The sequence below is a fragment of the Streptomyces sp. GQ60 genome (assembly GCF_059758875.1).
Map to the genome: position 1 here is coordinate 56,017 of NZ_JCAXEG010000016.1, position 57,454 is coordinate 113,470.

The 57,454-nt window shown below is 71.1% G+C and carries 50 protein-coding genes (2 of these 50 running past the window's edge); 34 read left to right on the forward strand and 16 right to left on the reverse strand.

The window, feature by feature from the left end; translation table 11 throughout:
• The 7 genes from AC6CKD_RS30200 to AC6CKD_RS30230 form a co-directional block, all read left to right on the forward strand.
• Nucleotides 1-1,325: the 3' portion of an AMP-binding protein gene (locus AC6CKD_RS30200; RefSeq protein WP_498331683.1), read on the forward strand. 331 nt of this gene lie to the left of the window's left edge; the window shows 1,325 of its 1,656 coding nt (coding positions 332-1,656); its start codon lies beyond the left edge, outside the window; the stop codon is at nt 1,323-1,325.
• 82 nt (nt 1,326-1,407) lie between these two features.
• Complete coding sequence (locus AC6CKD_RS30205) at nt 1,408-2,076, forward strand: TetR family transcriptional regulator (protein ID WP_498331684.1); 669 nt, start codon at nt 1,408-1,410, stop codon at nt 2,074-2,076.
• Nucleotides 2,073-2,657, forward strand: a complete 585-nt coding sequence (locus AC6CKD_RS30210; protein ID WP_498331686.1) for a CGNR zinc finger domain-containing protein — start codon at nt 2,073-2,075, stop codon at nt 2,655-2,657. Before AC6CKD_RS30205 ends, AC6CKD_RS30210 begins: the two co-directional genes overlap by 4 nt.
• A 133-nt stretch (nt 2,658-2,790) precedes the next feature.
• A complete protein-coding gene (locus tag AC6CKD_RS30215) occupies nt 2,791-3,318 on the forward strand; it encodes a toxin-antitoxin system HicB family antitoxin (protein ID WP_498331688.1) in 528 nt (175 codons plus the stop codon).
• Between the two features lie 95 nt (nt 3,319-3,413).
• A complete protein-coding gene (locus AC6CKD_RS30220; protein ID WP_498331690.1) occupies nt 3,414-4,256 on the forward strand; it encodes a DUF4097 family beta strand repeat-containing protein in 843 nt (280 codons plus the stop codon).
• Nucleotides 4,257-4,314: 58 nt separating this feature from the next.
• Nucleotides 4,315-5,319: an ATP-binding cassette domain-containing protein gene (locus tag AC6CKD_RS30225; protein WP_498331691.1), complete on the forward strand. Its 1,005-nt coding sequence runs from the start codon at nt 4,315-4,317 to the stop codon at nt 5,317-5,319.
• A complete protein-coding gene (locus AC6CKD_RS30230; RefSeq protein ID WP_498331693.1) occupies nt 5,316-6,107 on the forward strand; it encodes an ABC transporter permease in 792 nt (263 codons plus the stop codon). The genes AC6CKD_RS30225 and AC6CKD_RS30230 overlap by 4 nt, the downstream gene beginning before the upstream one ends.
• Before the next feature lie 28 nt (nt 6,108-6,135).
• On the opposite strand, the gene rsgA is transcribed toward AC6CKD_RS30230, so the two are convergent.
• The 6 genes from rsgA to AC6CKD_RS30260 form a co-directional block, all read right to left on the reverse strand.
• Nucleotides 6,136-7,179: a ribosome small subunit-dependent GTPase A gene (gene rsgA, locus AC6CKD_RS30235; protein ID WP_498331695.1), complete on the reverse strand. Its 1,044-nt coding sequence runs from the start codon at nt 7,177-7,179 to the stop codon at nt 6,136-6,138.
• Entirely contained in the window at nt 7,172-7,846 is a 675-nt protein-coding gene (locus AC6CKD_RS30240; protein WP_498331696.1) for a 2OG-Fe(II) oxygenase, read from the reverse strand. Before AC6CKD_RS30240 ends, rsgA begins: the two co-directional genes overlap by 8 nt.
• The gene (locus AC6CKD_RS30245) at nt 7,843-9,135 is read right to left on the reverse strand and encodes an MFS transporter (RefSeq protein WP_498331698.1); all 1,293 of its coding nucleotides are present in this window, start codon (nt 9,133-9,135) and stop codon (nt 7,843-7,845) included. The genes AC6CKD_RS30240 and AC6CKD_RS30245 overlap by 4 nt, the downstream gene beginning before the upstream one ends.
• A gap of 2 nt (nt 9,136-9,137) precedes the next feature.
• Nucleotides 9,138-10,235: a JmjC domain-containing protein gene (locus AC6CKD_RS30250; RefSeq protein WP_498331700.1), complete on the reverse strand. Its 1,098-nt coding sequence runs from the start codon at nt 10,233-10,235 to the stop codon at nt 9,138-9,140.
• Nucleotides 10,232-11,512, reverse strand: a complete 1,281-nt coding sequence (locus AC6CKD_RS30255; RefSeq protein WP_498331702.1) for a cupin domain-containing protein — start codon at nt 11,510-11,512, stop codon at nt 10,232-10,234. Before AC6CKD_RS30255 ends, AC6CKD_RS30250 begins: the two co-directional genes overlap by 4 nt.
• Before the next feature lie 385 nt (nt 11,513-11,897).
• Nucleotides 11,898-12,971 carry a hypothetical protein gene (locus AC6CKD_RS30260; RefSeq protein ID WP_498331704.1) on the reverse strand — a complete coding sequence of 358 codons (1,074 nt, stop codon included), beginning with the start codon at nt 12,969-12,971 and terminating at the stop codon, nt 11,898-11,900.
• 134 nt (nt 12,972-13,105) lie between these two features.
• Between AC6CKD_RS30260 and AC6CKD_RS30265 the strand changes: the two genes are divergently transcribed.
• The 4 genes from AC6CKD_RS30265 (at nt 13,106) to AC6CKD_RS30280 (ending at nt 17,191) form a co-directional block, all read left to right on the forward strand.
• Nucleotides 13,106-13,381 (forward strand): hypothetical protein, encoded by a 276-nt coding sequence (locus tag AC6CKD_RS30265; RefSeq protein WP_498331706.1) that lies wholly within the window; start codon nt 13,106-13,108, stop codon nt 13,379-13,381.
• Between the two features lie 282 nt (nt 13,382-13,663).
• The gene (locus AC6CKD_RS30270) at nt 13,664-14,824 is read left to right on the forward strand and encodes a ParA family protein (protein WP_498331707.1); all 1,161 of its coding nucleotides are present in this window, start codon (nt 13,664-13,666) and stop codon (nt 14,822-14,824) included.
• The gene (locus tag AC6CKD_RS30275; RefSeq protein WP_498331709.1) at nt 14,821-16,068 is read left to right on the forward strand and encodes a ParB/RepB/Spo0J family partition protein; all 1,248 of its coding nucleotides are present in this window, start codon (nt 14,821-14,823) and stop codon (nt 16,066-16,068) included. Before AC6CKD_RS30270 ends, AC6CKD_RS30275 begins: the two co-directional genes overlap by 4 nt.
• A 259-nt stretch (nt 16,069-16,327) precedes the next feature.
• Nucleotides 16,328-17,191, forward strand: coding sequence for a DUF6008 family protein (locus AC6CKD_RS30280; RefSeq protein WP_498331711.1), 864 nt, complete (start codon nt 16,328-16,330; stop codon nt 17,189-17,191).
• Nucleotides 17,192-17,214: 23 nt separating this feature from the next.
• On the opposite strand, the gene AC6CKD_RS30285 is transcribed toward AC6CKD_RS30280, so the two are convergent.
• A complete protein-coding gene (locus AC6CKD_RS30285; protein ID WP_498331713.1) occupies nt 17,215-18,891 on the reverse strand; it encodes a hypothetical protein in 1,677 nt (558 codons plus the stop codon).
• Between the two features lie 515 nt (nt 18,892-19,406).
• Nucleotides 19,407-20,351 carry a ScbA/BarX family gamma-butyrolactone biosynthesis protein gene (locus AC6CKD_RS30290; protein ID WP_498331715.1) on the reverse strand — a complete coding sequence of 315 codons (945 nt, stop codon included), beginning with the start codon at nt 20,349-20,351 and terminating at the stop codon, nt 19,407-19,409.
• 115 nt (nt 20,352-20,466) lie between these two features.
• Between AC6CKD_RS30290 and AC6CKD_RS30295 the strand changes: the two genes are divergently transcribed.
• Nucleotides 20,467-21,093, forward strand: coding sequence for a ScbR family autoregulator-binding transcription factor (locus tag AC6CKD_RS30295; RefSeq protein ID WP_498331717.1), 627 nt, complete (start codon nt 20,467-20,469; stop codon nt 21,091-21,093).
• Between the two features lie 379 nt (nt 21,094-21,472).
• Here the strand turns inward: AC6CKD_RS30295 and AC6CKD_RS30300 are convergent, their stop codons facing one another.
• Entirely contained in the window at nt 21,473-22,108 is a 636-nt protein-coding gene (locus tag AC6CKD_RS30300) for a TetR family transcriptional regulator (protein WP_498331719.1), read from the reverse strand.
• A 405-nt stretch (nt 22,109-22,513) separates the two neighbouring features.
• Here AC6CKD_RS30300 and AC6CKD_RS30305 point away from each other — a divergent pair, with 405 nt between their 5' ends.
• From AC6CKD_RS30305 to AC6CKD_RS30350, 10 genes are all read left to right on the forward strand, one after another.
• Complete coding sequence (locus AC6CKD_RS30305) at nt 22,514-23,722, forward strand: IS701 family transposase (protein ID WP_498331720.1); 1,209 nt, start codon at nt 22,514-22,516, stop codon at nt 23,720-23,722.
• A gap of 103 nt (nt 23,723-23,825) precedes the next feature.
• On the forward strand, nt 23,826-24,269 hold the full coding sequence (locus AC6CKD_RS30310; RefSeq protein WP_498331722.1) for a winged helix-turn-helix transcriptional regulator: 444 nt from the start codon (nt 23,826-23,828) through the stop codon (nt 24,267-24,269).
• Between the two features lie 198 nt (nt 24,270-24,467).
• Nucleotides 24,468-25,457: a DUF1702 family protein gene (locus tag AC6CKD_RS30315; protein ID WP_498331724.1), complete on the forward strand. Its 990-nt coding sequence runs from the start codon at nt 24,468-24,470 to the stop codon at nt 25,455-25,457.
• Between the two features lie 154 nt (nt 25,458-25,611).
• On the forward strand, nt 25,612-26,598 hold the full coding sequence (locus AC6CKD_RS30320) for a DUF1702 family protein (protein ID WP_498331726.1): 987 nt from the start codon (nt 25,612-25,614) through the stop codon (nt 26,596-26,598).
• Between the two features lie 56 nt (nt 26,599-26,654).
• Entirely contained in the window at nt 26,655-28,508 is a 1,854-nt protein-coding gene (locus AC6CKD_RS30325; RefSeq protein WP_498331727.1) for a CRTAC1 family protein, read from the forward strand.
• Between the two features lie 2 nt (nt 28,509-28,510).
• On the forward strand, nt 28,511-29,641 hold the full coding sequence (locus tag AC6CKD_RS30330; protein WP_498331729.1) for an enediyne biosynthesis protein: 1,131 nt from the start codon (nt 28,511-28,513) through the stop codon (nt 29,639-29,641).
• Complete coding sequence (locus tag AC6CKD_RS30335; protein WP_498331731.1) at nt 29,638-35,547, forward strand: type I polyketide synthase; 5,910 nt, start codon at nt 29,638-29,640, stop codon at nt 35,545-35,547. Before AC6CKD_RS30330 ends, AC6CKD_RS30335 begins: the two co-directional genes overlap by 4 nt.
• Nucleotides 35,548-35,550: 3 nt before the next feature.
• On the forward strand, nt 35,551-36,009 hold the full coding sequence (locus AC6CKD_RS30340) for an acyl-CoA thioesterase (RefSeq protein ID WP_498331733.1): 459 nt from the start codon (nt 35,551-35,553) through the stop codon (nt 36,007-36,009).
• 5 nt (nt 36,010-36,014) lie between these two features.
• On the forward strand, nt 36,015-36,548 hold the full coding sequence (locus AC6CKD_RS30345) for a flavin reductase family protein (protein ID WP_498331848.1): 534 nt from the start codon (nt 36,015-36,017) through the stop codon (nt 36,546-36,548).
• Nucleotides 36,548-37,897: a cytochrome P450 gene (locus AC6CKD_RS30350; protein ID WP_498331735.1), complete on the forward strand. Its 1,350-nt coding sequence runs from the start codon at nt 36,548-36,550 to the stop codon at nt 37,895-37,897. The genes AC6CKD_RS30345 and AC6CKD_RS30350 overlap by 1 nt, the downstream gene beginning before the upstream one ends.
• Nucleotides 37,898-37,968: 71 nt before the next feature.
• Here AC6CKD_RS30350 and AC6CKD_RS30355 read toward each other — a convergent pair whose 3' ends face one another.
• Entirely contained in the window at nt 37,969-38,745 is a 777-nt protein-coding gene (locus AC6CKD_RS30355; RefSeq protein WP_478686983.1) for a helix-turn-helix domain-containing protein, read from the reverse strand.
• 42 nt (nt 38,746-38,787) lie between these two features.
• A complete protein-coding gene (locus AC6CKD_RS30360) occupies nt 38,788-39,711 on the reverse strand; it encodes a ParB/RepB/Spo0J family partition protein (RefSeq protein WP_498331737.1) in 924 nt (307 codons plus the stop codon).
• 454 nt (nt 39,712-40,165) lie between these two features.
• On the opposite strand from AC6CKD_RS30360, the gene AC6CKD_RS30365 reads away from it, so the two are divergent.
• From AC6CKD_RS30365 to AC6CKD_RS30415, 11 genes are all read left to right on the forward strand, one after another.
• Entirely contained in the window at nt 40,166-40,753 is a 588-nt protein-coding gene (locus AC6CKD_RS30365) for a DUF5987 family protein (RefSeq protein ID WP_498331738.1), read from the forward strand.
• Entirely contained in the window at nt 40,750-42,411 is a 1,662-nt protein-coding gene (locus AC6CKD_RS30370; RefSeq protein WP_498331740.1) for an FAD-dependent oxidoreductase, read from the forward strand. Before AC6CKD_RS30365 ends, AC6CKD_RS30370 begins: the two co-directional genes overlap by 4 nt.
• Before the next feature lie 141 nt (nt 42,412-42,552).
• On the forward strand, nt 42,553-43,356 hold the full coding sequence (locus AC6CKD_RS30375; protein WP_498331742.1) for a TIGR03084 family metal-binding protein: 804 nt from the start codon (nt 42,553-42,555) through the stop codon (nt 43,354-43,356).
• A 98-nt stretch (nt 43,357-43,454) separates the two neighbouring features.
• On the forward strand, nt 43,455-44,042 hold the full coding sequence (locus tag AC6CKD_RS30380; RefSeq protein WP_498331744.1) for a prephenate dehydrogenase/arogenate dehydrogenase family protein: 588 nt from the start codon (nt 43,455-43,457) through the stop codon (nt 44,040-44,042).
• 5 nt (nt 44,043-44,047) lie between these two features.
• Nucleotides 44,048-44,635: a serine O-acetyltransferase EpsC gene (epsC, locus tag AC6CKD_RS30385; RefSeq protein WP_498331746.1), complete on the forward strand. Its 588-nt coding sequence runs from the start codon at nt 44,048-44,050 to the stop codon at nt 44,633-44,635.
• 92 nt (nt 44,636-44,727) lie between these two features.
• Nucleotides 44,728-45,684: a cysteine synthase A gene (gene cysK, locus AC6CKD_RS30390; RefSeq protein ID WP_498331748.1), complete on the forward strand. Its 957-nt coding sequence runs from the start codon at nt 44,728-44,730 to the stop codon at nt 45,682-45,684.
• Nucleotides 45,681-46,916, forward strand: coding sequence for an ATP-grasp domain-containing protein (locus AC6CKD_RS30395; RefSeq protein ID WP_498331750.1), 1,236 nt, complete (start codon nt 45,681-45,683; stop codon nt 46,914-46,916). Before cysK ends, AC6CKD_RS30395 begins: the two co-directional genes overlap by 4 nt.
• Nucleotides 46,917-46,972: 56 nt before the next feature.
• Nucleotides 46,973-47,107, forward strand: a complete 135-nt coding sequence (locus tag AC6CKD_RS30400) for a hypothetical protein (protein ID WP_498331752.1) — start codon at nt 46,973-46,975, stop codon at nt 47,105-47,107.
• A gap of 53 nt (nt 47,108-47,160) precedes the next feature.
• Nucleotides 47,161-47,409 carry a phosphopantetheine-binding protein gene (locus AC6CKD_RS30405; RefSeq protein ID WP_478686973.1) on the forward strand — a complete coding sequence of 83 codons (249 nt, stop codon included), beginning with the start codon at nt 47,161-47,163 and terminating at the stop codon, nt 47,407-47,409.
• A 40-nt stretch (nt 47,410-47,449) separates the two neighbouring features.
• Nucleotides 47,450-48,337 (forward strand): phytanoyl-CoA dioxygenase family protein, encoded by an 888-nt coding sequence (locus AC6CKD_RS30410; RefSeq protein ID WP_498331753.1) that lies wholly within the window; start codon nt 47,450-47,452, stop codon nt 48,335-48,337.
• On the forward strand, nt 48,334-49,587 hold the full coding sequence (locus AC6CKD_RS30415) for a cytochrome P450 family protein (RefSeq protein ID WP_498331755.1): 1,254 nt from the start codon (nt 48,334-48,336) through the stop codon (nt 49,585-49,587). Before AC6CKD_RS30410 ends, AC6CKD_RS30415 begins: the two co-directional genes overlap by 4 nt.
• Nucleotides 49,588-49,698: 111 nt before the next feature.
• On the opposite strand, the gene AC6CKD_RS30420 is transcribed toward AC6CKD_RS30415, so the two are convergent.
• Complete coding sequence (locus AC6CKD_RS30420) at nt 49,699-50,127, reverse strand: SgcJ/EcaC family oxidoreductase (RefSeq protein WP_498331757.1); 429 nt, start codon at nt 50,125-50,127, stop codon at nt 49,699-49,701.
• Between the two features lie 40 nt (nt 50,128-50,167).
• Nucleotides 50,168-51,352: an acyl-CoA dehydrogenase family protein gene (locus AC6CKD_RS30425; RefSeq protein ID WP_498331850.1), complete on the reverse strand. Its 1,185-nt coding sequence runs from the start codon at nt 51,350-51,352 to the stop codon at nt 50,168-50,170.
• 271 nt (nt 51,353-51,623) lie between these two features.
• On the opposite strand from AC6CKD_RS30425, the gene AC6CKD_RS30430 reads away from it, so the two are divergent.
• The gene (locus AC6CKD_RS30430; protein WP_498331759.1) at nt 51,624-53,213 is read left to right on the forward strand and encodes a 4-hydroxyphenylacetate 3-hydroxylase family protein; all 1,590 of its coding nucleotides are present in this window, start codon (nt 51,624-51,626) and stop codon (nt 53,211-53,213) included.
• Nucleotides 53,214-53,291: 78 nt separating this feature from the next.
• Here AC6CKD_RS30430 and AC6CKD_RS30435 read toward each other — a convergent pair whose 3' ends face one another.
• From AC6CKD_RS30435 to AC6CKD_RS30445, 3 genes are all read right to left on the reverse strand, one after another.
• The gene (locus AC6CKD_RS30435) at nt 53,292-54,629 is read right to left on the reverse strand and encodes a condensation domain-containing protein (RefSeq protein WP_498331761.1); all 1,338 of its coding nucleotides are present in this window, start codon (nt 54,627-54,629) and stop codon (nt 53,292-53,294) included.
• Nucleotides 54,630-54,755: 126 nt separating this feature from the next.
• Complete coding sequence (gene cmdF, locus AC6CKD_RS30440) at nt 54,756-56,375, reverse strand: tyrosine 2,3-aminomutase (RefSeq protein WP_498331852.1); 1,620 nt, start codon at nt 56,373-56,375, stop codon at nt 54,756-54,758.
• A 100-nt stretch (nt 56,376-56,475) separates the two neighbouring features.
• Nucleotides 56,476-57,454 carry the end of an AMP-binding protein gene (locus AC6CKD_RS30445; RefSeq protein WP_498331763.1) on the reverse strand. Its footprint extends 1,691 nt past the window's final position, so only the last 979 of its 2,670 coding nucleotides appear in the window; the start codon falls outside the window, past its right edge — the gene reads right to left on this strand; it ends in the stop codon at nt 56,476-56,478.

Below are 57,454 nucleotides of genomic sequence, written 5' to 3' on the forward strand. Positions count from 1 at the left end.
GCCCCGGCCTGCTGGAACGCGTCTGGGGCGGGTACGGCCGCCCGCGCGTCCTGACCGGCACCGGCCAGGAGATCGCGCCCGCCGTCGCCGCCGACCCCGGCTGGAGCGCCGCCCACCTGGGCGACGTGGCGAGCCTGCGCACCGCCCACGCGCCGGACCTCTTCTGGCACGAGCCGGACGCGGCGGACCCGGCCGTCCTGCTGCTCACCTCCGGCAGCACCGGCGTGCCCAAGGCCGTCAGCCTCACGCACCGCAACATCCTCACGCGCAGCGCCGCCACCTCCCGCGTGAACAAGCTCGACGCGGACACCCGCACCTTCAACTGGATGCCCTTGGACCACATCGGCGGCCTGGTCATGTTCCACGCGCGCGACGTCTTCCTCGGCTGCGCCCAGGTCCACGCCAAGATCCAGTGGGTGCTGGAAGACCCGCTGCGCTGGCTCGACGCCGTCTCCACCCACCGGGCCGACACCACCTGGGCGCCCAACTTCGCCTTCGTGCTCGTCAACGACCAGGCCGACCGCTTCGAGGGCCGCGGCTGGGACCTCAGCCCGCTGCGCTACATCATGAACGGCGGCGAGGCCGTCCGCTCCGGCGTCGTACGCCGCTTCCTGGACCTGCTGGCCCCCTACGGGCTGCCCGCCACCGCCATGTTCCCCGGCTGGGGCATGTCCGAGACCACCGCGGGCGTGGCCGACTGCCAGTTCACCGAGGCCGCCGCCGGCGACGACCGCTACGTACCCGTCGGCCGTCCGCAGCCCGGCACCCGCATCCGGGTCGTCGACGAGCACGGCGCCCTCGTGCCGTGGGGCGTCACCGGCCGCCTCCAGGTCACCGGCTCGACCATCACCTCGGGGTACTACGACAACCCCGTGCAGAACCGGCAGTCCTTCACGGACGACGGCTGGTTCAAGACCGGCGACCTGGCGTACGTCGAGAACGGCATCCTCACCGTCACCGGCCGCACCGACGACGTCATCCAGCTCGGGGAGATCGCCTACCACGGCCACGAGATCGAGGCCGCAGTCGAGGAACTCGACTTCATCGAGCCCTCGTACACCGTCGCCTCCCTCGTCACCGCCGAGCCCGGCGGCCCCGAGGAGCTCGCCGTCTTCTTCAGCCCCCGCACCGGCACCATCACCGGGGAACAGGGCGAGCGGATCCGCGAGCGGGTCCGCGAGCGGCTCGGCGTCGACGTGCCGCACCTGCTGCCCGTCGACCGGTCCGAGATCCCCAAGACCGGCATCGGCAAGCTCCGCCGCGCCCAGCTCCGCAAGAGCTTCGAGGACGGCCTGGCCTCCGTCCCGGCCGGCACCGCGGCCTGACCGTACGGGTGGTGTGGTTCGGGCGGGCCCGCCCGAACCACACCACCCGTACGTCTCCACCCCCTACGCACGAGGAGCGCCCATGGCGCAGCAGGAGCGAGCCGAGCGGACGCGCAGGGCTCTGATCAACGGCGCCGCCAAGGCCATCGACCTCTACGGCTACGAAGGGGCCTCGCTCGCCGTCATCTGCACCGCCGCGGGAGTGACCAAAGGCGCCTTGATGTACCACTTCCCCGCCAAGGACGACCTGATCAGAGCGGTGCGCACGGAAGCCCGCCAGACGATCGTCGGCGCGCTGGGCGCGGTGCCGCACCGCGGGATCCGGCCCTTGCAGACCGCCGTCGACATGACCCACGCCGTCGCCGGGCGGCTCGGTCACGACCCCGTCGTACGGGCGGGCGCGCGGCTGACCCGGGAGTTCGTCCACTACCCCGACGGCAGCGTCTCCTGGACCGATGCCGTCCGTGAGGAGCTGGCCGACGCCCTGGCCGGCGCGGCCGACCCCTTCGGGACGGCCGCGCAGCTCGTGTACTCCCTGATCGGGATGGACGTGTGCCTGCGCAGCGAGGAGCACCGGCCGGGCCGGTCCTGCGGGCCGCTGCGCGGACACCTGACCCGGCTGTGGCAGCTGCTCCTGCCGGGGATCCTCGCGGCGCCGCAGGCCGTGGAGCTGTACCGGGCCGAGGGCTCGTCGCCGTACTGCGCCTTCGCGGCCGGTCCCGAATCCGTGCACCTCGGGCCGCGGGGGTGAGCGCGGGGACGGGGGCGCCCGCGACCGATCCGCGTCCGCTGACCGGCGAGCCGCTCAGCCTGGACCTCCTCAACACCCTCTGGCACGACCGGTACGGCCGCTACGACCTGCTGGACTCCACCGCGGGGCTCGCCTGCTGGCTGGCCGGGTGCCGGTCGGCCGCCGCGTACGCCCGCGGCGAGCTGCGTGCCGACCGGGCGACCCTGACCGCGGCCCGGGCCGCCCGTTCGGCACTGGCCGGCGTGGCCGGCCGGGCCGACGCGGGGCCGGCGGCGCTCGGCGCCTTCAACCGGCTGCTCGACGCGGGCCGGATCCGCCGGCTGCTCACGGCCACCGGGCCGGTCGAACGGCTGGAGGCGCCCGACTCGGGCCGCCTGCTCGGGTACCTCGTGGCGGCGGACTACCTGCGGCTGCTCGGCACCGCGGGGGACCGGGTGCGCAGTTGTGCGGACCCGTCGTGCGGGCTGTGGTTCCACGACGTCAGCCGCAACGGCACCCGGCGGTGGTGCACGAGCACGGGGTGCGGGAACCGGGCGAAGGCGGCCCGCCACTACGCGCGGCGGACCGCGGCCACGTCCTGACACCTTCATTCGGGTGTGGCGCCACCGTGCGCATGGGCCTGACCTGCATGTTCGTACATGGTGGCGCCATCGCTTGATTGAGTGGTGCCAGATTGGCTCGACATGGCGCCACTGCTGTGCCATGCTAGGCGACATGGACCTCACGCCCTACGTCACCACCCTCCGCCAAGAGCTCGCCGTCGCCGCCGAGGCCGGTGGCGACGAAGCCCGCAAGCTGGCCGAGAGGCTCACCGCCCCTCTGGAGTCGGCGACCCGGCTGACCCTGCTCAACGTGCTCTCCGCCGCGATGGACGAGATCACCCGCGAACTCGCCCCCGGCTCGGTCGACGTACGGCTGCGCGGTCTCGACCCCGAGTTCGTGGTGATGCTGCCCTCCACCGAGGGCAGCGCCCCCGCGGCGGAGCCGGCCGCTCCTGCGTACGCCGAGCCGCCCGCCGCCCAGGCGCCCGCCGACGGCGACGAGGGCGGCACCGCCCGCGTCAACCTGCGGCTGCCGGCCCACCTCAAGGCCCGCGCCGAGGAGGCCGCGAGCCGCGAGGGGCTGTCGGTCAACGCGTGGCTGGTGCGCGCCGTGTCGGCGGCGGTCGACGGCGGCACTCGGCCCCGGACGCCGGAGAAGGCCCAGAGCGTGGGACAGAGCTTCACCGGCTGGGTGCGCTAGACCCGCCCGGCGCCTGGCAACCGCATCGCATCACTTCGCCCACACCACGTCCCACCAGCGGGGACGCCCTGAAGACCCAAGAGGACGGGACAGCCATGCCTACTTTCGACACCTCCGGAGCGATCTCGGTCACCGCGCACGTGGAGGCCGGCTCCATCCAGTTCACCGCGGGCGACCGCGTCGACACCGTCGTCGCGGTGCGGCCCCGAGACCCGAAGCGGGACAAGGACGTACGGGCGGCCGAGCAGACCGAGGTCGCGTTCGCCGGCGGCGTGCTGAACGTCAGGACGCCCAAGTCCAATCCGTTCGGCCGCCCCGGCGTCGTCGACGTGACGGTCGAACTGCCCGCCGGCTCGCACGTCGACACGACCGGCTCCTGGACCCAGGTGCTCGGCGAGGGCAGGCTCGGCGAGGTCCGGGTGAAGACCTCGGCGGGCGACGTCCGCCTCGACACGACCGGCCCGCTCAAGCTGACCGCGTCGCACGGCTCGATCACCGTGGACCGGGCCGAGGGCGCGACCGAGATCACCACCAGCTCCGGCAGCCTGCGCCTCGGCTTCGTCGACGGCCCCGCCGTCCTGAAGAACTCGCACGGCACCACGACCGTCGGCGCCGCGACCGGCGAGCTGCGGGTGAGCGGTGCCAACGGTGACATCGAGATCGTGCGCGCCGAGGAATCGGTCACCGCCAAGACCGCCCACGGCACTCTGCGGGTGGGCGAAGTGGTGCGCGGCACCGTCGAGTTGGAGACCTCCTACGGGGCCATCGAGGTCGGCGTCCGCGAGGGCACGGCCGCCTGGCTCGACGTCAGCTCGGGCTCCGGCCAGGTGCGCAACACCCTCACCGCGTCCGGGAGCCCGGACGAGACCGCGGACACCGTCAAGGTCCGCGCCCGCACGAAGTACGGCAACATCGACGTCCGCCGCGCCAGGGCCTGATCGAGCGCCTGCCCCTTCCCCTCCCCCCTGTCACTTCAGCCTTCGAATGGAGGGCTCCATGCCTTCTTCTGTCATGTCCACATCACGGCAGGGGGACGGTCACCCGTCGCCGTCCGCCGTCTCCACCACCGGTCTGCGCAAGTCCTACGGTGACAAGACCGTCCTCGACGGCATCGACCTGAGCATTCCGGCCGGGTCCGTGTTCGCGCTGCTCGGCCCGAACGGTGCCGGCAAGACCACCGTCGTGAAGATCCTGTCCACGCTCATCGGCGCCGACGGCGGACAGGCCCGGGTCGCGGGCCACGACGTCGCCGGCTCCCCGGACGGGGTGCGCGCCGCGATCGGCGTCACCGGCCAGTTCTCCGCCGTCGACGGGCTGATCACCGGCGAGGAGAACATGCTCCTCATGGCGGACCTGCACCACCTGTCCAAGCGGGAGGGGCGGCGGGTCACCGCCGAACTGCTGGACCGCTTCGACCTCACGGAGGCGGCGAAGAAGCCCGCCTCCACCTACTCCGGCGGCATGAAGCGGCGCCTGGACATCGCGATGACCCTGGTCGGCAACCCGCGGATCATCTTCCTCGACGAACCGACCACGGGCCTGGACCCCCGCTCCCGCCACAACATGTGGCAGATCATCCGCGAACTCGTCACCGGCGGCGTCACCGTCTTCCTCACCACCCAGTACCTGGAGGAGGCCGACGAACTCGCCGACCGCATCGCGGTGCTGAACGACGGAAGGATCGCCGCCGAGGGCACCGCCGAGGAGCTCAAGCGGCTGATCCCCGGAGGCCACGTACGACTGCGGTTCTCCGACCCGGCCGCGTACCGGTCCGCCGCCGCCGCCGCGCTCGGCGAGGTCACCCGGGACGACGAAGCCCTGGCGCTGCAGATCCCCAGCGACGGCAGCCAGCGCGAACTGCGCTCCATCCTCGACCGGCTCGACGCCGCCGGCATCGAGGCGGACGAGCTGACCGTGCACATGCCCGACCTCGACGACGTGTTCTTCGCCCTGACCGGTGGCGCCGCAGAGCCCACCCAGCCCAAGGAGGCTGTCCGATGAGCTCCCTCTCCTTCGCCCTGCGCGATTCCTCCACGATGCTGCGCCGCAACCTCCTGCACGCCCGGCGCTACCCGTCCCTCACCCTGAACCTGCTGCTCACCCCGGTCATGCTGCTCCTGCTCTTCGTCTACCTCTTCGGCGACGTCATGAGCGCGGGCATCGGCGGCGGCGGCGCGGACCGCTCCGCGTACATCGCCTATCTCGTCCCGGGGCTCCTGCTGATGACCATCGGCAGCACCACGATCGGCACCGCGGTCTCCGTCTCCAACGACATGACCGAGGGCATCATCGCCCGGTTCCGCACCATGGCGATCCACCGCCCGTCGGTGCTCGTCGGGCACGTCGTCGGCAGCGTGCTGCAGTGCGTGATGAGCGTGGTCCTCGTCGGGGCCGTCGCCGTGGCCATCGGCTTCCGCTCCACGGATGCCACGGCCCTGGAATGGCTCGCGGCCTTCGGGCTGCTCGTGCTCTTCGCCCTGGCGCTGACCTGGATCGCGGTCGGCATGGGCCTGATCAGCCCGAACGCCGAGGCCGCCAGCAACAACGCGATGCCGCTCATCTTCCTGCCGCTCATCTCGAGCGCCTTCGTCCCGGTGGACTCGATGCCCGGCTGGTTCCAGCCGGTCGCCGAGTACCAGCCGTTCACGCCCGCCATCGAAACCCTGCGGGGCCTGCTGCTCGGCAGCGAGATCGGCCACAACGGGTGGCTCGCCGTCGCCTGGTGCGCGGGTCTCACCGTGCTCGGCTACTTCTGGTCGACCTCGAAGTTCAACAGCGACCCGAAGTAGCCGTGGTGATACCGCCGGGGCCGCCGGTTCAGCCCCGGCGGCCCCGGCGTGCCTGCTTGCTGACGGCCTTCCACTGGCGGCGGATGTCGGCCATGGCGGAGGGGTCCTCGCGGCGTTCCCGGTAGGCGATCTCACCCTGGAGCTTGCGCCAGTTGGCGAGGCGGGCGGACGGCAGGCCGCCGGTGCGGACGGCCTCCTCGACGGCGCAGCCGCCGTCCCCGTCGTGGCCGCAGTCCCCGTACTGGCACCGCCGGGCGTGGGCCGCGAGGTCGGCGAACACGTCGTCGACGGACTCCCGGCTCGCGGCGACCTCGAGGGAGCGGATGCCGGGGATGTCGAGGAGGACTCCGCCGGAGGCGAGGAGGTGGAGGCGGCGGGTGGTGGTGGTGTGGCGGCCGCCCGCGCGGCCGACCCCGGTGACCGCCTCGTGGGTGCCTTCGAGTGCGTTGAGCAGCGAGGTCTTGCCCGCGCCGGAGGGGCCGAGCATGACGGCGGTGGTGCCGGGACCGAGCCAGGTGCGCAGGGTGTCGAGGCCCTGGCCGGTGTGGACGCTGACGGGCAGTACGGGGACGCCGGGGCTGAGGAGTTCGGCGGCGGCCGCGTCCTCGGCACCCTCGTCACGGGTCCGGTCGCTCTTGGACAGGACGAGCACCGGCTGGGCTCCGCTCTCCCAGCCCATGACGGAGAGGCGCTCCACCATCTTGGCGTTGAGGCCGCCCTCGAGCGGGACGACCATCAGGACGGTGTCGATGTTGGCCGCCATGACCTGGTGCCCGCTGCCGGCGGAGCCCGCGCGGCTCAGGACGGCCCGGCGGGTGGCGACGGCGTGGATGCGGCCGTCGGCGCCGAGTTCGACCCAGTCGCCGGCGACGGGGGTGGCGGGCAGCTGGGGCGCGGTGGTCGCGCTGTGCTGGACGAGCCGCCCGTCGGCCGCGGTGAGCAGGACCTCGCACACCGATCCGTGGTTGACGACCACGCGGGCGGGGGCGCCCGGCCCGGTCCAGCGGTCCTCGTCGGCGGAGTTCCAGCCGAGCCGTTCGAGGGCGGCGGGGGCGGTGAGCGTGTCAGTCATGGGTGTTTCCCTCGGTGATGAAGCCGGTCCAGGTCCGGCGCAGCCGGTCGCCGGCGGCGGAGTCGACGCGCTGGACGGCGTGCATGGTGTGGGAGCGGAAGACGACGAGGCGGTTGGGCCGCGGCAGGATCAGCGTGGGGTGGACGGGGCTGTGGACGAGGGCGGCGCCGTCGCCGGCCTCGGCGCGGGACTCCTCGTCGATCAGAGCGAGGGCGCCGCCCCAGCTCGCGTCCCAGTCCTGGTGGGTGAAGTAGACGAACGCGCCCACGCGGCCGGCGCCCGCGTCGTTGTGCCAGCTGAGGCGGGAGCCCGCCGGGTAGCCCCAGGCGCTGAAGCTGAGGGCGAGGCCGTCGTCGTCCTTGCGGGCGGCTACGACGTCCAGGTGCGCGGTGACCTGTTCCTTGACGGCGCGCTGCCAGCGCGGGGCGTCGGCGGCGGTGGTCGCGAGCGGCTGCTTGTCCGAGCCCGCGCGGTAGGCGAAGCCGTCGTAGACCGGGTCGATGGTCGACAGGACGGGCTTCAGGCGCAGGGCGGTGAACTCGGCGGTCACCGCGGCGAAGTCGGCCTGGGGCAGCAGGTCGTCGATGACGACGAAGCGGTCGCCGCGCGAGTGGAGGTGCGCGGCGGCGCCGGTCGCCGGCACGTCGAGGACGGTGGCGAGGTTCATGGGGTTGCCTTCCTTCCCCGGCCGGCCAGACGGGCGGCCGGGAGACCGAGCAGCACGAGGAGGAGGGAGAGCACGAGGAAGACCACGTCGTAGTGGTCGGTGAAGAGGCCGCCGGCGAGCATGCCGAGAGGCACTCCGACGGCGTTGACGAAGTTGTCCACGGAGCCGACGCGCGAGAGGTAGCGCTCGGGGATCTCGCTCTGGTAGGCGGTGTCCCAGACGATGCCGCAGGCGGCGGTCGTCAGGGCGCACAGCACGAACGAGGCCGCGATGACGGCGGTCGGCAGGTGGTCGCGCAGGGTCAGGGTGGTGAACTGCAGGACGGCGCCGAGGGTGACGACGACCGCGGCGGCCCTCCAGGGGTGCTGCTTCGACGCCGAGATCACGGTGAGGGACCCGAGCAGCGAGCCGACGGCGAGGCAGGTCGCGAGGACCGACCAGGCGCCGCCGCCGCCGAGGGACTCGACCGCGATGACGGGGCCGGCGACGGCGGTCAGGCCGATGCCGAGGGAGACGAGGAACCACAGGGCCATGCCGAAGCCGAACCACGGGTACCGGGCCATGACCGCGAGACCGGCGCGGAAACGGGTGTCCTCGCTGTCGGCGGCGTCGGCGGCGTCGGCGGCGTCGGCGGCGTCAAGGACGGTGTCGGGGGCGGGTGCGGTCCGGGCCCGGCGCGCCGGGGTGTGGAGGCGCGACAGCCGCAGCAGCAGGACGAGGTTGACGGCGAAGGACGCGACGTCGAGCCACAGGACCCAGGTGAAGCCGACGGTGGTCATCAGCACGCCGGCGAGGACGGGGCCCAGCAGGAACGCGACGTCGGCGACGAGGGACAGCAGGCCGTTGGCGTCCTGGAGCCGCCCCTCGGGGACGAGTTCGGGTGTCAGGCCGATCTGGGCGGGGACGTAGAGGGCCGTGCCGACGCCGTAGACGGCCGCGGACAGGCACAGGTGCCAGCTCTCGACGGGCAGCAGTCCGGCGAACAGCAGGGCCAGGGCGCCCTGGGCGACGAGGCGCAGCACGTCCGCGCCCATCATCACCTTGATCCGGTCGTACCGGTCGGCGACGCGGCCGCCGGTGGCGACCATGAGGAACCGGGCGCCCCACAGCGAGAGCAGCACCCAGGTGATGCCCGCGGCGGAGCCGGACACCTGGTACGCGGCCAGGGCGAAGGCTACGGGGACGGCCGCGTCACCGATCTTGGAGACGACGTTTCCCGCGAAGAACGTGGCGAAGCGCCGTTCCCGCAGGATCGCGGTCCTGTCCTTGAGTCGGACGGTCGTGGACACGGTCACCCTTCGCAGATGAGGAAGTCGTTGCGCGCGCCGAAGCGGATCAGCTCGCGCAGGTCGGCGGCGGGCAGGTCGCTCTGGGCGGCCAGCTCGTACCAGGTCAGGGCGGAGCCGCGGGCGAGCAGGCTGATCGTGGGTTCCAGGCGGCGGTCGAGCCGGATGCGGCGGCCCATGGTGAGGACCACGAGGCAGTCGTCGGCGGGTCGGATCTTCGGCGGGAAGCGGCTCGCCCACCGGATGCGGGTGCGATCGCCGACCTCGCCGGTCAGGACGGAGGGAAGGGAGACGCCGACGCGGCGGTCGGGCCGCATGGCTAGGCGGGTGGCGAGCCATTCCGGGTCCGGCTCGGCGGGGCTGGTGCCGAGGAGTTCGTGGGCGGCGAGGGCCTCCTCGCGCAGATCGGCGAAGGGCTCGTAGCCGATGGTGAGGTGGACGGTGAGCTCGCCGGTGCCCGAAACGCAGTGGGCGGTGTCGCGCGGCACGGACAGGCACATGCCGGGCTCCAGGACCCGGTCCAGGCTGTCGGGGGCCAGGTCGCGGGAGCGGTCGCCGACGCGCGTGTCGACCTGCCAGTGCTTGCGTCCGAGGAGCTGCAGGATCAGGGCGTCGTGGTCGTCCGAGTGGACGTCGAAGGCGGACGCGTCGCCCGCGGTGATGTAGCAGTTGACCCAGGCTCGTGCGTGGAGCTGGTACTCGACGGCCTCGCACAGCAGCATCACGCGCTCGTCCAGGGCCTCGATGTGGCTGATGACGAGGGTGGCGCCGCGCTCGATCGCACGGTGCAGGTAGGCCGGGACCAGGGTGGTGTGCAGGACCTCGCCGTCGCCGACTCGCGAGCGCATCCAGCGGCTGCGGTCGACCTGGCGGCCCGACTCGACGAGGCGGAAGTTGGAGGCCAGCGCGCCGGGGCGGGCCAGTGCGGACCAGACGCCGGCCAGCAGGGCGACGGCGCCTTCGGCGGGGCCGGCGGCTGGGGACTCGGCCGGGGACTCGGCCGGAGAGTACAGACGGACGCCGGAGGCCGGCGGAAGGGCGTCGGGTCCGCCGAGGGCGCTCAGCAGGTGCTGGGCGTAGGCGAAGCCGTCGAAGCCGCTCACGCCGCCGTCACCGCCCCCAGCAGGTAGAGCCGGCGGGCCAGCGCGGTGCGGCGGGCGGCGTCCAGGTCCGCCGGGAGCTGTTCGGCGAGCCCGGCGAGGGTGAACGGCCGCGTGGAGCGCGTGGCCTGCTCCAGTGCGGTGAAGTCGAGCCCGTCGGGGACGGGCAGGGCACGGCCGCGTACGACGAGGACGGCGCCCGAGGCGGTGCGCGCGGCGGCGACGGCACCGGGATGGGTCCAGCGCAGCAGGAGGCCGTCGGCGGGGCCGTCGGCCGGCAGCGCGGCCGGGTGCGGGCGGCTGAGCCGCCCGGTGGTGCGCAGCCGCAGCCCGCCGAGGGCGAGTTCGTCGGCGATCCGGTCGGCGAGCGGGAGGGTGGCGGCGGAGCCGGCCGCGTCCGCGAACAGGTCCCGGGCCCAGTCGGCGACCTGCCGGCCGGTGGGGTAGTCGGCGAGCGCGGGCGCGTCGAACGCGGCGGCGGAGCGCCACAGGGCCTCGGTGACGATCGAGCGGGCTTTCGCCGGATAAAGGGTGAGACCGAGAAAGGCGGAGGGGCCGAGATTGCGGAACACGTGGTACGTGTCCTTCGGTATGCAGAGGAAATCTCCGGGCTGGAGCACGAAGCGCTCCGCGGTACCGAGGTGCTGATCGATGTCGAAGGTGATGCGCCCGAAGGACGGGCTGGGGGTTATCCCGGAGGCGTCGAAGGGGTTCTCCTGCCAGACCCATACCTCCTTGGGCGAGGGGCCGAGGTGGAAGATGAGCGACGGCTCCGCGTCCTTGTGGATTCCGAACGGGGTCCAGCCCGCGTCGGCCACGAAGGTGTACACGTCGGTTCCGGAGGGGAGTTCGTGGACACCCTCGACGACGATGTCCCGCAGGAGGGCGGCGACCCATTCCGCGAGCGGCAGGTTCCAGGAGGAGACGTCGTTGACGGCCAGGCAGGCCTCGGGGCTGCCGGCGGTACGGGCGAGCCATTCGACGGCGCTCTCACCGGGGGCCAGGGGCGAGTCGATGAACCGCTTCGTCAGCGCGTAGTCGAACGCTCCGGGCCGGAAGGCCCGCAGCCGCAGGTCACCCGGGGTGGTACGGGTGGCTGTGCGGAGGCTGTCGTCGATCAGCCGGCCGATGTGACCGGGATCGGTGACGAGGGCGGGCAGGAAGGACGTCGCGGTGAAGTCCGGGGCCTGCGCGGCCGTGAACGCCTTCCACTTCTCTGCGTCGATGGCCGTCTGACGGACCTGACGGACCTGGTTGATCTGGCTGATCTGGCTGCTCATCAAAGTCACCGCTGTCCGGGAAATCAGGGTAGATAGGCCGACGCGGCCGGTGTCCTCTCGGACGACCGGCCGCGTGACGTAGCGGGCCTCAGTGGCCGACGTCCTGGCGCGGGGAGAACTCGGCGTCGAAGTCGAAGTTGTCGTCCTCGAGGATCTCCATGACCAGGTTCTTCTCGTTCTCCATATGGCCGTTCCTTTGTGTAGGAGGGGGTGCTGGAAGGGTATTCAGCAATGTCTACCGAAGGGGGGCTTCAGTAAGACCGTCAGCGGCTTGTGGCTGCTTTCCGGTTCGTTCTGAGAATGAGCTTGGCATGCCCCTCGGACGGTTGTCATGCTTTTCGTTTGGCAGGGAATTCGCCTGGCAGTTTCGTGTCAGGCGGGACGCTCACAGCAGACCGCGCTGGGCAGCCCGAAGCCCCAGCTGGAAGCGGCTGTGCGTGCCGAAGCGCTCCGACAGGCTGGAGATCATGCGGCGTTCGCTCCGCAGGGAGATGCCGAGCTTGCGGGCCACGGCCTCGTCCGTCAGGCCGTCCGCCAGGAAGCGGAGCAGGGCGCGCTCCTGCGCCGAATAGTCCGTGCCCGCCCCGGAGTCGGCCGTCTCCTGCGCCAGGGGTGTGCCCTCGTCCCACAGGTAGGAGAACAGCGCGCCCAGCCCCGCCAGGGCACCCGGCTCGCGGATGACGGCCGCGCCCTGCCCGCTCTCGTGCGCGGGCGTCGGCAGGACGGCGCACTCCCCCTGGGCGATGCGCATGTGCATGGGCAGCGAGGGAACGGTGCGGATCTCGGCCCCGGCCGCGGCCAGCCTGTTCATCGCCCGGCGCCGCTCCGGGGATCCGGACGTGCTGTCCAGGTGGAGCACCCGTACGCGCAGACCGCGGGCGAGCGGTTCCTCGTAGAGGGAGACGTCGAGGTCCCAAGGGGTGCTCTCCCCGGTGCCGGTGGGGGCGAGGACGCAGAGGTCGGTGGTGGAGTCGAGCACGAACTCCTCCAGGCGCCGGCGCACCGCGTCGGCGCCGGCGAACCGCTCCACCGCACCGGTGGCACTCTCCCGTCCGAGGGCGGCGTAGTCGGCGAGCAGGTCCGCCACCGCCGCGCGTCCGGCGTCCACTTCGAGCTGGGTGCGCCGCAGTTCCTCTTCCCGCCGCGCCAGCAGCGCGGACAGGCCGGCCTGGGGCGGGACCAGGCGCAGGGTGCCGCCGCCGGCGGCGCGTTCCGAGGCGCCGGCCGCATCGGCGACACCGACCGGACCGGCCGCACTGCCCGGATCGGCCGCGTCCGCCGTGCCGGACACCGAGGAGCGCAGCAGCGCGAGGTCCGCGAGGCGGTCCAGGGCGCTCGCCACGGCCGCCCGGCTCGCGCCCAGCGCCCCGGCGAGACGGTCGACCCCCCAGGAGGGGTGTTCCAGCATGAGCCGGTAGACGGACTCCGTCCCCGCGTCGAGTCCCAGTACCCGCAGCATCAGTGTTCCCCCGGAATCGTGTGGATGGGTTCGACGGTCGCGGCGGCGGTCCGCGGGGTCACATCCGTGCCGTGGCACGGATGTGACCCCGCCCCGTCGGTGGATCGGCGGTCCGTCTCCGGCATAGTCGGTGCGTGCACCTCGTCGAGTTCGCCTTCAGCAAGCCGCAGAGCGCCCCGGACGCATCCGTCGACGCGCTGCTGCGCGCGCTGTGGGAGGTGGCCGTGCCCGGTGACGGCCTGGAGCACCTGCGGGTGCACGCCGCCCGCTCCGGCGCGCGGGGTGTGGCCTTCCTCTGCGCACCCGACGCGGCGACCGCGCTCGCGCACTGCCGCGGCGTGTGCCAACGGGCCCTGGAGCGCTCGGCCGAGCTGTCCGGATGGAAGCTGGCGCACCCCGTGCAGCCCTGAGGGACTCCCGAAGGTGCCCGTAGCGCTCCGGCGAGCTGCCCAAGTCCCGCCGTGTGGCGAGGCGTCTCTTGTCACCACTTCATTCTTGGGATAGGCCGACCGCGATGCTTCTTCTGTCGTGCTGAGCGCCCCTTGCCGGGGGTGCGGATGAACAGTCCCGTCACGGGCGGCGAACCGACCGCCGCCCGGGCGGAGTTCTTTATGCCGTGATACCGGGGCAGGCCGGTGGAATGGCCCCCACAGGAATCGATCTTGCGCCGGGGAAGTTAGTAAGGTCGCTTCATGTCGTCTACAGAACCGCACACTGACCGTAAGAAGGTTGTCTCCAAGCTGCCCGGTGCGCTGCGCACGGACCTGAAGGTGCGGGCCGCGGAGCTCACGATCGACATCCAGGACGCCGTGGCCCAGGCCATCACCGACTGGGCGTCCGTCGACGGGACGCTCCCCCAGGTCGATACGGCGAGGGCGGATTCGTTCGCCACCTGGCTGCCGGAGGAGCTGTACAACGGGTTCAAGCGGGACTGCGGACGGCTGGGCATCCCCTACGTCCAGGGGCTCAGCCAAGCGGTGCGGCTGTGGCTGGAGACGCACCCCTCGCCGCGGCGGCGTCCCGCGACCGGCATTCCGCACCGCAAGATCGTCTGCAACCAGAAGGGCGGGGTCGGCAAGACCACCATCTCCGCCGGGATCGGGCAGGCGCTGGCCGAGGAGACAGACCTCGGGGGGCTCGGACTGCGGGTGCTGCTCGTGGACTACGACCCCCAGGGACACCTCACCAAGCAGCTGGGGCTGCCGCAGCTGCCGCACGACGGGGACAGCCTGGCGAAGTTCATGTCCGGTCAGGCCCGCGGTGACATCCGGGACCTGGTGGTCACGGTCGAGGAGCCCCGCTTCGGCAAGCGGCTCGACGTCCTGCCCGCGTGCGCGGACGCCTTCCTCCTCGACATCATGATCGTCCAGGCGCGCAACCGGCAGGCGACGCTGGAGCGCGCGCTGGAGCCGCTGGAGCCGCACTACGACGCGATCATCATCGACTGTCCGCCCAGCCTCGGCATGGCGATGGACGCGGCGATCTACTACGGGCGACGGCGCGACGGTGAGGCGGCGCGGGTGTCCGGGGCGGTGATCACGGTCCTCGCCGAGGACTCGTCCGCGGACGCGTACACGATGCTCATCGAGCAGATCGAGTCCGGGAAGACGGACTGGCGGGTGGAGGTGGACTACCTCGGACTCGTCGTCAACGCCTACGACTCGCGCGACGGTTACGTCGTGACCTCCGCCCTGCAGGCCTGGCGACAGCTCGGCGATCCGCCGGTCATCGGCGTCATCCCCCGCCTGAAGGAGCAGCGGGAGGCCGCCAGGGCCCGGCGGCCGCTGCTCGCCTACGCTCCGCACTCCGAACAGGCGGACATCATGCGCAGCATCGCCAGGGAGATCTCGTGAGCACCGCCCGTGAACGCGTGGGGCCCTCGGCGGCGTTCGGCCAGGCCGCCTCGCCGCGCAGCATCCGCGGCCACCTGATCGACAGCCTCGTCGGCTCCGCGCCGACGGAGATCCCGCTGGACAGGATCACCTACAACCCCGGCAACCCGCGCGAGGTCCTCGACGAGGGGTACATCACCGCCCTCGGCGCCAACATGGGGCAGGTCGGGCAGGTCCAGCCGGCGACGGTGATGACCCGGCTGGCCTTCCTCGTCGCGCACCCCGAGCACCAGGACGACGTGCCGGCGGACGCTGAGTACGTGGTGCTGGACGGGCACTGCCGACTGGCGGCCGCCCGTTCGGCGGGGCTGCCGACGCTGAAGATCACGGTCGACGACTCCGCGGCGGGCACCCCCGAGGACATCCTGGCGGCGGCCCTCAGCGCGAACCACTTCCGCAAGGACCTCACCTATATAGAGGAGGCCCGGGCCCTGGAGGCGCTGATCGCGCACCACGGCAGCGCGGCGGCGGTCGCCGAGTTGCTGGGCGGGAGGATGAACTCGGGGTGGATCTCGCAGCGCCGTGCGCTGCTGGCGCTGCCGGAGGACGTACAGGACCGGGTGGACGCGGGAGAGATCCCGCTGGAGATCGCACGGACCGCGGGGCGCAAGGACCCGGAGGAGCAGCGGGCCTTCATCGAGGCGCGGCTGAGCGAACGGCACGCCGCGCAGGCCGGGAAGGCCAAGGCCAAGCGGGGCCGGGCGGCCGCGGCGGAACGGCGGGCCGCCGGCGGCGACGGCGAGCCGGTGATGTTTTACGGCGTAAGCATCCGGGGTGCCGTGGACGCCGGGTCCGGTGAGTCTTACGGCGTAAGCGACCAGGGCCGTCCGGCCGCCCCCGGTGGGGCCGGGTTTTACGGCGTAAGCAACGGGGGCGGTGCGGCGTTCGAGCCCGAGGGGTTTTACGGCGTAAGCAACCGGGGCGGTGCCGTCGGCGGGCCGGGGGAGTTTTACGGCGTAAGCAACCCGGGTGGTGCCGTCGGCGGGCCGGGGGAGTTTTACGGCGTAAGCAACGTGGGCCGGGAGGGCCCCGAGGAGGACGCGGTTCCCGGCGCGGAGCGGTTCGACGCGGGCACGCCCGACCGGATGCCGTGGTCGGACGGGCACAAGGTCGCGGACCTGGTGCTGGCCAGGATGGGCGAGACGCAGCGGGAGGTCCTCCTGCGGCGCATCATCGAGGCCCGGACGGCGTCCCGGCCCGAATAGCGGCGATCAGCGACGTGGGGCCCACCGCGGAACGTGCGGTGGGCCCCACGTGTGTACGGAGTCGGCGGACCTGGCGAAGTCGTCGCGAGCCTCCGTCCGCGGCCTGCGCGGCAGCCGGAATAGCACTTTGGAAGAAGTCGGACGGTGCTCCGGCTCCTTAGCGTGTTGCTCGCGCGGTACTGGGCGCCCCTGACGGGGGAGCGGTCCCGGCGCGTGCGTCGGTCCGTCCGGTCCGCATCGTCCTGCTGAAGGAGCCTTCATGAACCACCCTCCGGGTATGCCGGGTATGCCAGGAATGGGGGGTATGGCGTCCTCTGTGGACACTGCGGGAGCTGTCCTCTTCATCCTCTGGGCCGTCGCGATGTGGGCGGCCGTCGCCGTCCTGGCGTACGCGAACCGCGGTGCGGTGAAGCCCTGGCTGTACAAGTCGTCGGTCGGCCTGATCGGCCTCGGGGTCGTGGGCCAGCTCGGTCACTTCCAGGAGCACGTCTCGCAGGCCGGCTACTGGGTCATGCACCCGCTGTCCCCGGCGTGGATGACTCCGTGGGCCAACAGCCTGTCCCGGGGCATGGGCCAGGTCGACATGACCAAGCCCTCCCTCGGCATGGAGATCCTGCACCTCACCGGTAACTTCATCTTCCTCGCCGGCCTCGTCGGCATCGTGCTGATCACCAAGCGGGCGACGGGTCGGCTGCAGTCCCGCAAGTGGGCCAAGATGGGCGTCTGGATGCAGGGCATCCACGGCCTCGAGCACGTCGTCCTCACCCTGTCCGTCGCGCTCGGAGCGAGCCGTGCCATCGGCCTGTCGACCTGGTTCGGCGCGATCCCGCCCGGGCCGGCACTGACCACGTACCGCGTGTGGTGGCACTTCGTCGCCAACCTGATCGGCACCGGCATCCTCGCGGTGTCGCTGTACCACCTGTGGCGCGAGAAGCGGGCGGTCAAGGCCGGGTACCAGGCCGACCTCACGGATGGGGCCGGTACGGCCGCCCCCGTGACCGCGTCGGCAGCCGGCCTGACCGCCGAGACCACCGAGACCGCCGAGACGTGCCCCGCGGGTCACGGGGCCCCGGAAGCCAACACCGACACCGCCGAACCGGCCCTGGCCGGACGCAGCGGGTAGCGGACTCGCCCGATGGCCGGGCATCAAAGGTGCCCGGCCCGCTCGGACAGCCAGTTCTGGGGGGTGAACCGGTGGCGCTGGCGCGGGATGGTGCGTTCCGGGGTGCCCGTCTCGCAGCGCCAGCACAATCCGTGCAGCGAAGCGGCCCGAGTGCACTGGCCGTCCTTGCCCCGGCAGCGGTGCTCCGGCGCCACGGAGGCGGCCGGATCGGCCGGACCAGCCGGACCAGCCGGACCAGCCGGATCGGTCGGGGGGAGGTCCGGCGCGGGGAGGCGAGCGCTGGTCCGTGCCTCGGCACAGTCCGCGCACTCGCCCTCGTTTCCGGGGCGGTGCGGGCGGTCGCACGAGGGGCAGCAAGCCCGCGGGGGAGCCGCGGGGCGGGCTCCCGAAGGGGGCTCGTCGAGCAGGTTGCGCGACCGCAGGAAGCGGATCTCGGCGCAGGCCGTGCAGGCCTGGCCGGTGTGCCACACGACGCCCGACTCACAGGCCGGGTCCGCGCAGCCCCAGCGGGGCAGGGCCGCACCGAGCAGCCACCGGCCGGGGTCTTCGATGTCGGACACCATCGTGCCGGCCAGCCTCGCCGTGAGGCGGGTCTGCAGGCGCTCGACGGTCATCCCGTCGGCGAGTTGGTGCTCGATGTCGCGGGCCGCGCGGCGCAGGACGTAGGGCCTCACGTTCTCCAGCAGGAAGCGGACCGGTGCGAGCACGGTGTGCGTCCTCCAACTGAAGTCCACCGGCGCGCCGTCGGCAGCCGTCGAAGGCTTCTTGGCGGCCGGAGCCGCCGGGTTGGCGGGGGCTCGGGATGAACCATCCGCGCGGAGCGCGCTGTCGTCGAGCGGAGCCTCGGGCGCTGCTCCGAGCGCGGCGTCGCGCGTCGCGCCCACTACCTGTACTTCGCCTACGGCGGATGGGGTAGTTGTTTTCTTCTCTTGTCGGTCAGTACTGCGGTCTTCCTTAGACGCGAGGGATCCGTCATCAGCTGGACCACCCGATCCCTCATCAAGTCGACCACTTGGAACCACCTCGGAAGACTGGTGTTCGAGGGGTGACAGGGGTCCGTACTTGTTGACCTGGAAGAGATGGCGGCCCTGGAAGCCGGCGCGCCGGGCGAGAGCCACCCACTTCCTCGACACGAGTTCCTTGACGGCCTTGGCCGCCGATTCGGTGCTTATCGGGGATCCGGCACGGCTGCCGGTGCGGTGGCGGAGGAACGCGGCGAGGCCGCGCACGGTCAGCGGGATCTTCTGGACGACCGCGAAGGCGATCAGGCCGTAGGCGCGCAGCAGCCGGGGCGGGAGGCACTCGCTGGCATAGACGGGGATCCAGACGAAACGTTCCCGGGGCCCGGGTGTCCGTACGCGACGCCGCGCCGTCGTGCCCCGGCCGCTGGGCAGGGTCCGGCGGGTGTTCTCGGACAGTTCGACGACGCCGTCCGGGGCGGGGTTGGCGAGTTCGCGCAGCGAGCGCTCCACGGTGGCCTTGGAGAGCCCGGTGTAGCCGGCGATCTTCTCCACCGAGGCCGTGCAGCCCTCGGGGCGCATGCCCAGACCAGCGATTTTGAGGTACACGTTGAGGGTCGCGTCGGAGTAGTACTCCGACTCCAGGATCCGCATCGGCGTCTTCGCGCGGGTCCTCAGGAAGGGCGGAATCAGGGCGGAGCCCGTGCTTCCGACCAGCCCGGCCAGGTGTGAATCAGCCACCGATGGCCCTCGTGGGGCGACATCCGGACAGGTTTCTTCGGCGGGGGACTGGAAATTCCGTGCAGTTTGGTCCATGATTCTGGGGTCTCTAGTCGTCCATGATTCTGGGGTCTCTGGTCATCGACCTGGGGTCTCTGGTCATCGATGTGGGGTCTCTGGTCATCGAGTTGCAGTCACTGATCTCTAGTCACTGATCTCTAGTCACTGAGTTGCAGTCATTTCTCGTGGTCACCCGCTGGTCACCTAGTCACCTCTGGTCGTCTAGTCATCTCGTATTGATCTCGTAGTCATCGAGTTGCAGTGATCGAGTCGAGTCGCTATAAGCGCCGACGGGCTTGAGACGGAAGTCCTGTTGCGTGGGGGTTGAGCCCACTGCGGCAGGTGATAGCAGGTTGGTTGGTCGTGACCCCGGTGTTGGCGCACCGGGTTCGATCATTCCTAGCGAACGTATGCCGACTGGTCGTCGGGTGTTTTGATCCCCCTACACAGCGGTTGAGCCTCCGTCACAACTCCGGTCAGACCGACGACATGTCGGTCATCTCCGTTGTCGCCGTGAAGGCGAACGTACCGTTCTGGAGACCGTTCACGCGCACACTGCGTCGCGTTCCACTCTCAGGGGACGACACGGCCTCGGCTTCGACCCAGCACGGAGCGTCGAATTCCACATAGCGGTTGAACGACACGTCCATCGAAGTGGGCATCATCGTGTCGAGCGAGGGGTCCAGCGCGTGCCCGGCCTGTCGGACCGACTCCAACAGGAGCATCCCCGGGACGTGGTCCAGGGGGTGGTCGAACAGGATCGGATGCGCGGTGTCCACGCGCAACTGCCAGCGCCCGCGCTCCTGAGTGGGCGCGAGCACGATGTCCCTGCGCCGGCGGCCCGCCACGGCCTGCGAGACCGGGTCCGGGGGCATCGGCGCCGACTCGGACAGCCGCGCGGCGTCCGCGCGCCCCATGCGCAGGCGCTGGTACACCGCGGGGGAGTGGTTGGTGAAGCGCGTGCTCGACACGGCCAGGAGCGAGTTGTCGCGAACGGCCTCGATGTGCATGGTCATCGACGAGGGCAGCGCACGGTGGGTGCGGATGTCGGAGAATGTCACCTGCAGGGTGATGTCGGCGGGCTTCGAGGCGACGCGCATGGCCTGCGGGTTCAGCGCGTACTGCATGCGGGACCAGCCGATGTGGTGCCCGAACGGGAGGCCGTACTCCGTGTGCGAGAGCAGCATCCCGCTCTGGCGGATCGTTTCGCACAGGAGCATCGGGTCGTGCATGCCGTGTTCCGGCGTGTAGAAGCTGTGGCTCCGCGGCCACTGGGCGCTGATCGTGAAGGCGTCCTTCCCCGTCCTGGTCCACCCGGTCAGGAACACCTCGGACACGGCAGCTCTGTGTACGTACTCCCTGGCAACGGTGCTGGTCAGGTCCGGCTGCGCTATGAGACGACGTTCTGGTGTTGTGAGCATGCCTCTCCCCTGTCGGCGTGCGTATGTGTGACGGCCCGGCGGACTACCAGACACGCGGGCCGACCTGTAAAATAAGGGCGTTCGTTTTTTTTGTCGAGAGGGAGCGGGGCACCTGATGAACGAGCCGCGCCAGCAACGGGCCGTAAAGACCCGGGAATCCATCATCTACGCGGCCGCCACGATCTTCGATGAGAGCGGGTACAGCGGCGCCAGCATCAGCAGGATCATGGAGGAAGCCGGGGTCACCCAAGGCGGGATGTACTTCCATTTCAAGTCAAAGCAGGACCTTGCCAATGTTGTGATGGCCAAGCAGCAGGAGTTCGTCGCCTTCCCGGTCGGTGAGCCGGGCCTGCAGCGGCTGATCGACCTGACGTTCTTCATGGCGCACGCCTTGCAGACCAACGTGCTGGTGCGGGCCAGTGTCCGGCTCGCCGTCGAGCAGGGAGAGTTCGGGAAGCCCGACGCCACGGCCTACCACGAGTGGGTGGAGCAGCTCAGCTTCTTCATGTTCGCGGCGCGGGAACGCGGCGAACTCCTCGACGACGTCGATGAGCGTGAGTTCGCCACCCTGCTGACCGGGGCCTTCACCGGAGTGCAGATCTACTCCAACATCGCCACGGGCCGGGTGGATCTCACCGACCGCCTGATCGCCATGTGGAAGTACACGCTGCCCGCGCTGGCCCCCGCGCACGTGCGGGCGGGCCTGGTGCTGCGGCCGTACGCCCAGTCGCAGGCCGCGTGACCCCGCGCACGGTGGCGCTCGGCGCCACCGGCCCGGCGGATCGGCGGTGCCGGCTGAAGTTACCCGGATCCGGGCCGAGTTGTGGTCCGGATCCGCAGGGGCCCGTGAACGGCGCTGTGGCGCCGTCTGCGGCCCCCGCCGCCCCGCACCGGGGGAATCCCGCCAGGGACGGGCACACATGCGTCTGCCCGCCGTCCTCCCAGTGAGCAGGGGCTCCAGGGAAGGCGGCGGGCAGACGGTTGTGCCGGACACCCGGCAGCGTGCTGGTAGTCACGGTGCCGGGGCCCTCTGGTTGCGTTCAGGCGGGGCCGCAGGTGCTCCGCGCTGAACGCGGCCGCACCAGGCCGACGGGGGACGACCGGTGGTGCGGCAGCTCGGGTCAGACCGAAGGGCGGGGCTCGGGAACGGTCGCCGGGGCGTCCGTCGCACCGTTGGCCGAAACGCCTACCAGGGCGAGATGCCAGAGCCGTTTGAGCTGGCCCACGGCACTCTCGTACGCGCGCTCCGTCCCCATCCTGAGGCGGAGGTAGGCCTCCGCCCCGCCGAGCAGGTACTCGACCAGCGCCGTGACGTCCGCCGGCAGGGCGTCGTCGCGAAGTTGGCCATTTTCGTATGCCCGGTCCAGAAGTTGACGGACCGTGGGAAGCCACAGATCCGACCAGGACGGACTGCCCGGGCGCTCGCGGGAGAGCCGGATGGCGGAGCGAACGGCGGTCTCCTCCTCCATCAGCCGCGTCAGCTCCAGGCTGAGGTCGACCACCCCGCGCAGCGCGGGGACCGGCCCCGCGGCAATCTGCTCCAGCGCCGCGACGGTCATCGCCCGTCCCTCGTCGAACACCGCGTCGGCGAGTTCGTTCTTGGACGAGAAGTGGAAGGTGACGGCGCCGATGGAGATGTTGGCGACTTTGCTGATCCGCGCAAGCGACGTGCCGTCGTACCCGTCGCGGTCGAACTCCGCCGCGGCTGCCCGGACCAGGGCGGAACGCGTGCGCACCGCCCGCTCCTGCTTCACCATGCTGTCTCCCTTGGAGCACTCGCTGCCGGGCGCAAGAGGGGCGTGGTTCCGTGCCGTAGGTGCACTGATCCGGATTTTTTTTCTGAGTCTGTCTTCACGTTAGGGAACCATCCTTCGATGCCTGCGGGGCACCGCGCAAGGCGGAGTTGCCGAAGATGTCCGCGGAATCGATTGGGTCTCGAGTGTCGCTCTGGCAAGGGGATCGACGGCTTCTGCGCCGTCCGTGCGGCCCCCGCCGCGATCCCCGTCGGTGGGGCCGCGGCTGTGCTGCGGTGAACGCCGGGCAGAGGCGCCCGACTTGGCGAAGTGGTTCAACAACTCTCCTGAGTGGGAAAAAAAACAGGACGTTCGCTATTGTTTCATGGTGATCGCCGGCCGTCGGCAGACACTAGGAGGGAACCCGCCATGGTCATGCACGCCTTGATGAGCTCGAAGGTCTCGATGCCGGCGTTCACCGAGCGGGTCTTCGAGTGCCTGCCGCGGATGGACCAGCGCCGCTGGGCCCAGATGTACGTGCAGAGCCTGCTCACGACGCCGGGCAAGAAGTCCGTGCGCCGGCTCGCCGCGGCGGTCACGGACTCGCCGACCGCGTCCCAGTCGCTGCACCAGTTCGTCAACGCGAGTCCCTGGGACTGGGCACCGGTCCGCAGCGAGCTGACCCGCTGGACCGAGCAGGAGGCGACCCCGCGCGCCTGGCTCCTCGACCTCGCGGTGCTGCGCAAGCGCGGCGAGCACTCCTGCGGCGTCCACCGCCGCTTCGTCCCCTCGACCGGACGCTCCGTCACCTGTCAGGTGGGCGTCGGCGGATTCCTGGCCACCTCCGACGGTGCCGTTCCCGTCGACTGGAGGCTGCTGCTGCCCGGCTCGTGGACCAAGGACCCCGAGCGCCGCCAGCGCACCCGGATCCCCGAGGACGCCGGCCAGCGCTCGCTCGAACAGCACGCCCTCGACGTCGTGGACACCATGGCGGGTGCCAGCCGCACCGCGCCCGTGCCGGTGGTGGCCGACCTGGGGGAGTCGGCCGGCGCCGCCCGGCTCGTACGGGGGCTCTCCCAGCGCGGCCGTGACTTCGTCGTCTCCGTCCCCGGCAGCCTGCAGGTCCTGGCGGGCCGACACCTGCGGCTGCACCGGACCGAGGCGGGGGACGGCAACGGCACGCTGATCTCCGCCCGCAGCCTCTTCGAGTTCGACGCGGCCGGGCTGACCCGGATCGAGACGGTCGGCCCGTGGGGCGGTGGGCCGGGGCGCCACCACACCGTCATGTCGAGCTTCGTCCGGCTGCCCGATCCCGCGTCCAACGGGATGCAGGTGCAGCGCACTTACCGGCTGTTCGCCGTCCGCTCCGAGCGCGGGCGCCAGCCCGTCAAGCTGTGGCTGACCAACCTCACGCAGGCCCGGACGGACGAGGTCCTGGCGCTGACGGGCCTGCTGGACCGCAGCGCCGAGACCGTGCGCGAGCTGGAGGAGGACTTCGGCCTCCTCGACTTCGAGGGCCGCTCGTTCCCGGGCTGGCACCACCACATGACGCTGGTGTCGGCCGCCTACGCCTACCGCAGCCTCGGCCGCCCGGGCGGTGGCGGTGGGGAACCGCAACCGCTGCTGCAGGCGGCCTGAGCCTTCCGCCGCTTTCCGGGGTGCCCTCCTGGCCCCGGGAGGCGGCTCCCCTTTTGTCACGTCGGTCCTTTCACGAAACTCGTTGCGTGCATAGAGTGAGCGGATGCTGAGACATACGTACGAGGGACAGGACTGCAACCTGGCCCGAACCCTGGAAGTGGTCGGGGAGCGCTGGACGTTGTTGATCGTCCGCTCGGCTCTGCTCGGTATCAAACGCTTCGACGGTTTTCTCGGCAACCTCGACATTGCTCGCAACGTCCTGACCAACCGGCTCTCCCGGCTGGTCGAACACGGGATCATGGAGCGGATCCCCTACCAGGACCGGCCCGTGCGCTACGAGTACCGACTCACCCCCGCCGGACGGGACTTGACCAGGGGAGTCATCGCCCTGATGCAGTGGGGGGACCGCCACCTGCACTACGAGCAGGGGCCGCCGCGCCGCGCCGACCACATCGGCTGCGAGGGGAGCGTCCACGTGGAGCTGCACTGCGACCGGTGCGGCCGCCAGGTCCACGACGAGGAAGTGGACGTGCGCTCCATCCGCTGACCCCTCCCCTCCCCGCTGAAGGGCTGAAGGGCCGAACGGCTGAACGGCTGACCCGCGTACGCGCCGGAACGTGCCGCAGTGTGCTTGAACGGCCCCGAAGCCGCCGGGTGAGCACGGACGGAGATGAAGCGCCGGCGCCCGGGCACGCACGATGTGCCCTCCGGCCGCCGCCAGAGCGGCCCGCACGAGGAGGCGTCCGTGCCCGCACTGGGAGCACTGCGCAGGCTGGCCATGGCCCCGTCCCTGGACGACGTGAGCTTCGAGGGACGCGGTTTCTCCGTCGAGCCGACCGCGCGGACCCGCAAGCTGGAGGCAGTACCGCAGGCCGTCGTCACCGGCTTCGAGTGGGGCATCGAGGACCGCACGCTGGCGACGACCGAACGCCGGCTCTCGCTCGTCGACCCGGAGGTCCAGGGCTTCGCGTACGAGGGCGCCACCATGGCCTGCGCCATCCGTGACGTCATGGGGCCGGGCAAGGGCCACCGCACCCGCGACCTGCTGCAGGGCGGCGGCAAGCGGCACATCTTCCTCAACTACATCGGCATCGGCTTCGCCATGGCCAAGCTGCCGCGCCCGATGTGGAAGAAGCTCGTACCCGACCTGACCGAGCCCGAGTACTACCCGGCCATGAGCTGGCTGTGCGTCGACGGATACGGCTTCGACCGCGCCTACTTCGACACCGAACGCTGGGTCGGCGGACAGCGGCTGGACACCCCCTACGCGTGGGACGGCGACGCCGACTACTTCCAGCGCGCCTTCGACCAGGGTGTCGGGCGGGCGCTGTGGTTCATCCACGGCGGCCACGTCGCGCACGTCTCGGCCGCCGTGCGCGCGTTCGCCCCGGCCCGCCAAGGCGACCTGTGGAGCGGCGTCGGCTTGGCCGCCACCTTCGCCGGCGGCACCACCGCCGCCGACCGCGAGGCGCTGCGCGCCGAGGCGGGGGAGGAGTGGGACCACCTGGCGCAGGGCTCGGTGTTCGCGGCCAAGGCCCGTCACCACGCCGGATTCGTACCCGAGCACAGCCGGGCCGCGGTCGAGGCGTTCACCGGCCTGAGCGTGGAGTCCGTCGCGCTGCTCGCCGACGAGACCGCCGCGAGCGAGCCCCAGGCCGGCGTCGGACCCGCCTACGAGGTGTGGCGCAGGAACGTGCGCGAGCGGGTGCGCGCGTCGGCGGGCGCGAGCATCTGACGTTTCGCGGGAGCCGGATCGTTCACGCCGGATTGTTCACGCCGGATTGTTCACGCCGGATTGAGCACGCGGGAAGTAGAGCCCCTCCTGGACCCCTGGATAGATTCCCGTTTGCTGGGGGGTTTCAGGGTTCTACGAGGGGCGGTTTTCTTCGGTGTCCACAGTATTTGGTGCGCTACGGCGGAGGCTGCTCACGCCTCCCGTTTCCGAGACGACGATGGAGGTGCGCGGGTTCCACGTAAAGAACCCGCAAGCCAAGGCGCGTCTGGAGAACATCGGCGAGGTATTCCTCCAGGGGTATGCCTACGCGGTGGAGGCCGGCTCTCCCGCGGAAGCCGAGGAAATGCTGGAGACCGTCCCCCGGGACATGCGCGGATTCGCGTACGAGGGCGCGGGCATGGGCGCGGCGGTGTACGACTCGCTGCCGGGACACAGCGGCCGGCTGGACGGCCTGCTCCAGGGCAAGGGCAGCCACCACGACTACATGATCTACGTCGGTGTGGGCTGGGCGATGGCCCGGCTGCCGAAGCTCCTGTGGCCGGACATCCGCAAGACGGACCCGCTGCTCCGCTGGCTCGCCCTGGACGGCTACGGCTTCCACCAGGCGTACTTCAAGACCGACTCCTACGTGCGCACGCCCGCCGCGGAACACCCGTTCAGCTGGCACGGCGGACACAACCACTACACCCCGAACGCCATTGACCAGGGCATCGGCCGCGCGCTGTGGTTCGTCGGCGGTACCGACCCGGATGTCGTGACCAACCTGATCGCCTCCTACCCGAAGGCACGGCACAGCGACCTGTACGCGGGCGCCGGCCTCGCCTGCGCGTACGCCGGCAGCGTCGACGAGGACGAGCTGGCCCGCTTCGTCGAGGGCGCGGGGGAGCACCGCTGGGCGCTGGCCCAGGGCTCCGCGTTCGCCATCGAGGCACGCATCAAGGCCGGCACGGTCATCGACCACACCCACCTCGCCGCCCGTGTCGTCTGCGACACCACCGCGGAGCGGGCGGCCTCGGTGTGCGTCGGGCTGCGGCCCGACACCCGGGGCCAGGGTGAATCTCCCGCATACGAATCCTGGCGGCGTGGTGTCGCCGCCGAGCTTGCTTCACTCTCTCTTACCCGGAAAGGTGCCGATCAGTGACGGCGAAAAAGAACTGGGCGCTTAAGAATGCGCCGGGAATTGTTGCTCTTGCCGTAATGGTCGGCACTTTCTACGGGGTTCAGCTGCCCGAATCCTCGGCGGCCGAGACCGCGAAGCTCGCGAAGAACTTCGGCTTCAAGTCGCTGTCGATCGCCATGCCTTCCGGATTCCCGAAGCAGGAAGTCCGCAAGGTCAACAAGGCTTATCGGCACATCGAGGGATGGATCTCCTCGGTCGGCGCCGGCATCGCCGTCAACGACATCGACGGCGACGGCCTGCCCAACGACCTGTGCGTGAACGACCCGCGCATCGACCAGGCCGTGCTCACCCCGTCGCCGACGCGCAAGGACGGGGCCTACGCGCCGTTCGCCCTCGACCCGAAGCCGCTGCCGACCAGCACCACGTCGGCGCCGATGGGCTGCATGCCCGGCGACTACAACGAGGACGGCGCCACCGACGTCCTCGTCTACTACTGGGGCCGCACCCCGGTCATCTTCATGAACAAGAACGTGAAGGGGCAGCCGCTGTCGGCCGCCAGCTTCACGCCCACCGAGCTGATCCCGGGCACGACCGGTACGAAGTACAGCGGGCCGCTGTGGAACTCCAACGCCGCCGCGTACGCCGACTTCGACGGTGACGGCCACGACGACATCTTCATCGGCAACTACTTCCCCGACAGCCCCGTCCTGGATGACACCGTGGACGGCGGCGTCGTGATGAACGAGTCGCTCTCACACGCCCAGAACGGCGGCGGCGGCCACTTCTTCCGCTGGACCGAGAATGGCTACGAGAAGACCGAGGGCTCCATCCCGCAGGGCCTGAGCAAGGGCTGGACGCTCGGCGCCAGCGCGGTCGACCTCGACGGCGACCGCCTGCCGGAGATCTTCCTCGCGCACGACTTCGGCACCTCGCCGATGCTCTACAACAAGTCGGTCCCCGGCAAGATCGAGTTCGCCGAGGTCAAGTCGGTCCACACCGGCACCGTGCCCAAGTCGAAGGAGATGGGGCGCAGCTCGTTCAAGGGCATGGGCGTCGACTTCGGCGACCTGGACAACGACGGGCTGTACGACCTGTTCGTCAGCAACATCACCACCTCCTTCGGCATCCAGGAGTCGAACTTCGCCTTCATCAGCCAGGCGAAGAACCAGTCCGAGCTCCAGGGCAAGCTCAAGGAGGGCGAGGCCCCGTACGAGGACAAGTCCGCCGACCTGGGCGTCGCCTGGTCCGGCTGGGGCTGGGACCCCAAGATGGCCGACTTCGACAACGACGGCAACCTGGAGATCACCCAGGCGCTCGGCTTCGTCAAGGGCAAGACCAACCGCTGGCCCCAGCTCCAGGAGCTGGCCACCGCGAACGACGCCCTGACCTCGAACCCGATCTGGTGGCCGAACGTCCGCCACGGTGACGACCTGGCCGGCAGCCAGCACATGCGCTTCTTCGCCAAGGACGAGGGCACCGGCCGCTACGTCGACCTGGCCAAGGCCCTCGGCATCGCCGAGCCCATCCCGACCCGCGGCATGGCCCCGGCCGACGTCGACGGCGACGGCCTGGTCGACCTCGCCGTCGCCCGCCAGTGGGGTGAGCCGGTCTTCCTGCACAACGTCAGCGACAGCACCGGTTCGTACCTGACGCTCAAGCTCAACCGCGAGTCCGGCTCGCCCGCGATCGGCGCCGAGGTCTGCGTCGAACTGCCCGACGGCAGCATGCGCATCGCCCGCGTCGACGGCGGCGGCGGCCACTCCGGCAAGCGCAGCAACGACGTCCACATCGGCCTCGGCAAGGGCATCAAGGACCCGCTGCCGGTGAAGCTCACCTGGCGCGACCGCACCGGTGCCGTCCACGAGCAGAAGCTGACGCTGAAGCCCGGACAGCACACCGTCGAGCTCGGCACCCAGGCGAAGGAGAAGTGACCATGTCCGCAACCCTGACGGCTGTCCCGGCCCCCGCCGGCCCACGCCACAACCCGAAGGTCGTCACCGCGCTCCGCCGGTTCGCGATCTCCATCTCCGTCCTCAACATCCTCGGTTACACGGTGCTCGGCTTCGAGCAGGCCTGGACCTGGCCGTTCATCGCACTGTTCACCGCGTACACCCTGGAGATCATCCTCGAGATGATCGGTGCCCGTGCCGAGGGCCGCGACCCGCGCTTCCGCGGCGGCGGCCTCAAGGGCATGGTGGAGTTCCTCTTCCCGGCCCACATCACCGCCCTCGCGGTGAACATGCTGACCTACGTCAACGACCGCGTCTGGGTCATGGTCTTCGGCGTCATCGTCGCCGTCGGCACCAAGTGGGTGCTGCGCGCCCCGGTCAAGGGCCGGATGCGGCACTTCATGAACCCGTCGAACTTCGGCATCGCGGTCATCCTGGTGCTCTTCCCGTGGGCCTCGATCGCGCCCCCGTACCACTTCACCGAGTACCTCGACGGCGGCCTCGACTGGCTCGTCCCGGCGGTCATCATCGCGCTGGGCACCCTGCTCAACGCCAAGCTCACCGAGCGCATGTGGCTGATCCTGGCCTGGGTCGGCGGCTACGCCCTCCAGGCGGTCGTCCGCGGTCTGATCTTCGACACGTCCATCCCCGCGGCCCTCGCGATGATGACCGGCGTGGCGTTCGTGCTCTTCACGAACTACATGATCACGGACCCGGGTACGACGCCCTCCTCCAAGTGGGGCCAGATCGCCTTCGGCGGCGGCGTCGCCACCATGTACGGCGTCCTGACCGCCCTGCACGTCGTGTACGGCATCTTCTTCGCCACCGCCATCGTCTGCGCCATCCGCGGCGCCTTCCTGTGGAGCGCCGACGTCGTCGCCAAGCGGCGCGCCGCCGAGGCCGCCGACAAGGCCGCTGCGGCGAAGGCCGAGGCCGTCACCGCCGTGCTGCCGGCCCAGCGGGCCTGCGACTGCACCGGCGAGTGCGCCTGCCCCGCCCCGGTCCCGGCCCCGGCCGCGGCCGCCGCGTGCCCCAACGGGTGCGCCGACGCCTGCGCCTGCCCCGCCCCGGTCTCCGAGAAGGCCGCCAAGGAAAAGATCGCGGTGGCCGCATGACACGCATAGCCATCGTCGGCATGGCCTGCCGCTATCCCGACGCCGCGACCCCGGGCGAGCTCTGGGACAACGCCGTCGCCGGCCGCCGGGCCTTCCGCCGGCTGCCCAGCGAGCGGATGAACCTGGACGACTACTGGGACTCCGACCCGGCCACCCCGGACACCTTCTACGCCCGCAACGCCGCGGTGCTGGAGGGCTACGAGTTCGACCGGATCGCCCACAAGATCGCGGGCAGCACCTTCCGCTCCACCGACCTCACCCACTGGCTCGCCCTGGACACCGCCGGGCGCGCGCTGGCCGACGCCGGCTTCCCGGCCGGCGAGGGCCTGCCCAAGGAGCGCACCGGCGTCATCGTCGGCAACACCCTCACCGGCGAGTTCGCCCGTGCAAACGTGATGCGGCTGCGCTGGCCGTACGTACGGCGCGTGATGGCCGAGGCCCTCGCCGCCCAGGAGGACTGGGACGAGACCCGGGTCGCCGAGTTCCTCGGCGACGTCGAGGCCTCGTACAAGGAGCCATTCCCGGCCATCGACGAGGACACCCTCGCCGGCGGCCTTTCCAACACCATCGCGGGCCGGATCTGCAACCACTTCGACCTCAACGGCGGCGGCTACACCGTCGACGGCGCGTGCTCCTCCTCGCTCCTGTCGGTCACGACGGCGGGCACCTCGCTCATCAACGGTGACATCGACGTCGCCGTCGCGGGCGGCGTGGACCTGTCGATCGACCCGTTCGAGATCATCGGCTTCGCCAAGACGGGCGCCCTCGCCAAGGGCGAGATGAAGCTCTACGACCGCGGCTCCAACGGGTTCTGGCCCGGCGAGGGCTGCGGAATGATCGTCATGATGCGCGAGGCGGACGCCCTCGCGGGCGGCCACCGCATCTACGCGACCATCGCGGGCTGGGGCGTGTCCTCGGACGGCCAGGGCGGCATCACGCGCCCCGAGGTCAGCGGCTACCAGCTGGCCCTGCGCCGCGCCTACGAGCGCGCCGGGTTCGGCATCGAGACCGTCCGCCTCTTCGAGGGCCACGGCACCGGCACCGCCGTCGGCGACGCCACCGAGCTCACCGCCCTCATGGGCGCGCGGGCCGCGGCGGACCCGAAGGCGCCCATCGCCGCGATCACCTCCATCAAGGGCATGATCGGCCACACCAAGGCCGCAGCCGGCGTCGCGGGCCTGATCAAGGCGGCCATGGCCGTCGACAACCAGACCCTGCCGCCGGCCATCGGCACCGTCGACCCGCACGAGCTGCTCACGGAGGACGGCGCGAACCTCAAGGCGCTGCGCAAGGCCGAGGCGTGGCCCGAGGGCGCGCCCCGCCGCGTGGGCATCACCGCCATGGGCTTCGGCGGCATCAACACGCACGTGGTCCTGGACGAGCCCGCCGTACGGCGCCGGCCGGCCCCGAGCCGCCGTTCCGCCGCCCTGGCGAACTCGCCCCAGGACAGCGAACTGCTGCTGCTCGAGGGCGACACCCCGCGCGCGCTGCTCGCGCGCATCTCCGAGGTCGCCGGCTTCGTCGCCACGGTCTCCTACGGCCAGGTCTCCGACCTCGCGGCGACGCTCCAGCGCGACCTGCGCGGCCTGCCCCACCGCGCGGCGATCGTCGCGTCCTCGCCCGAGGACGCCGAGCGCCGGCTGCAGCACCTGGCCGACCTGCTGGAGTCGGGGGAGACCTCGCACACCTCGGCGGACGGCCGCAGCTTCCTGGGCAAGGCGACCGGACGGGGCCGCATCGGCTTCCTGTTCCCGGGCCAGGGCTCCGGCAAGGGCACCGGCGGGGGCGCGCTGCGCCGCCGCTTCCCCGAGGCCGCCGAGGTCTTCGACCGGGCCGGCCTGCCCACCTCGGGCGACATGGTCGCCACCGACGTGGCGCAGCCCCGTATCGCCACCGGCTCCGCCGCGGGCCTGCGCGTCCTGGACTCGCTGCGCCTGGAGGCGTCCGTCGCCGTCGGGCACAGCCTCGGTGAGCTCTCCGCCCTGCACTGGGCCGGCGCCATCGACGAGGGCACGCTGCTGGACGCGGCCCGGGTGCGCGGCAAGGCCATGGCCGAGCACAGCGACTCGGGCACCATGGCGTCCCTGGGCGTCGACCCGGACCAGACCGAGCGGCTCATCGCGGGCCTGTCGGTCGTCATCGCGGGCTACAACGGGCCCCGGCAGACGGTCGTCGCCGGTCCCGTCGAGGACATCGAGGAGATCCAGCGCCGCGCCGAGCGGGCGGACGTGAGCTGCACCCGGCTCGCCGTCTCGCACGCCTTCCACTCGCCGCTGGTCGCTCCGGCCGCGCAGGTGTTCGGCAACTGGCTCGCCGGCGCCGCCTTCGGTCCCGTCTCCGGGAAGGTCCTCTCGACCGTCACCGGCGCTGAACTGGAGCGCGGTACCGACCTGGTGGAGCTGCTCAGCCGCCAGATCACCGACCCGGTCCGCTTCACCCAGGCGGTGGAAGCGGCCGCGGACGAGGTCGACCTGTTCATCGAGGTGGGCCCGGGCCGCGTGCTCAGCGCCCTCGCACAGGCGACGACCGGTGTCACGGCCCTCTCGCTGAACACCGACGACGAGTCGCTGCGGCCGCTGCTGCAGGTGGCCGCCGCCGCGTTCGTCGCGGGCGCTCCGGTCCGGCTCGACCGGCTCTTCCAGGACCGCCTGATCAAGCCGCTGGAGGTCGGACAGGAGTTCAGCTTCCTGACCAGCCCCTGCGAGCAGCCCCCGGGCGCGCACCGGACGGCCGCGAGCCAGCCGAAGCCCGCCGCCGCGGTGGCCGCGCCGGCGAGCACGCCGAACAAGGCGGGCCCGTCGGACAAGGCCGCCAACGCCATCAAGGCGGCCAAGGCGGCGAAGGTCGCCAAGGCGGCGCAGGACCGGGCCGCCGAGGCGGCCCCCGCCAAGGAAGGCGCCGCCGCCCTGGAGGTGCTGCGCACCCTCGTCGCCGAGCGCGCCGAACTCCCGGCCGACCTCGTCGACCCGGGCAGCCGGCTCCTGGACGACCTGCACATGAGCTCCATCACCGTGGGCCAGATCGTGAACCAGGCGGCGTCCCGTCTCGGGATCGCCGCGGCGCAGGTCCCGACCAACTTCGCGACGGCCACCCTGGCCGAACTCGCGGAGGCCCTCGACACCCTGGCCACCACAGGCGGTGCCGCACCGTCCGAGGAAGCAGCCCTGGTCGCCGGCGCGGCCAGCTGGGCGCGTCCCTTCGCGGTGGACCTCGACGAGGTCGCCCGGCCGCGCACCGCACCCGCCGAGGCCAACGGAACCTGGGAGCTCTTCGCCCCCGACGGCGGAGACTTCGCCGAGCGCCTCCAGCAGGAACTCGAACAGGCCGGAGTCGGCGCCGGTGTCCTGGCCGTCCTGGCCAGGAACTGCTCGCAGGAGCAGGCCACGCAGGTGCTGGACGCCGCCCAGAGCGCCCTCGCGGGTCACCGCGACCGCCGCTTCGTCCTGGTCCAGGACGGCCGCGGCGCGGCCGGTCTGGCCAAGACCCTGTACCTGGAGGCCTCGCACCTGCGGACCACCATCGTCCACACCCCGGTGACGGACGACGCGGTCGAGCGGGTGCTGGCCGAGGTGGCCGCCACCACGCGGTTCGCCGAGGTCCACTACGACGAGGCCGGCGTGCGCCGCGTCCCGACCCTGCGGGCCCTGCCCGTGGAGCAGGAGCGCGACGAGGCACCGCTGACCGCCGAAGACGTCCTGCTCGTCACGGGCGGCGGCAAGGGCATCTCCGCCGAGTGCGCCCTCGCCGTGGCCCTCAAGACCGGTACGAAGCTGGCCGTGCTCGGCCGCTCCGAGCCGGGCGACGACAAGGAACTCGCCGCCAACCTCAAGCGCATGGCCGACGCCGGCGTCGAAGTGCACTACGCACGGGCCGACGTCACCGACGCGGGCCAGGTCCGCGGCGCCGTCGCCGAACTCGAAGGAGCGCTCGGCAAGATCACCGGTCTGCTGCACGGCGCCGGCCGCAACGAGCCGAACGGCCTGGTCCACCTCGACGCCGACGACTTCCGGCGCACCTTCGCCCCGAAGGTCGACGGTCTGCGGACCGTCCTGGACACCGTGGGAGCCGGCAACCTCAAGCTGCTGGTCGCCTTCGGCTCCATCATCGGCCGGGCCGGCCTGCGCGGCGAGGCCCACTACGCCACCGCCAACGAGTGGCTGGCCGACCTGACCGAGGACGTCGCCCGCACCCACCCGCAGGTCCGCGCGCGGTGCATGGAGTGGTCGGTGTGGTCCGGCGTCGGCATGGGCGAGAAGCTCTCCGTCGTCGAGTCGCTCTCCCGCGAGGGCATCACCCCGGTCTCCCCGGACCAGGGCGTGGAGATCCTGCTGCGCCTGATCTCCGACCCCGACGCGCCCGTGGTGACCGTCATCAGCGGCCGTACGGAAGGCATCGACACGGTCCGCCGTGACCTGCCGCCCCTGCCCATGCTGCGCTTCACCAGCAACCCGCTGGTGCGCTACCACGGCGTCGAACTCGTCACCGAGGTCGAACTGAACGCGGGCACGGACCCGTACCTGGCCGACCACCTCCTCGACGGCAACCTGCTGCTTCCCGCCGTCATCGGCATGGAGGCCATGGTCCAGGTCGGGTCGGCGGTCACCGGCCGCGCCACCACCCCGGTCATCGAGGGCGCCAAGTTCCTGCGGCCCATCGTGGTGCCGCCGAACGGCAGCAACCGCATCCGCATCGCCGCCACCGTGACCGGCGCCGACACCGTGGACGTGGCCATCCACTCCGAGGACACCGGCTTCGTCGCCGAGCACTTCCGTGCCCGGCTGATCTACGGCTCGGTCCCGATCCCGGACGGTCCGCCGCTCCAGGTGCCCGCCGACACCCCGGTGGTCCCGCTGGACCCGGCCAAGGACCTGTACGGCAGCGTCCTCTTCCAGGGCGCCCGGTTCCAGCGGCTCAGCCGCTTCCACCGGGCCGCCGCCCGGCACGTGGACGCCGACGTGTCCGTCCAGCAGCAGCCGCAGGACTGGTTCGCCGGCTTCCTGCCCGGTGAACTCCTGCTCGCCGACCCGGGCATGCGCGATGCGCTGATGCACGGCAACCAGGTGTGCGTCCCCGACGCCACCCTGCTGCCGTCCGGCGTGGAGCGCATCCACCCGCTCGGCAACGGCAGCCACGTCCCGGACCGGCTCCGGTACTCCGCGATCGAGCGCAGCCACGTCGGCGACACGTACGTGTACGACATCGCCGTCCGCGCCGAGGACGGCACCGTCGTCGAGCGCTGGGAGGGCCTGACCCTGCACGCGGTGCGCAAGACGGACGGGTCCGGCCCCTGGGTCGCCCCGCTCCTCGGCCCCTACCTGGAGCGCACCCTGGAGGACGTCCTCGGCGCCCGCATCGCCGTCGCGGTCGAACCGCACGGCGAGGCGCCGGCCGGTTCGGTCGCACAGCGCCGCAGCTTCACCGCGGACGCCGCGGCCCGGGCCCTGGGCACCCCCGTGAGGGTCAGTCACCGTCCGGACGGGCGCCCGGAGCTGGAAGGCCTCCACATGTCGATGTCGGCCGCTCACGGCCTGGGGGTGACCGTCAGCGCGGTCGCCGCCGCCGAAGTCGCCTGTGACATCGAGGCGGTCAGCATGCGGTCGTCCACCGAGTGGCGCGGCCTGCTCGGCGAGCACACGCCGGTGGCCGACCTCGTCGCCAAGGAGACGGGCGAGGCCCCCGACACCGCCGCCACCCGCGTGTGGAGCGCGGTGGAGTGCCTGAAGAAGGCCGGGATCATGGCGGGCGCACCGCTGACGATGCTGCCGAGCCGCAAGGACGCCTGGGTGGTCTTCGCCGCCGGGGACCTGCGGATCGCGACCTTCGTCACCGCGCTGCGCGACGCCCTGGAGCCCGCCGTCTTCGCCTTCCTGACCCACGAAGCAGATCTCATCGAAGGGCGGTCCTAGACCATGGCTGAAGACTACTTCGAGTACCTGCACACGGTCGGTTTCGAGGAGACCAACCTCGTAGGCAACGTCTACTACGTCAACTACCTGCGCTGGCAGGGCCGGTGCCGCGAGCTGTTCCTGCAGAAGAAGGCGCCGGACGTGCTGGCCGAGGTGCAGGCCGACCTCAAGCTGTTCACGCTCAAGGTGGACTGCGAGTTCTTCGCCGAGATCACGGCCTTCGACGAACTGTCGATCCGTATGCGGCTGTCCGAACTCGGGCAGACCCAGCTGGAGTTCACGTTCGACTACGTGAAGATCACCAGTGGCGTCGAGGTCCTCATCGCCCGCGGCCGCCAGCGCATCGCCTGCATGCGCGGACCGAACACCAACACGGTTCCGTCGCTGATCCCCGAGGGCCTGGCACGGGCCCTGGAGCCGTACTCGACCCAGAACCGGGTCATGTCGGGGCGAGCCGCGTGACCGTCATGACCGCCGTACCGCCGCAGGGTGTCGCCGTCGGCGACACCTCGCGGCTGCGGCGGGCCTTCGGGCACTTCGCCACCGGGGTGACCGTGGTGACGGTGGGCGGTGCCTCCCCGCGGGGCATGACCGCCAACTCCTTCACCTCGGTCTCCCTGGAGCCGCCCCTGCTCCTCGTGAGCGTCGGCAAGGAGACGCTCATGCACCGCTACCTCGCCGAGGCCGCCACCTTCTCGGTGTCGGTGCTCGGCGCCGGCCAGGAGGGCGTGGCCCGGCACTTCGCCGACCGTTCGCGCCCCATGGGGGCCGGCCAGTTCGACGCCGTCGACTGGCTGCCCGGCCGGGTCTCCGACGCCCCCCTGATCGCGGGGGCGGCCGCGCACTTCGAGTGCGCGAAGTGGAGCGCGTACGACGCCGGCGACCACACCCTCTACCTGGGGGAGCTGATCGCCGTGGACGAGATCCCGGACCGCGAGCCGCTGGTCTTCCACCGCGGCTCGTTCCGGGACCTCGTCCCGGCGCAGCGCGGGGGGGCCTGATGGCGGTGCACCCACCAGGTCCCGCCTTCTGGCAGCTGCCCGGCCTGCTGCGCAAGCTGGCCGTGGACCGGCTCGCCATGATGACGGACGCCGCGGAGCTCTCCGACGCCGTCCGCGTGTCGATGGGGCCGAAGAAGATGTACATCTTCAACCGCCCCGACTACGCCAAGCACGTCCTGGCCGACAACGCGGCCAACTACCACAAGGGCATCGGCCTCGTGGAGTCCCGCAAGGTGCTCGGCGACGGCCTGCTCACCAGCGAGGGCGACCTGTGGAAGGCGCAGCGCCGCAACGTGCAGCCCGCGTTCAAGCCGGGCCGCATCGCCGCTCAGGCGGGCATCGTGGCCGAGGAGGCCGGACAGCTGCTGGACCTGCTCCGGCTCCGGGCCGGCGGGGGAGCGGTCGACGTGCTCCACGAGGTCACCGGACTCACCCTCGGGGTGCTCGGCCGGACCCTCATGGACACGTCGCTGGACGGGCACGACGGGATCGCGCACGCCTTCGAGGCCGTGCAGGACCAGGCCATGTTCGACATGGTCAGCCAGGGCCTCATGCCGACCTGGCTGCCCTTCGCGACCCAGCGCAACTTCCGCAGGGCCCGCGCCGACCTCACCGCCACCGTGGACGTGCTCGTCGCGGACCGCAGCGCCCGGATGTCCGACGGCGACGACACCGACGACGCCTTCTCCCGGATGATCCTCGCCGCCCGCAAGGAGAGCGACCCGGCCCTCGGCCGCAAGCGCCTCCAGGACGAGATCGTCACCCTGCTCCTCGCCGGGCACGAGACGACGGCGAGCACGCTGGGCTGGACCCTGCTGCTGCTCGCGCGCAACCCGCACGTACGGGACCTGGTGCGCGACGAGGCCCGCGCGGTCCTGGCCGGCGGCCGGCTGCCCGACGCCGACGACCTGCACAAGCTCTCGTACACGACGCAGGTCGTGCAGGAGGCCATGCGGCTGTACCCGCCGGTGTGGATCCTGCCGCGCATCGCCCAGCAGGCCGACGAGGTCGGCGGGTTCACCGTGCCGGCCAAGGCCGACGTGCTGGTGTGCCCGTACACCCTGCACCGCCACCCGGACTTCTGGGAGGACCCGGAGCGCTTCGACCCGACGCGCTTCGAGGTGTCGCGGGTCGCCAACCGGCCGCGCTACGCGTACATCCCCTTCGGTGCCGGACCGCGGTTCTGCATCGGAAGCAACCTCGGGATGATGGAGGCGGTCTTCGTGACGGCCCTGGTCACCCGTGACCTCGACCTCGACGTGGTGCCGGGGCACGAGGGCGTCGCCGAGCCGATGATGTCGCTGCGCATGCGCGGCGGGCTCCCGATGACGATCCGCTCGGCGGACTGACAAGGAGACACGAAGAAGGGGCCGGCCACGGTGGTTACCGTGGCCGGCCCCTTCTTCGTGTCTCCTCGTCGTCAGCTCGCGGCGGCCTTGCGCTCCATGGCGTTGAGTCGCAGGTCCAGCAGGGCCATCAGGACGGGGGGTTCCAGGGCGTCCACCGGACGCAGGGTGACCTCGGCGGGCAGGAGCAGCGTGTCGGCGTGCGCGGTGACCGGACCGTACCGGCCCACCGAGACGGTGTCCTGGTCGCCGGTGCCCGACGGCAGGTGCTCGTAGCTGTACGGAACCGAGTGCACGAGCAGGTACCAGGTGCCCGGCGGGATGTCGCGGAGCTCGAAGGAGCCGGGGCCGTCCAGCACCGAGCAGCGGACGGGCTGCCCCTGCGGCACGGGGGTCGGGAAGAGACCCAGGAAGCAGAAGCCGGGGTCGCGGTCCTCGGGGAAGACGATCCGGCCGCGCAGCACGCTGCGCGAGGTGACGCCCTTGCCCGCGGCGTCGGTCTCGATGGCCGGCGCGTATCCGCCCAATTCCCGGAACATGCTCGGAGAAACGCCGACACAGGACTTGAAGCGCGAGCTGAAGGTGCCCACGCTGCTGTATCCGACCTGGCTGCTGATATCGGCGACGCTGAATTTGGTGTCCACCAGGAGGCGCTTGGCCTCCTGAAGCCGCAAAGCAGACAGAAAGCGCCCCGGCGACGTTCCGGTCACATCCCTGAATACACGGGTGAAATGGAATTTGCTGAACATTGCGGTACGCGCCATGTCGTCAATGGTTAGGTCCTGGCCCAGGTTGACGTGCATATCGTTGATCACCCGGTGGACAGCGCTCTCAATGGCGGTGGAGGTCACCGTTTCTCCCTGTCGTTGAGTAATGGCGTTGCGATGTCCCGGTTACTTCCGGGATTCCGGAGCGGGCTGCTGCGTGCCCGTCCCGGAGACGTCCGTCAGACGGCGGCTGGCCAGTTCTTCCGCGAACCTGCGCCATGCGTGGGAGCACTGGAGAGCGAGCTCCGCCACGGTGGCCGTGGAGTGCGGGGGGACGGATCCCAGCTGCCGGCGCCAGGCGTCGTCCAGGACGAAGTGGGTGTGGAGCCAGCGCAGGAACTGCCGTCCCGACTCCGAGTGCCGCAGGGACGGATCGCTCGTGAGTCCGCGCAGCAGGTCCAGGGAGGTCCGGGTCCGTCCCGCGCCGACGCCCGGAGGGCCGGCTCTTCGGGCGGGTACGGCCGCGGCCGCGGCGTCCGGGGAGTCCGGGGAGTCCGGCGCGTGTGCCCGCTCGGGCGTGACCCGGGCGCTCGCGCCGGTGGCGTCCGACGGGACGCCGCGGCGCGGTGCGGGAATCGGCGCCTCGCCGCGCAGCAGGCGTTGACGCACGTCGTGAGCGGTGCCGAGGGACAGGCCGGTTTCCCTGACGATGGCCCGTAGGGGCAGGTCGGGCCGGCTGGTCATCAGCTCGGCGGCATGGATGCGCTCGGCGGTGCGGTCCAGGGGGTGGGCCTTGCCGTCGGCACCGATCCTGGTGTTCGACTGACGGACGTCCTCGGTTGAACTCCGGCGGATGGCCGCGACGGTCTTGGCGTCGAGTCCCGTGTGGGTGGCCACGGCCCGGTCGGAGAGGTCCGCGTGCGAGCGCAGGATGCGCTCCGCGGCCGCCTTGCGCTCCGGTGTGGACAGGGGCAGCCCGTGGGCGACGTTCGCGGAGACGGACCGCAGGAAGGAGTCCGCCTCGGGACCGTCGAAGTAGTGGACCTCGACGCTGTCCTCGCCGCGCAGGACGGCGGCCGCCACCCGGTGCGAACCGTCGACGATCCGCATCGTGGGCCGGTGGACGAGTATCGGAGGCAAAGACGCGTGTATTTCGGCGAGCCGCTGCACGTGACTCGTGTCCACACCGGCCAGCCGGGGCGAATCCGCCGACTGAAGGGCGTCGATGCGGACCCTGTGGGTGAGATTCGTGGGCAGCTCCAGACTTCTGTCCGTGCCTTCCAACTTCTCCCCCCGTTCAACTCAAGGCGTGCACTGTGGCGAGCCGTTCCGGTTGCCGCTCAGGGGCCGAGTGACGGCGGGAAACCTGGATGTCCGAACGACAATAACCGGACGACCCTTTTTTTTGTGAGCGGGGGAGCGGACTAGCCGCGACTTCGCCTAGTTTCATGACGCAACTCAGTGTTCGGTGAACCGGGCTTCGGTTGGTTGTTTGAAACGACCGTGCAGATCTACCTTCAAGTCACGCCAGCAGGAAAAGCCCACCGAACCGAAGGAGGACGAGATGCAGGCAGTGCAGGAAAGAGCCGAGCGCAGGGTTGAGATCGGACCCGACGCCGCTCTCACGCTCGAGGCCTACGCGGACACGATCGTCCCCGGGGAGAAGCGTTGGCCCGGAGACCGGGCCGTGGCCGGGGTCTCCACCGGTGGCGGCGCAGTCGCCGCCGGCGCCCTGGAGCTGCTCCGCTGGGACGCCACCGGCGTCCACGACGGTCTCGAGGACCTCGCGAACCTGGTCAACGACCACACCCGGGCCTACGCCGCGCTGCGGGAGATGGTCCTGGACGAGACGGTGCCGCCCTTCGTGGCCCTCGGCTACGAGGACCGGGTGCAGCTGATCGTCGACCTCACCACTCCGGGCCACCCGGAGAAGGACTTCTGGGTCCTGCTCTCGCTCTTCTGCAACATGGCCTTCGACTCGGCCGCGCACCTGCACACCGCCCAGGCGCTCGAAGACGACCACCCCGGTCTCGTGGCGATGGGCATCACCAAGCCCGACGCCGACGGCCTGTGGAGATTCCAGGACTTCGGCTACGGCCGCCAGCTCGCCGACTTCCACCCCGACACCACGCCCTGCGGGAGCCCAGCATGAGCAACACCATCGAGAAGACGGACGTCCTGGTCATCGGCAGCGGCTTCGGTGGCGCCATCGCGGCCTACCACCTCGCCGCGGGCGGTGCGAAGGTCACGGTGCTCGAGCGCGGGCCCTGGCTGGAGAGCAAGGACTTCGAGCACGACTACAAGCTCGGCTCCTCCTACACGCGGGCCTTCGACTTCGTCGTCGGCGACGGGATGAGCGTGCTGGGCGGCAACTGCGTCGGCGGCGGCAGCGTCGTCTACTTCGCGGCCATGCCCCGCGCCCCCAAGTTCGTCTTCGACCGCAAGGGAAGCATCGGCCGCCGCATGTGGCCGAAGTCGGTGAGCCGTGAGACCCTCGACCCGTGGTACGACCGGATCGAGGAGTCCCTCTCCGTCACCAAGCAGGAATGGAGCGACGTCTCCTACGCCGGCGGTCTGTGGGCGGCGGCGTGCGACCACTCCGGGCGCACCGCCAACCCGCTCGCCGTGGCGATCGACAACTCCAAGTGCACCAACTGCAACTTCATGATGGCCGGATGCCGCTTCGAGGCGAAGCAGTCGCTCACGGTCAACTACCTCCCGGCAGCGCTCGCCCACGGCGCGGAGATCCGCCCCCTGCACGAGGTGCAGTACCTGGCGCGGACCCCCGAGGGCGACTACCGGGTCCACTACAACATCGTCGACGACACGGACTACCGTCTACAGAACGGGTCCGGAGTCATCGAGGCCAAGATCGTCGTGATGGCGGCCGGAGCCGCGGCCACCCCGGTCATCCTCCAGCGCAGCGAGGCCCACCTCGGCGCGATGCCGCACGCCGTCGGACGTTACTTCTCCGGCAACGGCGAGCGGCTCAACACCGCCATCCTCAACGAGGACAAGGTCGCCGAGATCCTGGGACTGTCCCGCGGGGACGGCCAACTGCCCTACGGCGCCAACGCGATCGGCAAGGGCCCCACCGTGGCCAGCTGGGACAAGCTCGACGGCTCCCTGCCCGAGTACTCCCGCTACTCGCTGGAACAGCTCTACTTCCCGCCGGGCCTGGGCACGATCCTCGCCCAGGCACCCGACGCCACCGGGCCGACCTGGTTCGGCAAGGAGAAGAAGGAGATCCTCAAGAACTGGAAGTCCTGGCTCACCATCTTCTCGATGACCGAGGACGACAACGAGGGGGTCTTCGGCCCGCCTCCGGCCACCGGAAACGCCCACCGCATCTCCCAGCAGATGCTCGGCCGCGGCAACCTCTCGTACCAGCCGACGAAGAACACCTGGCACGGCTGGAACCAGTCCGACGCCGAGGTGAAGGAGATCATGGAGAAGGACGGCCTCGCCAAGGTGATGCCGTGGACCAACGACCTCGTCGGCGCCTACACCGTGCACCCGCTGGCCTCCGTCCGCATGGGTGACGACCCCGAGACCTCCGCCCTCGACGACACCAACGAGCTGCGCGGCCACGCCGGCATCTTCGTCACCGACGGCTCCGCCGTCCCCGGCGCCCTGACCGTCAACCCGGCCATGACCATCGCGGCCGTCGCCGAGCGCGCCGTCCCCAGCATCGTGGCCGCTGCCCAGCGCAGGGGTGTCGCGGTGACCTACGGAGCTCCGGCCCCGACCGGTTTCAAGAGCGGCCGCAAGGGGGTCCTTCCCCTGCTGCCCCAGCTGGTCTCCGCCTGACCAACCCGCCCCTCGGGGCGCGCTTTTAGCGCTGACCAGTGAGTTGCTTCAAGAGACTTTGCACGCCTCGTCAGTTGCTTCACAAGACTCTGCACGTCCACTCAGTTGCATCACACAACCCATCAGGAAAGTGAGTACGACATGTCGCTCAACGACGTACTGAAGGCCCTCGCCGCGGACATCGACGAGGTCGAGAACCTGGTCCGGAACATCGACGAGGCCGACTGGGCCAAGCCGACCCCGGCGCCGGGCTGGAGCATCGCGGACCAGATCGCCCACCTGACCTTCATCTTCCGGCTCGCCAAGACCGCGGCCGCCGACCCGGACACCTTCAAGGGCATCGCGGCCAAGGCCTCGCAGAACTTCGACGGCGCGGTCAACGCGGCCCTCCAGCAGTTCAACGGCTTCCCGCCGAAGGAACTGCTCGCCCGCTTCCGCAGCGAGGGCGACGCCTCGGTCGAGGCCCTGGCCGCCGTCCCGGAGAACTCGGTCGTTCCGTGGCTCGTCAACCCGCTGCCGCCGCACGTCCTCGCCTGTGCCGGAATCATGGAGCTCTTCGGCCACGGACAGGACATCGCCGACGCCCTCGGCGTCCGCCGCGAGCCCACCGAGCGGCTCCGCCCGCTGGTCGAGTTCGCCGTCCTGACCCGCGACTTCGGCTACCTCGCCCACCAGCTGACCCCGCCGGCGGAGCCCTTCCGCTTCGAACTGACCTCTCCGGTCGGCGACGTGTGGACCTTCGGCCCCGAGGACGCCACCCAGAAGATCACCGGCCCCGTCCACGACTTCTGCCTCCTGGTGACCCGCCGCCGCCACCGCGACGACCTCGCCCTGGTCGCCACCGGCGAAGAGGCCGCCCGCTGGCTCGACATCGCGCAGGCCTACCGCGGCCCCGCCGGTGAGGGCCGCACGCCGGGCCAGTTCGCGGACCAGTGCTGCGACTGACCGGGCTCCCGGCCACGAGCCGGGTCCCCCACCGACCGCCGGTCCCCGCACCCCGGGACCAGCCCAACGCCATCGGCAGAAGCCCACCAGGAGAGACCATGACGAGCACGCCACTGCGCAGCGTCACCGTGATCGGCTGCGGAGCGACCGGTACCTCGATCGCCCTCGCCCTGACCCGCGCCGGGGTCGACGTCGCCCTCGACGACAGCGACCCCCGGGCGCTGGACCGGGCCCTGCGCGCCGGAGCCGGCACCCTGCTCCTCCCCGGTGGCCCGGCCGCCGACGTGGTGGTCGTGGCCACCGATCCGTCCACCGCCGCGGACGTCCTCTACGAGGCGCAGGCCCGCGGACTCGGCCACGCGTACACGGATGTGGACGGCACCGACGAGTCGATGTGGCAGGAGATCCTCCTGCGGGGCTGCGACCAGTTCGCCTACGTTCCCGGCCGCCCGCCGGGCGCCCCGCGGACCGCGGAGCCCGAGGCCGCCGCGGCCGACCGCTTCGAGGGCCGCCCGTGGCTCCTGGCCCCCGGCCCCGCCACCCCGCCCGAGGCAGTGGCCGCAGTACGGGAACTCGTCGCCCTGTGCGGCGCGATCCACAGCCGGCCGTCGGCCGCCCCTTCCCAGAGCGTCACCTCCTGCGCCCTGCAGGTGGCCGTCGAACGCATCGCGCACCCGAGGAGCTGACCCACATGTACGCACAGTCCGGACTGCTGAGCATCATGCGCGAGGACCTGGAGGTCATCGTCGCCCGCGACCCCTCCATCGACAGCCTCTGGGAGGCCCTGCTCCACCCCGCACTGCCGGCCCTGTGGACCCACCGGGTGGCCCACCGGCTCTACCGCCGGGGCCTGCGCACCGCCGCCCGCCTCATGTCCCGCTCCGCCCGCCGGCGCACCGGGGTCGAGATCCACCCCGGGGCCGTCCTCGGCCGGCGCGTCTTCATCGACCACGGCGCCTCCGTCGTGATCGGCCAGACCGCCCGGGTCGGCAACGACGTGACGATCTTCCAGCAGGTCACTCTCGGTGCCGTCGGCTGGTGGAGCGACAACGCCCTTCCCGCCGGACGCCGCCGCCACCCCTCGATCGGCGACGGAGTGGTCCTCGGAGCCAACGCGACCGTGCTGGGACCGGTCACCGTCGGAGAGCGCGCACTGATCGGAGCGATGGCCACCGTCACCGAGGACATCGCCCCCGGCGGCCGGGTCTACGCCCCCCGCTCGGTGATCAAGCCGGCCGCGCTGCCCACCCCCGTCCGCCTCCTCGCCGAGGCCTTCTAGTGGTGACCGCCACGGTGCTCGCCGCCCACCGCCCCTTCCCCGCCGCCCGCGCATCCGCCCCCGCAACCGCACACCCGCACAGGAGCCCCGCCGTGACCACCGCGACCGCACCCGCCGAGACCCGTATCGCCGCCGGAGTCGAGGAGCTCATCGGCAACACCCCGCTGGTGCGCATCGCCGTCGCGGACGCCGACCCCTCGGTGCGCGTCCTGGGCAAGCTGGAGTCGGCCAACCCGTACGCCAGCGCCAAGGACCGGGCCGCCCTGTACATGATCCGGGCCGCTGAACAGCGCGGTGACCTGGTCCCCGGCGGTACAGTCATCGAAGCCACCTCGGGCAACACCGGCATCACGCTGGCCGCCCTGAGCGCCGTACGCGGCTACCGCTGCATCGTCGTCCTGCCGGACAGCGCGACCAGCGAGCGGATCGGCCTGCTCGGCGCACTGGGCGCCGAGGTCGTGCACACCCCGGCCGCCGAGGGCTTCGCCGCCGCGATCGCCAAGGCCGAGGAGATCGAGGCCGCCACCCCCGGCTCCTGGTACATGCGCCAGCACGACAACTCCGACAACGTCCGTGCGCACTACGAGACCACCGGACCGGAGATCTGGGCCGACACCGGCGGCCGGGTCGACGTACTGGTCGCCGGAGTCGGCACCGGCGGCACCCTGACCGGCGCGGGCCGCTACCTGCGCGAACGCAACCCGGACCTGGAGGTCGTCGCTGTGGAGCCGGAGAACTCCCCGGTGCTCTCCCAGGGTTACGCCGGAGCGCACCGCATCCCGGGCCTCAACGGCGGCTTCGTCTCACCCACCACCGACATCTCGCTCATCGACCGCATCCTGACCTGCCCCGACGAGGCCGCTCTCGGCACCGCCCGGGCGCTCCTTCGCGAGCAGGGCCTCTTCGCCGGGCTCTCCTCCGGAGCCGCCGTCTACGCCGCCGCCGAGCTCGCCCGCCGTCCCGAGTACGCGGGCAAGACCATCGTCACGATCCTGCCCGACACCGGGGAGCGGTACGTGAGCATCTGGAACGAGAGGACCACCTCATGACCACCACCCTGGTTCTGCACCGCGGATCCCTGCGCGCCAACCCCTACGACCAGTGGCTGGAGGGGCACGACTCGAAGATCGTCCTGCTCGGCTCGGCGCAGCAACTGGCCCTGCACGGCGAGGAACTGCCCACCGAGGCACCGTACGTGCACGCCGAGGCGCTGCCCGACTACGACTCCGGCTCGAACGTCGCCGAGCGGGCCGCCGAGCTGATCCGCGAGTTCGGGGTGACGGACATCGTCGCCACCCAGGAGTTCGACATCGAGCGGGCGGCGGTGCTGCGCGAGCGGTTCGGCCTGCCGGGACAGCGCCCGGACTCCGCGGTCGTCTACCGCGACAAGTGGGCGATGAAGTGCGCCGCCGTGGCGGCGGGAATCCCGGTCGCCGAGCACGCCCTGCTCACCGCCCCCGAGGACCTCGGCCACTTCGTCGCCGCCCACGGGCTGCCGGCGGTGGTCAAGCCCCGCCGCGGCGCCCTGTCCGTCGGCGTGGCCATCCTGCGGACGGAGGCCGAGCTGGCCGACTGGATCGCCGCGACCGAGCTCACCGACGGGGACGGCGAGCCGGGATGGCTCGTGGAGGCGTATGTCGAGGGGTCGATGTGCCACGTCGACGGCACCGTGCTCGACGGCGAGATCGCCACCCTGTGGCCCTCCCAGTACACCTACGTGCTCGCGGACTTCCGGGACCGCAAGGGCCGGGTGGACATCGCGCTCGACACCGCCGATCCGCTGGCCCGCCGGCTGTCGGAGTTCGGCGAGAAGGTGCTGGCCGCCTTCGGCGGCCCCGACCACTTCGCCTTCCACATCGAGGTGTTCGTCACCCCCGGCGGCGAACTGCTGCTGTGCGAGGCCGCCTCGCGGGCCGGCGGCGCCGGCGTGCGCGACGTTCAGCGCGCCCTGTTCGGCTTCGACCCGATGGAGTACCCGGTACGCCGCCAGCTCGGGCTGCCGGTGGAGCGCGAGCCGCGCCGCGACCCGTCGTGCATCGCCGGACAGCTGCTCTTCACCAAGCGCCCCGGGATCCTCGGCGCCCTGCCCGACCCGGCGCAGATGCCGGCCGGGGTGCTCAAGTACCAGACGTTCGCGCAGGTGGGGGAGCGCGTGGAGGACGCCGCGCACTCCGGCGACTTCCTGGCGGCCTTCATCGTCTCCGGCGCCGACCGCGCCGACTGCGAAGCGCGGATCGGCGAGGTGGAGCACTGGTTCACGGCCGGCCTCGCCATCGGCTGACACCCGGCAACAACGACCGGCTCGTGCGCACCCGGGCCGGGACCGAGGACACGCTCATGACCCACCCGGCCACGAAGGAGGCCGCCGCCGCGCCCGCGGAACCGCTCGCCGCCGCACGCTCCGAGCAGGTGGGCGCCGTACCCTCCCTGCCCCGCAATCCAGGAGATGCCCGTCCCCGGAGCGAGGTGTGAAGCTGCCGGGGCACGCCCTGTGGGCGTACCGAACGGGATAGGGAGAAGTGCGCATGAGCACCGATGTGGCCACGGTCGAGACGACGGTCGGAACGATCTGGACGGAGATCCTCGGGGAGCTTTCCGAGGACCAGAAGGACGCGACGTTCTTCGAGGCGGGCGGCGAGTCGATCTCCGCCACCCGCATCGTGTCGCGCGTCGAGGAGGAGCTCGGCGTCGAGATCGAGGTCGGCGACATCTTCGAGGAGGACCCGAACCTGGAGTCCCTCATCCGCATCGTCAAGGCCCGCGCCGCAGGTTAGGCGCGAGGCACGCGAGCGAAGCGGAGAAGGTGAACAGGTGATGGCAGCTCTGCGGCGGGTCGGGCCCGATACCCCCCTCGACGACGTGGTGGAGATCCTCGAGCGGGACGGCGGGGTGATCGTCGAGGACCTCGCCGACGCCGACACCCTGAAGGGACTGTGGGAGGACCTCGCCCCCGACCTGGAGGCCCGCGACTACAGCGGCGACTGGTACAACGGCACCCGCACCCGCCGGGTCTCGTCGATCTTCGCTCGTACCGCCCGGCTCACCCCGGTGGTCACGCACCCGCTGTTCCTCGGTGCGGCACGCAGGATCATGCAGAAGCCCGTGCACGTGTGGATCGGCCGGTCGCGCACCGAGCTGGTACCGACGGTGCAGATCAGCGGCACGCAGGCGATCCAGATCCACAAGGGCCAGGGCAAGCAGCCCCTGCACCGCGACGACGCGCTGCACCTGCGGCGCCACCCCGGCCCCACCAGCAGGGTCCAGCTGATGCTGGCCATGAGCGACTTCACCGCCGCCAACGGCGGCACGATGGTGATCCCGGGCAGCCACCACTGGGACGACGAGCGCGCCCCGCGCACCGAAGAGGCCCACCCGACGGAGATGCGGGCCGGCTCCGGCCTGATCTGGCTGGGCGGCGTCTACCACGGAGGCGGCAGCAACTCGACGGACACCCCGCGGACCGGCCTGACCATCGCCATCGACCTGGGCAACCTGCGCCAGGAAGAGAACCAGTACCTCGCCGTGCCGAGGGAAGCCGTACTGGCCTACCCCGAGGAGGTGCGGCGGCTGCTGGGCTACGACCGCTGCCCGCCGGGCCTGGGCTGGTACGAGATGGACGATCCGTACCTCGTCCTGGAGAGCGGCGGCCCGGCGTACGCACCGACCGACCCACAGACCACGTCACCTCGGGAGAACACATGACGCAGCGCTGCCCCGTCGCACACACCCTGGACACCACCGGCCAGGACATCCACACCGAAGCCGCCGCGCTGCGCGCGCAGGGTCCCGTCCAGGTGGAGCTCCCCGGCGGGGTCCTGGCCTGGTCGATCAACGACTACGCGTCCGTGCGCAAGGTCCTGACCGACCCCATGGTCACCAAGAGCGCCCGCAACCACTGGCCGGACTTCATCGAGGGCCGGATCCGTCCGGACTGGGAGATGATCAGCTGGATCGCGATGGACAACATGGTCACCGCGTACGGCAAGGACCACATCCGGTTGCGCCGGCTGGTCGGCAAGGCGTTCACCCCGCGCCGCACCGAGGCGGTCCGCCCGCTCATCGTCGGCCTCACCAACCACCTCCTGGACTCGCTGGGCTCCGTGGAGCCGGGCGAGACCGTGGACCTGCGCGAGCGTTTCGCGTACCCGCTGCCCGCCATGCTCGTGGCCGAGCTGATCGGCATGGGCGAGGAGCAGCGCACGGCGACCGCGAAGGTCATCGACATGATGGTGGACACCACCGTCACCCCCGAGCAGGCCCAGTCCGTGCTGGCGAACTGGCGCGGAGCCATGGAGGAGCTGGTCGCGCAGAAGCGCGCCAACCCCGGTGAGGACATCACGAGCGACCTGATCGCCGCCCGCGACGAGGACGGCACGCGCCTGTCCGAGTCGGAGCTGTGCGACACGATCTTCGCGATCCTCGGCGCCGGCTCCGAGACCACCATCAACTTCTTCGACAACGCGATCACCGCGCTGCTCAGCAACCCCGAGCAGCTCGCCCTCGTCCTCTCGGGCGAGGCCTCGTGGGACGACGTGATCGACGAGACGCTGCGCGTCGAGTCGCCGCTGGCCCACCTGCCGCTCCGGTACGCCGTCGAGGACGTCGAACTGGACGGGGTGACGATCCCCAAGGGCGACCCGATCCTCGTCAACTACAGCGGTGTCGGCCGCGACCCGAAGCTGCACGGCGAGAGCGCCGAGGAGTTCGACATCACCCGCGCCGACAAGGAGCACCTGTCCTTCGGCTTCGGCCCGCACTACTGCCTCGGCGCGGGCATCGCCCGCCTGGTGGCGACGGTGGGCCTGTCCACCCTCTTCGAGCGCTTCCCCGGGCTCAACCTCGCCGTGCCGGCCGAGGAGCTCCAGCCGCTCCCGACCTTCATCATGAACGGTCACCGCGCGCTGCCGGTGCGCCTGACGGCGGACGTCCTGTCCGGCGCCGGCGCCCGCTGACCGAGCACAGGGCCACCACGAAGAGCGGCGCCCCCCGGATTCCGGGGGGCGCCGCTCTTCGTGCGTACGGCGGGGCGTACGGCCGTGGCCGCCCGCCGCCCCGCCGGCGGATCAGGCGCTGTCGCGCGGGCTGTTCTGGTAGGCGGCGAGCTGCCACTCGCCGTCCTCCTTGGCGGCCACCCACGTGGCGCGCACGGCGCGCTCGTCGGCGACCTCGGTCTCACCCGGGGCGAGGACGCCGCCCTGGGTGACCACGACGGCCACGTCGGAGCGGATGAACTTCAGGGCCAGCGGAGTGCCGGTGACCTGGGTGCCCTTGAAGGGGCCCTGGAAGGCCGCGGCCATGAAGGCCTCGATCTGCTCGCGGCCGTCGCGGTAGGAGCCGGGCAGGATCATCGTGCCCTGAGCCGTGAAGACCTGGGCGAAGGCCTTGGCGTCGTGCTGCGCCCAGGCCGCGACGATGCGGCCCGGGAGCGCCGCGACGGCGGCCTTGTCGGCGTCGGAGACGGAGAACTCCGTGGAGGCGGGTGAGGCGGTCATGCTGGTCCCCAGTTCTTTCGGGTCGGGTGCGGCCATCGGATCAGATGTAGAGGGAGTTCGGCTCGAGGCCGCACAGGACCCGGCCGTAGAGCTCGGCGTTGGTGTTCGGGTGCATCAGGGCGTGCAGGTTGACCGCCTGAACGTCCCGCGAGATGCGCTGGATCGCGGCGCTGGTGTAGATCGAGGAACCGCCGCTGGCCGTGGCGAAGATGTCCACGGCCTCCTTGGCGAGGGAGCAGACCGCACCCAGGTCGGCACGGGCGCGGACCCGCTCCTCCAGCGACCACTGGTCGCCCGACGCGTTCTTGGCGTCGACGAGGTCGGCCAGCCGGAAGGCGTGGAACTCGGCCTGGTCGATCTTGAGGGTGGCCTCGGCGACCTGCAGGTGCGTCAGCGGGGCCTCGGCCTGGGAGCCGTAGTTCGTGTACGTGATCTTGCGCTCGGGCAGCCGGGCCAGGAAGGCCTCCTTGGCGGCGCGGGCCATGCCGAGCACCGCGCCCACGGAGGAGGCGGAGGCGACCGGGAGCAGCGGGGCGCGGTACATCGGGGCGTCGGCGTGGGCCTGGGAGGCACCGCCCTGGCCCTGCACGATCACGCCGAGCGGCAGCACGCGGTCCGCGGGCACGAAGAGGTTGTCCGCGACGGTGCTCACGCTGCCGGTGCCCTTGAGGCCGGAGGTGCGCCAGTCGTCGATGACCTGGAGGTCCGAGAGCGGGACCAGCGCCATGACGGGCATGGGCTCGCTGTCGGGGGCGATCTGGACGGCGACGATGACCTGCCAGTGGGCGTGCAGGGCGCCGCTGATGAAGCCCCACTTGCCGTTGACCACGATGCCGCCGTCGACCGGAGCGGCCATCGCGCTCGGGCTCAGCGTGCCGCAGACGCGGACGTCGGGGGTGGAGAAGACCTCGTCCTGGACGTGGTCCGGGAACAGGCCGGCCATCCAGGTGGGAATCGAGTACACCGAGGCGATCCAGCCGGTGGAGCCGTCGGCGCGGCCCAGTTCGGCCGAGACCTCGACCAGGGTCCGGGTGTCACTCTCGAAACCGCCGAAACGGGCCGGAGCCCGCATACGGAAGATTCCGGCGTCGGCCAGACGCTCAATCGAATCGTCGTGAATACGCCGGTTATCCTCCGACCAGTCCGAGTTCTTTCGCAGAACCGGGACCAGTTCGGACGCCCGACGAACAAGCTGTTCCCGCGTGGGAACGTCGGTCGTCGTCAGCACCATATCCTCCTGGAAAAGATGTCCTATCCCCGGAGGCCGGGAAATGGCCGTCCGTGATATTTACGGACGACCCTGGCAGTGCGCGGAGCCCGGACGCATCTTCAGGAGTGCGGGATCAGCCCCCCGAGGCCGGGCCACGGGCGCCCCCGAGCCCACCGCCGCCGACGCCGCATCCCAGGAGAAGGTCCGAGCGCCGCCCGGCTGCAACCATGAGGTGCACACCTTGTCTTGAACGCGCCTCGTGCGAGAGGAAGAGGGAAGAACACTGATGACCGAGCGTCAGGATGTCCCTGCCGGCCCCGCCGACGAGCGGCGAAAGACCCGCCCGCTGACGGGTGATGAATACATCGAAAGCCTGCGGGACGGCCGGGAGATATACATCTACGGCGACCGCGTAAAGGACGTCACCAAGCACCCCGCATTTCGCAATCCGATCCGCATGACGGCGCGTCTCTACGACGCATTGCACGATCCGGCCAAACGAGGTGTCCTGACCCGGCCGACCGACACGGGCAGCGACGGATACACGCACAGCTTCTTCACCACTCCGCGCAGCGTGGACGACCTGGTCGCCGACCAGAAGGCCATCGCCGAATGGGCGCGCATGAGCTACGGGTGGATGGGGCGCAGCCCCGACTACAAGGCCTCGTTCCTCGGGACGCTCGGGGCCAACGCGGACTACTACGAGCCGTACTCGGACAACGCGCGGCGCTGGTACCGGGAGTCCCAGGAGAAGGTCCTCTTCTGGAACCACGCCATCGTCCACCCGCCGGTCGACCGCAACCTCCCGCCGGACCAGGTCGAGGACGTGTTCATCCACGTCGAGAAGGAGACCGACGCCGGTCTCGTGGTCAGCGGCGCCAAGGTGGTCGCCACCGGCTCCGCCCTCTCGCACTACAACTTCATCGCGCACTTCGGCCTGCCGGTCAAGAAGCGGGAGTTCGCGCTGGTCGCCACCATCCCGATGGACGCCCCGGGCATGAAGCTGATCTGCCGCCCCTCCTACACCGCCACCGCGGCGGTCATGGGCAGCCCCTTCGACTACCCGCTGTCCTCCCGGCTGGACGAGAACGACACGATCCTGGTCCTGGACAAGGTCCTCATCCCCTGGGAGAACGTCTTCGTCTACGGCCACCTCGGCAAGGTCCAGATGTTCCCCGCCCGCTCGGGATTCGTGGAGCGCTTCACCTTCCACGGGTGCACCCGCCTGGCGGTGAAGCTGGAGTTCATCGCCGGTCTGCTCGTCAAGGCGCTGGAAATCACCGGGACCAAGGACTTCCGCGGGGTCCAGAGCCGCATCGGCGAGGTACTCGCCTGGCGCAACCTCTTCCTCGGGCTCTCGGACGCCGCCGCGCGCAACCCCGTCGAGTGGAAGAACGGCGCGCTGCTGCCCAATCCGCAGTACGGCATGGCGTACCGCTGGTTCATGCAGATCGGCTACCCGCGGGTCAAGGAGATCGTCCAGCAGGACGTCGCGAGCGGCCTGGTCTACGTCAACTCCAGTGCGGAGGACTTCAAGAACCCGGACGTCCGCCCGTACCTCGACAAGTACCTGCGCGGTTCGGACGGCGTGCAGGCGGTCGACCGCGTCAAGGTGATGAAGCTCCTGTGGGACGCGGTGGGCACCGAGTTCGGCGGCCGCCACGAGCTCTACGAGCGCAACTACGCCGGCAATCACGAGAACACCCGCGTCGAGCTGCTGTTCTCCCAGATGACCTCGGGACAGGTCGACGGCTACAAGGCCTTCGCGGAGGCCTGCCTGTCCGAGTACGACCTGGACGGCTGGACCGTGCCGGACCTCTCCAACTTCGACGACCTGCGGGCCTCGGCCCGCAAGTCCCTGAACGACGCCGCCTGAGGCCCGGACGCGACGGTGCCCGCGGCCCCGGAAGGGGGCCGCGGGCACCGTCGCGTCCGGGACGGGATCAGGACCCGGTCAGGACAGGGTGAGCGGGGCGTCGGGGGTGACGATGGTGCGCTTCAGCACCTCGCGGAAGCCGGCCGCGAAGTCCGCCATGGTGCTCTCGTGGTAGAGGTTCGTGTTGTAGCCGACGTGGCCGAGCATCTGGCCGGAGACCGGGTCGATGTCGAGCTGGAACATCACGCCGTCCGGGATGTCCGTGCTCACCGGCTGCGACAGCAGACGGCGCCGGATCTCCGAGATCCGCAGGTCGCCGGCCTCCTCGCCCTCCAGCGCCGGGAACTGGAAGACCTGGAAGGCGATGACGCCGAGGTCGTCCGCGCCGAAGGAGGCCGCGAGCTCCGGAGCCTCGGCGACGACCTGGCCGAACGGCAGCGCGTTCCCGTACGCCTTCAGGCAGGTGGCCCGGGTCCGCTGCACGACCTCGCGGAACGTGGCCGCGCCGGCGATGCCGGTCCGCAGCGGGACGAAGTTGAAGAACGCGCCGACCGTGTTCTGGAACTTGGCGGGACCGCGGCCCGAGGCCATGGTGGGGACGACGACGTCGGTGGCGCCGAGGCGCTCGTTGAGGAAGACCTTGTAGGCGGCGAGCAGGACCATGAAGGCCGAGCTGCGGGTCTCCTTGGCGACGGCGAGCGCCGCCGAGGTCAGCTCCGCGTCCACCTGGAAGCGGTGGACGGAGGTGGTCTTCTCCACGCCGGCGGACTTCAGGTGGTCGGTCGGGACACCGGTGATCTTCGCCCCGGCCAGCTGCTCGCGCCAGTAGCCGCGCGCCTTCACGTCGGCCTCGGGAGCGAAGCGCTCGCGCTCCCACCGGGCGAAGTCCTGGAACTGGGTGGCCTCGGGGAGGGCCGCGGCGCCGTAGCCGCGGCGCTCGGCGTAGAACGCGCCGAGGTCCCGGATGATCAGCTGGATGGAGACCTCGTCGGCCGCCGTGTGGTGGGCGATCAGGACGAGGACCGCGTCCTCCTCGTCGAACCGGCCCAGGACCGCGCGCAGCAGCGGCAGCTCTCCGACGCCGTAGTGGCCGCCCTCCAGCTCGATGAGCAGCTCCTCGGCGCGGCGGTCGCGGGCCGCCACGTCCTCCTCGGGGATCTCGCGCACGGTGAGGGAGACGGGCGAGGCCGGGACGATCTCCTGGCGCTGGCCGCCGGGGGTGCGCACGATCGTCGTCCGCAGCGCCTCGTGGCGCTCCACGACGTCGTCGAGAGCGCCCTGCAGGGCATCGGGATCGATCTTCCCGGCCAGCCGCCAGCCGCCGACGATGTTGTAGAGCGGGCCGAAGGGGCCGCTCTCGTCGCCCTGGTCGAACATGCACAGGAACTCTTGGTTGAAGGAGAGGGGAATGCTCATCGGGTCGTCCCAAGTCTTGTGGAGGTGTGCGGCGGGTATGCGGCGGGCCCCGGCGGGCCGTCGTGAGGACGGCCCGCCGGGGCGGAGGCGTGATCGGAGCGGGGCGCGATCGATGCGGCGCCGGGCTCAGCGCAGTTCGGTCCCGGTGGATTCCGCGGCCGCCAGGAACTCGCCGCGCGAGAGGGCGGCGGCGACCAGCTCGATGTCGTCGGACATGTAGCGGTCCTCGGTCAGGGTGGGGACCAGCGAGCGGATCTGGTCGTACGTGGCCTTGCCGGTGGGGCTGAGCTTCGCGTAGCGGCCGGACAGGTCGACGGCCTGGGCGGCGGCGAGGAACTCGACCGCCAGGATGCGGGTGTTGTTCGACAGGACCCGGCGGGCGTTGCGGGTGGCGATCAGGCCCATGCTGACGACGTCCTGGTTGTCACCGTTGGACGGGACGCTCTGGGTGCTCGCGGGGCCGATGGTCCGGTTCTCCGCGACCAGGGCGGTGGCGGGGTACTGGGCGCCGGCGAAGCCGCTGTTGAGGCCCGGGTCGTTGGCGACGAGGAACTCCGGCAGACCGTCGCTGAGGTGGCGGTTGAGCAGGCGGTTGGTGCGGCGCTCCGAGAACACGCCCAGCTGGGTGAGGGCCAGCATGACGAAGTCCATGGCGAAGGCGATCGGCTGGCCGTGGAAGTTCGCGCCGTGGAAGACCTCCTTGCCGTCGAAGAAGAGCGGGTTGTCGTTGGAGGAGTTCAGCTCGGTCGTGAGCGTGCTCACCGCGTGGTACAGGGTGTCGCGGACGGCGCCGACGACCTGCGGGATGGCCCGCAGCGTGTACGCCTTCTGGAGGTAGACCTCGGTGCGCGAGACGCCGTCGCCCGAACGCTGCTCCTGCGCCTGGCGGCGCAGCTCCGCGTGCTCGACCATCAGGCCGCTGCCGGCGAGGAGGGCGCGCATGTTGGCGGCGGTGTCGATCTGGCCCTGGTGCGGGCGGGCGATGTCGTGGCCCTCGGCCTGGAACGGGCTGGTGGAGCCCTGCAGCGCCTCCAGGACCAGAGCGGTGCCGATCTCGGCCTGACGCACCTGGTCCAGGGCGCGGGACACGACGAGGGATCCCAGACCCGTCATGGCGGAGGTGCCGTTGATCAGCGCGAGGCCCTCCTTGAAGCGGAGCTGGAGCGGCTCGATGCCCTTCTCGGCCAGGACCTCGGCGGTCGGCCGGCGCTTGCCGTCCTGGAGGACGTAGCCCTCGCCGATGAGGGTGCCCGCGATGTGCGAGAGCGGGGCGAGGTCACCGCTGGCGCCGAGGGAGCCGATCTCCGGGATGGCCGGGGTGATGTTCTCGTTGAGGTAGAGGGCCAGGCGCTCCAGCAGCTCGGGACGCACGGCCGAGTAGCCCTTGGAGAGGGCGTTCAGGCGGGCCGCCATGATCGCGCGGGCCTCGTCCTCGGCGAAGAGCGGGCCGACGCCGGAGCTGTGGCTGCGGACCAGGTTGGTCTGGAGCTCGACCTCCTTCGACTTGTCGACCTGCATGTAGATCATCTCGCCGTAGCCGGTGGTGACGCCGTAGATCGGGGCACCCTCCTCGACGATCTTCTCGAACTGGACGCGGCTCTTGGCGGCCTTGGCCAGGGTTTCTGGTCGCACGGTGACCGGCGCCAGGTCTTCCGCCACCCGGCGGACCGCGGCGATGTCCAGCGTCTCGCCGTCGAAGCTGATGCCTGATGCGTCGGATTCGACCGAGAAGTCCGTCTCAAGCAATGTCACGACATTCACCCCAAGTGATATGAAAATACGCAAGTTGAGTGGAAGGAGGCCTGATGGCCGTGCCCGGTGCCGGTACGGGGGCCGGCACCCGTGCTCAGCGCGCGGCCGCGGCGCTCCCGGCCAGGGCCCGCCGGTCGACCTTGCCGCCGTTGTTGCGGGGCAGGCTGTCCAGCGTCACGAACGACAGCGCGGGCAGCGTCTTGCCGAACCACCGCACCAGGGCGGCCCGCCATTCCGCGGAGGTGCCCACCGGCTCGCCGTCGGGGGTGCGGTGGGGCACCACGTACGCCTCGAGCCGCGTCACGAGGCCGTCGGGTCCGGTGCACGCGATCACGGCGCAGGAGGACACCGATTCGTGGGCGGACAGTGCCGCCTCGATGCCGATGAGCTCCAGCCGGGTGCCGGAGATCTTGACGCGCGAGTCGCCCCGGCCGGAGAACTCCAGCGAGCCGTCCCAGCGCCGGCGTCCCCGGTCCCCGGTCCGGTGGATGCCACTGGTGGCGATCGCGGCGATGGTGCCGTCGGCCAGGGGGCGGAACGCCTCGCAGCCGGGGCGCTCGCCGATGTACCCGGGCGTCACCTGGGGGCCCAGCACGACGATGTCGCCCGTGACACCGGCGGGGCAGGGGCGGTCGGCGGAGTCCAGGACCAGCACCTGGCGGCCGGGGATGGACCGGCCGATCTGCACGGTGCCGCGCACCGGCGCGGAGACCTCGGTCCAGGTGGCCAGGATCGTTTCGGTGGAGCCGTAGAGATTGACCAGCCGGGTGGCGGGCAGCGCGGCCCGCAGGGCGCCCGCCAGCTCTCCGGGGAGCGCCTCGCCCGCCAGGAGCAGATGCCCGAGGGAGCCGAGGCGCCCAGGGGCCGATCCGATGGCGGCGAGCAGTTCCCGGGCGAAGCTGGGGACCGTCTGGAAGTGCGTGATGTGCTGCGCGTCGAGCCAGCCCGCGAGCTTGTCGGGGTGCGCGCGGATCCGCTCGGGCACGGGGTACAGGGTGGCCCCCACGGCCAGGGCGGCGAAGACCTCCACGAGGCCGGCGTCGTACCCGGGTGCGGACCACTGGGCCACGCGC

Bases quoted from the DNA above. Each gene is read 5' to 3' on its own strand.
- AC6CKD_RS30205 (WP_498331684.1), top strand. From the start codon at position 1,408: ATGGCGCAGCAGGAGCGAGCCGAGCGGACGCGCAGGGCTCTGATCAAC.
- AC6CKD_RS30215 (WP_498331688.1), top strand. From the start codon at position 2,791: ATGGACCTCACGCCCTACGTCACCACCCTCCGCCAAGAGCTCGCCGTC.
- AC6CKD_RS30220 (WP_498331690.1), top strand. From the start codon at position 3,414: ATGCCTACTTTCGACACCTCCGGAGCGATCTCGGTCACCGCGCACGTG.
- AC6CKD_RS30225 (WP_498331691.1), top strand. From the start codon at position 4,315: ATGCCTTCTTCTGTCATGTCCACATCACGGCAGGGGGACGGTCACCCG.
- AC6CKD_RS30230 (WP_498331693.1), top strand. From the start codon at position 5,316: ATGAGCTCCCTCTCCTTCGCCCTGCGCGATTCCTCCACGATGCTGCGC.
- rsgA (WP_498331695.1), bottom strand. From the start codon at position 7,179: ATGACTGACACGCTCACCGCCCCCGCCGCCCTCGAACGGCTCGGCTGG.
- AC6CKD_RS30240 (WP_498331696.1), bottom strand. From the start codon at position 7,846: ATGAACCTCGCCACCGTCCTCGACGTGCCGGCGACCGGCGCCGCCGCG.
- AC6CKD_RS30255 (WP_498331702.1), bottom strand. From the start codon at position 11,512: ATGAGCAGCCAGATCAGCCAGATCAACCAGGTCCGTCAGGTCCGTCAG.
- AC6CKD_RS30260 (WP_498331704.1), bottom strand. From the start codon at position 12,971: ATGCTGCGGGTACTGGGACTCGACGCGGGGACGGAGTCCGTCTACCGG.
- AC6CKD_RS30270 (WP_498331707.1), top strand. From the start codon at position 13,664: ATGTCGTCTACAGAACCGCACACTGACCGTAAGAAGGTTGTCTCCAAG.
- AC6CKD_RS30280 (WP_498331711.1), top strand. From the start codon at position 16,328: ATGAACCACCCTCCGGGTATGCCGGGTATGCCAGGAATGGGGGGTATG.
- AC6CKD_RS30290 (WP_498331715.1), bottom strand. From the start codon at position 20,351: ATGCTCACAACACCAGAACGTCGTCTCATAGCGCAGCCGGACCTGACC.
- AC6CKD_RS30295 (WP_498331717.1), top strand. From the start codon at position 20,467: ATGAACGAGCCGCGCCAGCAACGGGCCGTAAAGACCCGGGAATCCATC.
- AC6CKD_RS30300 (WP_498331719.1), bottom strand. From the start codon at position 22,108: ATGGTGAAGCAGGAGCGGGCGGTGCGCACGCGTTCCGCCCTGGTCCGG.
- AC6CKD_RS30305 (WP_498331720.1), top strand. From the start codon at position 22,514: ATGGTCATGCACGCCTTGATGAGCTCGAAGGTCTCGATGCCGGCGTTC.
- AC6CKD_RS30310 (WP_498331722.1), top strand. From the start codon at position 23,826: ATGCTGAGACATACGTACGAGGGACAGGACTGCAACCTGGCCCGAACC.
- AC6CKD_RS30325 (WP_498331727.1), top strand. From the start codon at position 26,655: ATGGTCGGCACTTTCTACGGGGTTCAGCTGCCCGAATCCTCGGCGGCC.
- AC6CKD_RS30330 (WP_498331729.1), top strand. From the start codon at position 28,511: ATGTCCGCAACCCTGACGGCTGTCCCGGCCCCCGCCGGCCCACGCCAC.
- AC6CKD_RS30335 (WP_498331731.1), top strand. From the start codon at position 29,638: ATGACACGCATAGCCATCGTCGGCATGGCCTGCCGCTATCCCGACGCC.
- AC6CKD_RS30340 (WP_498331733.1), top strand. From the start codon at position 35,551: ATGGCTGAAGACTACTTCGAGTACCTGCACACGGTCGGTTTCGAGGAG.
- AC6CKD_RS30345 (WP_498331848.1), top strand. From the start codon at position 36,015: ATGACCGCCGTACCGCCGCAGGGTGTCGCCGTCGGCGACACCTCGCGG.
- AC6CKD_RS30350 (WP_498331735.1), top strand. From the start codon at position 36,548: ATGGCGGTGCACCCACCAGGTCCCGCCTTCTGGCAGCTGCCCGGCCTG.
- AC6CKD_RS30360 (WP_498331737.1), bottom strand. From the start codon at position 39,711: ATGCGGATCGTCGACGGTTCGCACCGGGTGGCGGCCGCCGTCCTGCGC.
- AC6CKD_RS30365 (WP_498331738.1), top strand. From the start codon at position 40,166: ATGCAGGCAGTGCAGGAAAGAGCCGAGCGCAGGGTTGAGATCGGACCC.
- AC6CKD_RS30370 (WP_498331740.1), top strand. From the start codon at position 40,750: ATGAGCAACACCATCGAGAAGACGGACGTCCTGGTCATCGGCAGCGGC.
- AC6CKD_RS30375 (WP_498331742.1), top strand. From the start codon at position 42,553: ATGTCGCTCAACGACGTACTGAAGGCCCTCGCCGCGGACATCGACGAG.
- AC6CKD_RS30380 (WP_498331744.1), top strand. From the start codon at position 43,455: ATGACGAGCACGCCACTGCGCAGCGTCACCGTGATCGGCTGCGGAGCG.
- epsC (WP_498331746.1), top strand. From the start codon at position 44,048: ATGTACGCACAGTCCGGACTGCTGAGCATCATGCGCGAGGACCTGGAG.
- AC6CKD_RS30395 (WP_498331750.1), top strand. From the start codon at position 45,681: ATGACCACCACCCTGGTTCTGCACCGCGGATCCCTGCGCGCCAACCCC.
- AC6CKD_RS30400 (WP_498331752.1), top strand. From the start codon at position 46,973: ATGACCCACCCGGCCACGAAGGAGGCCGCCGCCGCGCCCGCGGAACCG.
- AC6CKD_RS30405 (WP_478686973.1), top strand. From the start codon at position 47,161: ATGAGCACCGATGTGGCCACGGTCGAGACGACGGTCGGAACGATCTGG.
- AC6CKD_RS30410 (WP_498331753.1), top strand. From the start codon at position 47,450: ATGGCAGCTCTGCGGCGGGTCGGGCCCGATACCCCCCTCGACGACGTG.
- AC6CKD_RS30415 (WP_498331755.1), top strand. From the start codon at position 48,334: ATGACGCAGCGCTGCCCCGTCGCACACACCCTGGACACCACCGGCCAG.
- AC6CKD_RS30420 (WP_498331757.1), bottom strand. From the start codon at position 50,127: ATGACCGCCTCACCCGCCTCCACGGAGTTCTCCGTCTCCGACGCCGAC.
- AC6CKD_RS30430 (WP_498331759.1), top strand. From the start codon at position 51,624: ATGACCGAGCGTCAGGATGTCCCTGCCGGCCCCGCCGACGAGCGGCGA.
- AC6CKD_RS30435 (WP_498331761.1), bottom strand. From the start codon at position 54,629: ATGAGCATTCCCCTCTCCTTCAACCAAGAGTTCCTGTGCATGTTCGAC.